This is a genomic window from Paenibacillus algorifonticola (genome assembly GCF_000971975.1).
GTDB classification, from domain to species: Bacteria; Bacillota; Bacilli; order Paenibacillales; family Paenibacillaceae; genus Pristimantibacillus; species Pristimantibacillus algorifonticola.
Genome location: NZ_LAQO01000048.1, coordinates 1 through 57,671, shown reverse-complemented (window position 1 = coordinate 57,671; position 57,671 = coordinate 1). Strand labels below are relative to the sequence as shown.

The 57,671-nt window shown below is 48.6% G+C and carries 42 protein-coding genes, 1 tRNA gene and 2 pseudogenes (1 of these 45 running past the window's edge); 5 read left to right on the top strand and 40 right to left on the bottom strand.

Annotated features, from left to right (window positions below; genetic code table 11):
* The 9 genes and pseudogenes from WH37_RS30125 to WH37_RS30095 form a co-directional block, all read right to left on the bottom strand.
* A protein-coding gene (locus tag WH37_RS30125) for a hybrid sensor histidine kinase/response regulator (protein ID WP_046234347.1) crosses the window boundary here: on the bottom strand, nt 1-1,596 show its 5' portion. The gene continues 1,494 nt to the left of window position 1, outside the view; the window shows 1,596 of its 3,090 coding nt (coding positions 1-1,596); it begins with the start codon at nt 1,594-1,596; its stop codon lies beyond the left edge, outside the window.
* A 1,439-nt stretch (nt 1,597-3,035) separates the two neighbouring features.
* A complete protein-coding gene (locus WH37_RS30120) occupies nt 3,036-3,656 on the bottom strand; it encodes a hypothetical protein (protein ID WP_046234346.1) in 621 nt (206 codons plus the stop codon).
* 1,738 nt (nt 3,657-5,394) lie between these two features.
* Nucleotides 5,395-6,171 carry a cellulose binding domain-containing protein gene (locus WH37_RS36810; protein ID WP_231594435.1) on the bottom strand — a complete coding sequence of 259 codons (777 nt, stop codon included), beginning with the start codon at nt 6,169-6,171 and terminating at the stop codon, nt 5,395-5,397.
* A pseudogene (locus tag WH37_RS36805) lies at nt 6,157-7,299 on the bottom strand (cellulase family glycosylhydrolase); the annotation flags it as partial. The pseudogene WH37_RS36805 and the gene WH37_RS36810, both read right to left, overlap by 15 nt.
* A 199-nt stretch (nt 7,300-7,498) precedes the next feature.
* Entirely contained in the window at nt 7,499-10,402 is a 2,904-nt protein-coding gene (locus tag WH37_RS30110; RefSeq protein WP_063838053.1) for a cellulose binding domain-containing protein, read from the bottom strand.
* A 263-nt stretch (nt 10,403-10,665) separates the two neighbouring features.
* Nucleotides 10,666-11,364: a vWA domain-containing protein gene (locus WH37_RS36800; protein WP_046234360.1), complete on the bottom strand. Its 699-nt coding sequence runs from the start codon at nt 11,362-11,364 to the stop codon at nt 10,666-10,668.
* A 99-nt stretch (nt 11,365-11,463) separates the two neighbouring features.
* Nucleotides 11,464-11,997 (bottom strand): annotated as a pseudogene (locus WH37_RS36795) (TerD family protein); the annotation flags it as partial.
* 182 nt (nt 11,998-12,179) lie between these two features.
* Entirely contained in the window at nt 12,180-13,466 is a 1,287-nt protein-coding gene (locus WH37_RS30100; RefSeq protein WP_046234345.1) for a cellulase-like family protein, read from the bottom strand.
* 175 nt (nt 13,467-13,641) lie between these two features.
* Nucleotides 13,642-14,553, bottom strand: a complete 912-nt coding sequence (locus WH37_RS30095) for a LysR family transcriptional regulator (protein WP_046234344.1) — start codon at nt 14,551-14,553, stop codon at nt 13,642-13,644.
* 105 nt (nt 14,554-14,658) lie between these two features.
* Here WH37_RS30095 and aroA point away from each other — a divergent pair, with 105 nt between their 5' ends.
* Nucleotides 14,659-16,011, top strand: a complete 1,353-nt coding sequence (aroA, locus tag WH37_RS30090; protein ID WP_046234343.1) for a 3-phosphoshikimate 1-carboxyvinyltransferase — start codon at nt 14,659-14,661, stop codon at nt 16,009-16,011.
* A gap of 19 nt (nt 16,012-16,030) precedes the next feature.
* Nucleotides 16,031-17,086 carry a chorismate synthase gene (aroC, locus tag WH37_RS30085; protein ID WP_046234359.1) on the top strand — a complete coding sequence of 352 codons (1,056 nt, stop codon included), beginning with the start codon at nt 16,031-16,033 and terminating at the stop codon, nt 17,084-17,086.
* A gap of 85 nt (nt 17,087-17,171) precedes the next feature.
* Here the strand turns inward: aroC and pckA are convergent, their stop codons facing one another.
* From pckA to WH37_RS29980, 22 genes are all read right to left on the bottom strand, one after another.
* The gene (gene pckA, locus WH37_RS30080) at nt 17,172-18,755 is read right to left on the bottom strand and encodes a phosphoenolpyruvate carboxykinase (ATP) (RefSeq protein WP_046234342.1); all 1,584 of its coding nucleotides are present in this window, start codon (nt 18,753-18,755) and stop codon (nt 17,172-17,174) included.
* Nucleotides 18,752-18,973, bottom strand: coding sequence for a GapA-binding peptide SR1P (locus WH37_RS30075; RefSeq protein WP_143088712.1), 222 nt, complete (start codon nt 18,971-18,973; stop codon nt 18,752-18,754). The genes pckA and WH37_RS30075 overlap by 4 nt, the downstream gene beginning before the upstream one ends.
* Nucleotides 18,955-19,986 (bottom strand): type I glyceraldehyde-3-phosphate dehydrogenase, encoded by a 1,032-nt coding sequence (gene gap, locus WH37_RS30070; RefSeq protein WP_046234340.1) that lies wholly within the window; start codon nt 19,984-19,986, stop codon nt 18,955-18,957. Before gap ends, WH37_RS30075 begins: the two co-directional genes overlap by 19 nt.
* Nucleotides 19,987-20,531: 545 nt before the next feature.
* On the bottom strand, nt 20,532-22,205 hold the full coding sequence (locus WH37_RS30065) for a ribonuclease J (protein ID WP_046234339.1): 1,674 nt from the start codon (nt 22,203-22,205) through the stop codon (nt 20,532-20,534).
* A gap of 119 nt (nt 22,206-22,324) precedes the next feature.
* Entirely contained in the window at nt 22,325-22,957 is a 633-nt protein-coding gene (locus WH37_RS30060) for a spore coat protein (RefSeq protein ID WP_414812605.1), read from the bottom strand.
* Nucleotides 22,958-23,275: 318 nt separating this feature from the next.
* Nucleotides 23,276-24,946 (bottom strand): glycoside hydrolase, encoded by a 1,671-nt coding sequence (locus WH37_RS30055; RefSeq protein ID WP_052737334.1) that lies wholly within the window; start codon nt 24,944-24,946, stop codon nt 23,276-23,278.
* A gap of 9 nt (nt 24,947-24,955) precedes the next feature.
* Nucleotides 24,956-25,972 carry a carbohydrate ABC transporter permease gene (locus tag WH37_RS30050; protein ID WP_082111077.1) on the bottom strand — a complete coding sequence of 339 codons (1,017 nt, stop codon included), beginning with the start codon at nt 25,970-25,972 and terminating at the stop codon, nt 24,956-24,958.
* Nucleotides 25,973-25,992: 20 nt separating this feature from the next.
* Nucleotides 25,993-26,892 (bottom strand): carbohydrate ABC transporter permease, encoded by a 900-nt coding sequence (locus WH37_RS30045; protein ID WP_046234337.1) that lies wholly within the window; start codon nt 26,890-26,892, stop codon nt 25,993-25,995.
* Nucleotides 26,889-29,516 (bottom strand): DUF5696 domain-containing protein, encoded by a 2,628-nt coding sequence (locus WH37_RS30040; RefSeq protein ID WP_052737332.1) that lies wholly within the window; start codon nt 29,514-29,516, stop codon nt 26,889-26,891. Before WH37_RS30040 ends, WH37_RS30045 begins: the two co-directional genes overlap by 4 nt.
* A gap of 16 nt (nt 29,517-29,532) precedes the next feature.
* Nucleotides 29,533-30,156, bottom strand: a complete 624-nt coding sequence (locus WH37_RS30035) for a Yip1 family protein (RefSeq protein WP_046234336.1) — start codon at nt 30,154-30,156, stop codon at nt 29,533-29,535.
* Complete coding sequence (locus WH37_RS30030) at nt 30,134-31,582, bottom strand: SMP-30/gluconolactonase/LRE family protein (protein WP_177218096.1); 1,449 nt, start codon at nt 31,580-31,582, stop codon at nt 30,134-30,136. The genes WH37_RS30035 and WH37_RS30030 overlap by 23 nt, the downstream gene beginning before the upstream one ends.
* Before the next feature lie 19 nt (nt 31,583-31,601).
* Nucleotides 31,602-32,465, bottom strand: coding sequence for a carbohydrate ABC transporter permease (locus WH37_RS30025; RefSeq protein ID WP_046234335.1), 864 nt, complete (start codon nt 32,463-32,465; stop codon nt 31,602-31,604).
* A 5-nt stretch (nt 32,466-32,470) separates the two neighbouring features.
* Nucleotides 32,471-33,343: a carbohydrate ABC transporter permease gene (locus WH37_RS30020; RefSeq protein WP_414812611.1), complete on the bottom strand. Its 873-nt coding sequence runs from the start codon at nt 33,341-33,343 to the stop codon at nt 32,471-32,473.
* Between the two features lie 115 nt (nt 33,344-33,458).
* The gene (locus WH37_RS30015; protein WP_046234353.1) at nt 33,459-36,335 is read right to left on the bottom strand and encodes an extracellular solute-binding protein; all 2,877 of its coding nucleotides are present in this window, start codon (nt 36,333-36,335) and stop codon (nt 33,459-33,461) included.
* Between the two features lie 150 nt (nt 36,336-36,485).
* Nucleotides 36,486-37,886: an ABC transporter substrate-binding protein gene (locus tag WH37_RS30010; RefSeq protein WP_177218095.1), complete on the bottom strand. Its 1,401-nt coding sequence runs from the start codon at nt 37,884-37,886 to the stop codon at nt 36,486-36,488.
* Between the two features lie 293 nt (nt 37,887-38,179).
* The gene (locus tag WH37_RS30005) at nt 38,180-39,229 is read right to left on the bottom strand and encodes a LacI family DNA-binding transcriptional regulator (protein ID WP_046234333.1); all 1,050 of its coding nucleotides are present in this window, start codon (nt 39,227-39,229) and stop codon (nt 38,180-38,182) included.
* A 358-nt stretch (nt 39,230-39,587) separates the two neighbouring features.
* Nucleotides 39,588-39,669: transfer RNA gene (locus WH37_RS30000), tRNA-Leu, on the bottom strand.
* A gap of 111 nt (nt 39,670-39,780) precedes the next feature.
* Nucleotides 39,781-41,238 carry a DHA2 family efflux MFS transporter permease subunit gene (locus WH37_RS29995; protein WP_046234352.1) on the bottom strand — a complete coding sequence of 486 codons (1,458 nt, stop codon included), beginning with the start codon at nt 41,236-41,238 and terminating at the stop codon, nt 39,781-39,783.
* Nucleotides 41,239-41,301: 63 nt separating this feature from the next.
* Nucleotides 41,302-41,886 (bottom strand): TetR/AcrR family transcriptional regulator, encoded by a 585-nt coding sequence (locus tag WH37_RS29990; protein ID WP_046234332.1) that lies wholly within the window; start codon nt 41,884-41,886, stop codon nt 41,302-41,304.
* A 118-nt stretch (nt 41,887-42,004) separates the two neighbouring features.
* Entirely contained in the window at nt 42,005-42,598 is a 594-nt protein-coding gene (locus tag WH37_RS29985) for a nucleotidyltransferase family protein (RefSeq protein WP_046234331.1), read from the bottom strand.
* A gap of 153 nt (nt 42,599-42,751) precedes the next feature.
* Nucleotides 42,752-42,886, bottom strand: a complete 135-nt coding sequence (locus tag WH37_RS37185; RefSeq protein ID WP_269431356.1) for a hypothetical protein — start codon at nt 42,884-42,886, stop codon at nt 42,752-42,754.
* A 38-nt stretch (nt 42,887-42,924) separates the two neighbouring features.
* Entirely contained in the window at nt 42,925-43,881 is a 957-nt protein-coding gene (locus tag WH37_RS29980) for a carbon-nitrogen hydrolase family protein (RefSeq protein WP_046234330.1), read from the bottom strand.
* A 219-nt stretch (nt 43,882-44,100) separates the two neighbouring features.
* Between WH37_RS29980 and WH37_RS29975 the strand changes: the two genes are divergently transcribed.
* Nucleotides 44,101-45,594 carry an aminotransferase-like domain-containing protein gene (locus WH37_RS29975; protein WP_231594431.1) on the top strand — a complete coding sequence of 498 codons (1,494 nt, stop codon included), beginning with the start codon at nt 44,101-44,103 and terminating at the stop codon, nt 45,592-45,594.
* A gap of 61 nt (nt 45,595-45,655) precedes the next feature.
* On the opposite strand, the gene WH37_RS29970 is transcribed toward WH37_RS29975, so the two are convergent.
* The 8 genes from WH37_RS29970 to WH37_RS29935 all read right to left on the bottom strand — a co-directional run bounded on the left by WH37_RS29970 (nt 45,656) and on the right by WH37_RS29935 (nt 54,514).
* Nucleotides 45,656-46,738 carry a GGDEF domain-containing protein gene (locus WH37_RS29970; RefSeq protein ID WP_046234329.1) on the bottom strand — a complete coding sequence of 361 codons (1,083 nt, stop codon included), beginning with the start codon at nt 46,736-46,738 and terminating at the stop codon, nt 45,656-45,658.
* 62 nt (nt 46,739-46,800) lie between these two features.
* Nucleotides 46,801-47,814 carry an HD-GYP domain-containing protein gene (locus tag WH37_RS29965; RefSeq protein WP_046234328.1) on the bottom strand — a complete coding sequence of 338 codons (1,014 nt, stop codon included), beginning with the start codon at nt 47,812-47,814 and terminating at the stop codon, nt 46,801-46,803.
* 122 nt (nt 47,815-47,936) lie between these two features.
* Nucleotides 47,937-49,094: a GNAT family N-acetyltransferase gene (locus WH37_RS29960; RefSeq protein ID WP_052737328.1), complete on the bottom strand. Its 1,158-nt coding sequence runs from the start codon at nt 49,092-49,094 to the stop codon at nt 47,937-47,939.
* 31 nt (nt 49,095-49,125) lie between these two features.
* Nucleotides 49,126-50,439 (bottom strand): F390 synthetase-related protein, encoded by a 1,314-nt coding sequence (locus WH37_RS29955; RefSeq protein ID WP_046234327.1) that lies wholly within the window; start codon nt 50,437-50,439, stop codon nt 49,126-49,128.
* Entirely contained in the window at nt 50,436-51,281 is an 846-nt protein-coding gene (locus tag WH37_RS29950) for an MBL fold metallo-hydrolase (protein WP_046234326.1), read from the bottom strand. The genes WH37_RS29955 and WH37_RS29950 overlap by 4 nt, the downstream gene beginning before the upstream one ends.
* Nucleotides 51,278-52,276, bottom strand: coding sequence for an NAD-dependent epimerase/dehydratase family protein (locus tag WH37_RS29945; RefSeq protein WP_046234325.1), 999 nt, complete (start codon nt 52,274-52,276; stop codon nt 51,278-51,280). The genes WH37_RS29950 and WH37_RS29945 overlap by 4 nt, the downstream gene beginning before the upstream one ends.
* 17 nt (nt 52,277-52,293) lie before the next feature.
* Nucleotides 52,294-53,505 carry an ATP-grasp domain-containing protein gene (locus tag WH37_RS29940; RefSeq protein ID WP_052737326.1) on the bottom strand — a complete coding sequence of 404 codons (1,212 nt, stop codon included), beginning with the start codon at nt 53,503-53,505 and terminating at the stop codon, nt 52,294-52,296.
* Nucleotides 53,495-54,514: a beta-ketoacyl-ACP synthase III gene (locus WH37_RS29935; protein ID WP_046234324.1), complete on the bottom strand. Its 1,020-nt coding sequence runs from the start codon at nt 54,512-54,514 to the stop codon at nt 53,495-53,497. Before WH37_RS29935 ends, WH37_RS29940 begins: the two co-directional genes overlap by 11 nt.
* A 187-nt stretch (nt 54,515-54,701) precedes the next feature.
* On the opposite strand from WH37_RS29935, the gene WH37_RS29930 reads away from it, so the two are divergent.
* Both WH37_RS29930 and WH37_RS29925 read left to right on the top strand, forming a co-directional pair.
* Nucleotides 54,702-55,121: a hypothetical protein gene (locus tag WH37_RS29930; protein WP_046234323.1), complete on the top strand. Its 420-nt coding sequence runs from the start codon at nt 54,702-54,704 to the stop codon at nt 55,119-55,121.
* A 77-nt stretch (nt 55,122-55,198) separates the two neighbouring features.
* Nucleotides 55,199-55,975 (top strand): YheC/YheD family protein, encoded by a 777-nt coding sequence (locus WH37_RS29925; RefSeq protein ID WP_046234322.1) that lies wholly within the window; start codon nt 55,199-55,201, stop codon nt 55,973-55,975.
* Between the two features lie 34 nt (nt 55,976-56,009).
* On the opposite strand, the gene WH37_RS29920 is transcribed toward WH37_RS29925, so the two are convergent.
* Entirely contained in the window at nt 56,010-57,281 is a 1,272-nt protein-coding gene (locus tag WH37_RS29920; RefSeq protein ID WP_046234321.1) for an MFS transporter, read from the bottom strand.
* Nucleotides 57,282-57,671: the final 390 nt, after the last annotated feature.

The following is a 57,671-nucleotide window of genomic DNA, read 5'->3' as shown; positions in this document are numbered from 1 at the left end:
GATGAGCAGATGCTCCACAACCTCCACAACCGCATGAAGCACAGGCTGAAAATAAATCTTTCGCTTCGCAAGCTTCATCACACCGCCCCGCAGCTCCGCAAACTCCAAAATATCCTGAATCAGTGCAGACAGCTGCTTTCCGGTCGATACAATCATCGATAAATGCTCTGCCTGCTTCGTATTGTTGAGCGGTCCGGATGCGCCTTCCAGCATGGAGGCTGCCATATTAATAATGCCGTGCAGCGGCGTCCTCAGCTCGTGCGAGGTCATCGTCATAAATTCATCCTTGAGCCCATCAAGCGTCAGCAGCTTCTCCGACAGCTGCTCCACCTCGCGAATCGACTTTGTAAAGCGTTTCGCGAACAAGCCCGCATGGGCGAACACGAACAGCAGCGTTTCGAAGGAAATGAGCATCGCGCTTTCCATAAATCCGTATGCCCGCATCATGGAAGCAAGCATCATCATGACAATGCTCTGAAGACTTAAAAACCAGTAAGGATCCGTATACGCTTTGCGTCCGACCCCCCGAATAATGACATAAATATAATAAACGATCATAAACAAGCCCTGAATCATAATTAAAACTTCCAGCTTTGAGATAAATAATGGCGTCGCAACGAGCTCCAGCAAAATGGTGATGCCCGCAAGCCATTTCAAGAACCGCATCACCTTGGGATGCACGATGCCTGGCAGCATTTCATTCACAATGCATAATAAAAAATAATACACAAATACCGATGAGATTGGCTGCAGCTTCAGCACGAAGGAATAAGGCAGATCAGGCAGCAGTTGGACAAGGATCCGTTCCCCTTGGGTCATCATAAAAATCATGGACGAGAGGCAAAAAAGCCCGAGAAACATCAGCCCTCTCTCCTGCTTTCTAAGCGCGTATAACAGCAAGCAAAACAAGCCCGGGATTAGAAATCCGGCAATCGTCAGCGCCCCTCGTAAAATATCCATCTCCCGGTTTTTAATAATCGTATGCTGATCTCCGAAGGTGATGGAATAAATGATGCCGCCTGTAGCATAACTGTAGTTCGCCACCTGCACAATGAGCTCGACCGAATCGCCCGCAACGGTGCCAAGGCCAATATAAGGCACATTGTTTTGAACGCCATCGTATTCATTTGCTGCTGGGGCACCGCTGGCACCAATCAATTGATTGTTTAAATAAATTCGATTGGCCATGCGAATGTTAGAGGTGTAAACCCCATATATTTCCCGCAAATGGCTGGGAAGCTGAATTTTCAAACGATACGTGCCGTAGCCAATGCCCGCCCTACTTCCATCTTCGGACAAATAAGCATTCCATTTCCCTGGTACGTTCACCAGCTTGCCCGGTGGAGCCTGCTCCTTTGGCATCTGGCTAGCTATGGAAAAGTCTTTCGGCGTCAGCAGCTGGTTCGGATAAAACTCCCACTCCCCGTCCAGCTTGACTGCTCCATTTTCCACAAAACTCCAGTTACTCAAGTCCAACACGCCATTCACAGCACGCACATCTTGTCTATCCGTCAGCTTAAGGAATACAAGCACAAAAATCGTGCCCATAATTCCCAAAATCATCAGGAACATACCGATGTTCTTTCGATTAAGCATTCATAGTCTCTCCCCGCAGCGTTACGATGCCTCTTATGTATCGTCTATACAATGTAAAAGCCTGCTGAGTCGCACTCACCAGGCACTGCTTATTCATGCAAGCTATCGTTTTCGTTTCTATCTTCTATTATAACTTCTATTCTGAACCTTTTCTGAACATATTTCGGCTATATTACCTTAATGCTGACTGAAAATCCCACTTATGATTGCCTACATGTAAGCAAACGCGGTTGTAATCCTGAATCAATTGAAGGCTGATGTACTAAGAACAGATTGTTCACAGGCTGATCTGCTTGATTAAAGAACTTAAGCTTAATCAGTAATTCGTACGTAAATTAAAAGGGGCACATGGCATTAAAGGTTAGCGCAATTAAAAACGGCAATAGTGATTCATAAAAGAAGTTTCGCTGCTCTGCACTGACTCATAAACACTCAACATCGATCCTACAGCTAGTTGGAGGCGGTAGCTACTCGATTGTTCATATGTCACTTAAGATAACTTGATGCTGATTTTGCACTGGTGACGAAGCACCTCCATGAATTTGCACATAAGGCAAAATACCTTCTTATTATGCTTTAGCTTTTAACCTCATTGATGAAGCTACTTAAGCAACATGCCTCGCATTCCGCTCCTATAGTAATTAAACATAGATAGTTCTATTTCTAAATATCACCATATCAATTTGACGTGTCAGTCTAATAAATTTCTGAGCAATTTCTATTTTCTCTGCAAGTACAGGTCCATATTTTATGCAGATCTTTGAGAACTTGTTGTGCAACGAGATTCTTCAAACTTTTATTCTCTTCCCCGACTGTGCATAGACTACTATGGTAAGAACAAACTTATTTTGCTTATTGCTACGCCCGACCAACTGATTCAATCTTTACGAATCAGCTCTTTGACCCAATTCAAAACTATCTTAGAGTTAAGCTCGCGCTGGTGCGCTAACGTGGCAATATTCCTGATCCCCTTCCTTTTGACTGCAACCATTTTTCTAATATTTAAGAGATATTATTTTTTCTTTATTTTTAGTCCCCTCTGTTTGATTTCTTTATATCTAAGTAATAGGCGTACTATCCTAGTCTAAATAAGGGCTAAAAAGCAACAAATTTTGGATCTTGTTTATTATAATAAAAAGCACCCTTATCGTTTTCATCGGTTCAAACACTAAAGTGTTTTTCCGATGTCCACTCTTCGGTGTGCTCTTCAAGTCGCATTCATAAACTTATAGGTATTATTTTAAAAATCAATTCCGAATTGTAATCTACTAAGAATAAATTTCTCATTTCAACTATTACTAAAACAGGGAAACTTAAATTATATTCCAAGAGAAAATCCATTATACTCAAACTAATAACTGTTCATCTAAAAATTGAAATGAATTATTGGTGAGTCATAAATAAATTGAAATTTTTCTAAAGTAGTTTCATCCTAAATATCAATAAGAACTTGGAAATGTGAATTCAGGTTTAGTTGGATGTTTTTGCCAAATAAATTCATAAGACTGTTGTTTATATATTCCTGAAATATAATACGTTATATCTCCTTTACCTCTGGCCTTAATACCTTGCTTATAACCGCTATCTAAAGTAACATGTTTAGCCTCAGTTACTCCACGTGAAACAGTAGCCCATCCAGTATCAAGGATAGTTTGATAAACATCATTTGAATTCCCACTTAGGAGGTAACCTTCTCCAAAGCTACCACCACTATAGTAATCTATTTTGCTAACACTTAGCTCAATTTTCGCGTACCCAACAAGCCAATCATACGACTTTATCACAGATAATGTTAAAGAACCTGCTCTTGAAAATTGTCTATTAACAGAATATGTAACAGAGCTACCATCATCGAAATTTATAACTAACGGCTCATCAGGATTAAAACTAATTTCCTCAGTGGATGAAAGTTCCTGTATTTTCTGTTTTTCCAGTTCAAAATTAAAAGCATCAGGATCTTTAATTTCAATAGCATTTTCTGCTGCATACGCTGGAGTAAGGTTTAACAACAAGGTTAAGATCATGAATAATCCTAATATTTTTATCGATTTTTCTTTCAATGAACTATCTCCTTTTCATTTTAAATTCTAACATTCAAATAACTACATAATTCAAAATAAATAAAACACTCACAATAATTCATTACCAAAATCAGATGAGCATAAACCATATCATACTTCCCTTAATAAGTAAATATTAACAAACAAAAAGATCTTATATTACAACATTTAGTTTTATTTTGTCAATAAAGGAATTTATGAGAATGTTAAATTAATTCTCTGATTCAGATTCTTCAATTTAAAACGATTTTCAAAGGCAGCGCCAAGAATTTTGTGTAAATGAATTAACCAGTGGTTGATTCATAAGGAAGTCCTCGATTTTTGGATTGTTGTGTAGTAACTCAACTCCACTAGAAAAGGTCTTTATTTTTTTCTACTTACACATCATTTTTTACACTTTCTTTTCAAATCATTTTAGATGGTTAACCTGAAATGTTTGACGAACGGAACGACTAATGGTTAAATATAAATATACTAAGATCACTCTTAATTTTCATATTATAGAATATATTATATATGGAGGCGTAAAAATGGGTTTAGAAGGGTTTTTAAAGATGATATCAGGAGTTGCGTGGATAGTGGTTTTTTGGATAGTTGTTATTTTAATATTTTTATTTCTATATAATAAATTTTTCAGAAAAAAATAGATGATTTACCGATACTCTTTGATTAGTTTCCTTCTACTGTTATTTTCGAAAGAGAGTTCATATATAAATAGATTTTGAAAAACCTTTTGTTAACGTACATTTGACAACTACATTCGCTATTGCAATGCCCAAGAAACAATGGAATCTAGAGCAGTCTATCCTCTTACTAGGTATCAATTATAAAAGCACCACTTTCTTATAAATATCTTGTCAAAATAAATAGTTGTACACTGCGTTCACGAGAGCTTCGTGAGCAAACTTACTGCAGAGACATATACGGGAGCGGTTGTTCTTTTAACGAAATATTTCAGCGTATTATTCGTCAGGAACCTTGACATATCCATACTCATTAATAAAGATTGCTCGTACAAGTCTGTTTACATTCTTCTTGGAGCATCGATGCCAAGAAGTATAAAGTTAAGCAAAATAGACCTTTACATTTTGAAATGCCATCATATTCGAATAGAATGCGACCCCTTATCCTTAGTTGGTTGCTGTATGAAGGTACCTGCACATTTTTCAAACTGCGACACTGAAGGCTACTTTCAGGAGTGAAAAGTGTATCTTCTATTATATGAACCTAAATGTACATTCTCGATCTCCCCCTTTACCAGTAATCACCTTATCGAGTCCCTAATAAATGAGCCTGATGCTTTGCAGATATTTTTCTGGTCTTTACTGGTGGGAGTGCCCACGATGAAACAACCACGTGTTTCTTATGTCTGCCTTTACACCGCAGAATCTGGGCTCCTCCTGCTTTAAGAAGTCTCCCTTAAAGTCATTTGCATGTTTAAAGACTACTTCTCCATACGATTTTTTGTATCATTTCTAAGATGTAATCACTCACGATAGATGGGTTTACCGAACTACACAACCTTGCCCGCTACTCTCACCCTGCTTAAGTACTTGGGTGAGAGTAGCGGGCTAAGCACTTAAGTTTCTCTGACATAATTATGGTAGTCTATACAAGACTTCTAAATGTTCGATTCCCATTATGCAGGTATGCGGATAGTATGTGTTCTGTTTCTCCAGTGCAAAGTTGTGGAGACCTCTATTTACGTAAAACCAGAACGTGCCTCGGCTAACTTGCTTCACGACGGCTCCTCTCCCCATACAAGCACCCCGCTGCGATACAAGGTGACGCGGCTGGCATCGGCAAAGGCCGTATTTGCCGCATTATACGAATAGTCATTGGTCTCCATATAGTTGGACCAATCATTTTTATGAATACGCGTCTGCATTTCCCCAGTATGGCCGCCAGCAGTGACATTTCCGGTACCCGTGCCGAAGCTGATTTCCAAATAAGAGTCGGCATTTGCACTCGTCTTGCCTGACGTGGCAATGCTGCCGCTAAGATTCGAGCAACCAACTGTCGCATAGTCACAGTCAAAGGTTTGCGGCTGCGTGCCATCTGCCGAATACCAATAACGAATGGTGAGCTCATGAAGCGGCACTGCCGTTGTGCCCGAATTGACGATGCGCAGTTGCGGCTTTAGCTGATTGTCCAAAGCGGCAGAATCGCCGTTTTTGTATTGGACCTTGAGCTCGCTCGTGCCCGTATTCGGGAGGGCTGGCGTTGCACTCGCCTGCAAGGAGTTCCCCGATTCGCCCGCGCTGTTCACCGCACTAACCGTATAGTAGTAAGTCGTTCCATTGACCAGTCCCGTATTCACATAAGTGGTACTGCTTGTCGTACCCACTGTCGCGAAGGGGCCCGTACTTGAAGCCGCGCGCTTGATATTGTAGCTGGTCGCTCCGCTTACCGCCTGCCAGGACAGCGCCGTCTGTCCATTGCCTGCCGTTGCCGTTACGCCTTGCGGCGCAGTCGGTGTCGGCCCAGTTCCCCCGCCGCCCGACTTGGCATTCATCACATTCGCGTGATTAGTCAGCAGCGTAGCCGTCGCGCTTGGATACACGACGCGGAAGCCATCATAATCCGGATACAGCGTATCATCATCCTGAATGCCGGTTAAAATCCAAAATTGGCTGCCCGCTCCGCCATATTGCTCGACCGCACCGAGCCAAGCGGCATAAACCTGATTGCGGGTCGCCTGATTTTGATAGCCGAATTCCTCCAGCACGACTGGCTTTTGCGCCGCATTGCCGTCCTCGATATGATCAATAATCCACTGCGTGCCCCATTCCGCTGTACGGTTCCAATGATCCGGATACAAGTGAAACGTGCCGTAATCAATATTGGGCAGCGTAATCAGCCTTTCCCAATCAACGCCTTCCCCGCCGCCATACATCCAGTCCGAATGCCCCGGAATGTTATAAAAGCCTTCATCGCCTACAGCCACCAAATGATTCGTATCAAGCGATTTGACATAGGTGCTCATCTCATCCGCCCAATTAACAAGCTTGTTGCCCGTTGTGTCGGATTGGGCCCGCGGCTCATTCGCCAGCTCCCATGCCATAATGGCTGGATCATCTTTATATTTAACGCCTGTGTACGTATTCACTCGGTTGAGCATGTAGTTTACATAGTTTTTATATGCTTGTTTAATAGAAGCATTCGTATAGAAAGCATCATGCGAGCCGGCATTAAACCACGCAACATACTGATTCATGCCGCCAAAATCATCCCAATTGTTCACAAATGGAATAACCAGCTTAACGCCCGACTGTCCTGCCTTATAAATCGCATAATCCAGCTTGGTAAAACCCGATTCGTCATATACGCCGGGAGTTGGCTGTAGGACGGCATTGTCCTGCGGCTGTCCATTATGGAAGCCCCAAATTCGGATCACCTTGAGATTCATCGCCACCATGTCGGCAAACACGTCATCGACCATTTTTTGCGACTTATAGTGGAAATAATAATTGTTCGTTCCGGCAAAATAAAAGTCTTCGCCATCCAGCTGAAACTTGCTGCCTGATGTTGTAACGAAAGCATCGCTATCTGCGGCGCTGGCCTTCGTATCGGCCGTCGTCCACCCGCAGACCATAGCTAGCGCCAGTGAAAAAATCATTAACCGTTTAAGCTGCTGCTTCATACGTAATAGCCTCCTTTTGGATTTTTTTCATCTGAAATGGAATCGCTATACTTCTATTATCAAGCAGGGAGCCGCCTCGAAACTAGTCGAATCGTTACCTCTTTTCTATCACTTTGGTGACCAAAAATAGCGGCAGCACCAGCATAAAAGGCTCATGCACCGTATGAACCGGCGCATGAGCCCCTTACTCTTTTTCAAATTAAGATGGCTCTACGCCCCATTGCTTGCTGCCCGCTGCATACCCGGTAGCTTTGTCCCAGTCTACATAGCTTGTCGCGCTGGAATTGAACGAATAATCGCCCGTTTGTGTGTAGTTGCTCCAATTGTTTTTCGAAATCCGCGTTTGCAGCTCAATGCTTTGGCCTGCCGCCACGGAGCCTGCTGCGCTGGCAAAGCTAATTTCAACGTAGTAGTCTGCTCCCGTTACGGCCGTCGGCAGCTTGACGAAGGAAGCATGGACGTTGGCACTGCCAACGGTCGACCAGTCGCACCAGAAGCTTTGGCCTTCCTCGCCGTCTATCGTGTAATAATAACGGAGCGTCACATCGGCCAGATTAAGTGAGCTTGTGCCTGTATTGACCAGCTTGATCTTCGGGCTAAGCGTGTTCGCTGTTGCCGATGTTCCGCCGTTAAACAGCTGCACTTTAAAGCTGCCTGCCGGGGACGGAGTCGCTGTTGGCGTCGGTGTCGCTGTTGGAGTTGGTGTCGGTGTCGCCGTTGGTGTCGGTGTCGGTGTCGCCGTTGGCGTTGGTGTCGCCGTTGGCGTTGGTGTCGCCGTTGGCGTCGGTGTAGGAGTTGGGCCATTCACCGTATCGCCATAGATGATTCCGCGGCCATTCGTGCCGATATAGACGCGTCCGAAGATGCGCGGATCGCCCGTGATCGTTTCGCCAGTAAACGCATATTGATGCTGGTCATCATTAATTCTCACCCAATTTGCCCCGCCATTATCGGAGCGGAAAAATCCTCTGACTTGATCGATTTGCGCCGATACATAAAGTGCAGGATACGTCTGGCCTGGCGCTGCCATACCGAAGCCAACGACATCTGCTTCCTCGACGTTGCTAAGCTTCGTAAACGATGCACCTGAGTTCGTCGAATGCCACAACCCGTATACGCCGCTGTCCTCGTTGCCTCCAGCCAGCCAAATATCGCCTTCCACACCTGGAAGCGCTTTAAATCTTACGTTTCCTTCTGCTGGAAGTCCTGCTGCTGCCGACATGGTGAACGTCGCGCCACCGTCGGTGCTTACATAGAACTTGCCTGCGGCTGCCGCATAAAATTTGTTTTTGTTGACGCGGTCTGAGATCACTCTTGCACCGGCTGGAATGCCTGTGCTTGCTGTCCATGAGTTGCCGGTCGTTTTGGAATAATAAACGCCTACATCAGAGGTGCTCCATACGAGCGAGCTGTTGTCAGCCGCAACGGCTATAAAGCCGCCGCCCTTTGTTGCGGAGGGCTCTGCATTCGGGCTATACCAGTTCGTTCCGCCATCGTAGGACAGAGCAATCGATTTTTCATTAGGATATTTCGCCTTGTCTGCATTTCCAACGCGCGCAATGAATCCAGCGTTTAGTTCAGCGAAGTCTATGCTAGTGGAGCTGCTTGGACTAATGAACATTTTTGCAGGTGCCGCCGTTAAATCATTATGTCGGTAGCCTGAAACATCAAGCATGGCGCTTAGCAGGTGAGCGCCAGTCGGCGGGCTAATCAATTCTTTGATTGACGTTTCCTCAATGCCCTTGGCCATAACAGACAAAGCCACTTTGCCGCCGCTATCCCAAGCCGTCAAGTTCGTCGTGCCGTACACCGTAGCGCCTGTGCCATATAGCATGCGGTCAGAGTTGAAAGGATCAATTTCAATATCGCCAATCATCCAGCCGAGCTTAGGCGATACTTCGGGCGGCGCAGAACTTACGCCCCAATCGAGCCATGGCGCTGCCGAAATATCCTGTGTGTACGAGAAGTCGCGGTTCGGGTAAGCACCATACTGCCAAATCGGCTTCCACGTTGCGCCGCTATCCGTACTGCGATAAAGGTTTGCGTCCGGGTACCATGAATTTAGCGTTGCGACGATCAGTGTGCCCGGATTCTGGGCATCCACCGCAAGGCCGCCATAGCCGAAATAATTATCAGCGCTGCTTGAAGGTACTGGGCTAATGTTCGTCCACACGCCAGTTGCTGTATTCAGCCTCCACACATCGCCCTTCGAGCCGTTATACGGGCCTGTACCATTGCTGTACGTAACATAAAGCTGCCCATTCGAATCCAGCTCGCCATGATGCGGCAAATAGCCAGTCGGCTGTCCCGCAACAGCTGACCAGGTTGTCCCGCCGTCCGTACTGCGGTAAATGCTGCTCGCTGTATCCGCTACGCCCACATAAATCGTCTGTGTTGCGCTGCCGGGCGAACCCGTCGATTCGTCAAACGTAATCCAGGCTAGTCCCATAATATCCGCTAAATAAGGATAAGTCGGGTCCTCCACAAAATTGCCCGGATTCGGGAACGCGGTTACTTTGCTCCATGTCACGCCATAGTCCGTACTTTTCCACAAACCATTGCCGCTGCGCGCTCCAAAATAAAGGATATTATTTTTATTCGGGTCAACCATCAGCCGCTCGCCCATCGACCGCCCAGGCATATTGCCGCCTATCTTGAAGGGCAGCTGCGTTTCCTGCCAAGTGTCCCCCTTGTCGGTGGAGCGCATAATATAGCCGTTATGCGGGTCCCAATCATTCGTATAGGCGCCAGCCGCAATATACAGGCGATTCGGATCAACCGGATCCGTTGCCAGCGCATCTACGCCGGTCTTATTCCACTCATCCCAGCCCACGTGGTCCAGCAGCGCCTTCCAACTGCCTGTCGCCTCGTTATAGCGATAAGCACCGCCCACATCCGTCCGGGCATATAGCAGCCCAGGCTCTTTTTTATTAAAAACAAATCCCGGGACGAAGCCGCCGCCCCCTCCAGTCACTACATTTTTCCACGTGTACGCTTCACTCGGCGCAGCTTGCGCCTGCAACGGGTTTCCGATTATTACCGTGCTGGCGACAACGGTGATCGCTAGGGCCAGCGTGCCCAGCTTGCGCATTGAATGTTTGATCAAATGAATACCCTCCTCAATTGGAATGATATAACGCAAACACCTAAAATATAAAAATGGATGAGCACCCACTCCCTTCCAAATGTATACGCTTTCATTTTAGCACATAAGATTTAAGCCAAGCACTATATAAAATGGATATATTTTCATATAAAAATCAGTTATTTGGAATCCACTGCACGCAAAAAAGCTCTGAACCCCGACGCTCCAGCCAGCAGCAGTGGCCTTTGAGTCGTTTCGGTTCAGAGTAAGCTTTCTTTATTTTATGGCCGAATAATACGTTGTTCCTTCGCCGCTTTTATCCACATCGGGAACTCATTCAGCAGTTGATCATACAAGTCCTCATCCGACACAGCTGCAATATCGTCCAAATGGAAAAAGCTCGCGTTATCTACGATTCGCCCCTCCATCGTATCCAGCCGCTTCAATACTTCGAAATTGGAGTTTCCAATGCCGACAAACTGCCAGAAAATCGGCTGCACCGCCGAGTGGGTAATCGTATGCTTAATCGACTTCACTACCCCGCCGTCGTTAATAAAAATAATGAACACAGGCGTTGGATCGTTTTCCTCGACTGTATATTTGCGAATCACATCCTCCATAACTGGAGGCTCATTATTGCGCCCGAACTTATGAATGCGGTCATTGTTTAAAATATGCTTATCGACATATTGGCCAAAATCGCGCTCCGTTACTGACGGCAAACGGCTGTATTCATTATCATACACCCACACGTCGAGCGTACCGTTGTCATCGAACTTACAGGCGACAGCCAAAATCCGCTCAACAACTTCCTGAACGGTACCGTTTTTATACAGCGTCTGCATGGAGCCGGAAATATCCAGCACGATGCCTACTCTGGCAACGACGTTCGTCAACTGCTTTTTCTCCAGTGTGTATTGCACGAGCTTTTTGCGGAAATCGATTTTGCTAAGCGAGGCGGTTTGTACAGGTGCTTCCATTGTCGCGGCCGCAGCAGCCTCTGCCCGAGCATAAGCTTGGGATTCCCCGTCCTCGCCCGCTGCCGCATTTCCTTCCAGCTCCAGCCCATAATTCAGGCATAATGCGGCAAGACCGCCGTTAAAGCCGCTGCCGATCGCGCTAAACTTCCACTCGCCATTGTGACGGTACAGCTCCCCTGCTACGACCGCCGTCTCCTTCACCAAATCCGCACCGTACTCGTAGCGCAGCAGCTCTTCCCCCGTGTCCAGGTTAACCAGCCGCACATAAAGTCCCGTAACATCCTGAAAAGCATGCCCGAGCTGCTCGCCATCATAAATCGTCACCGTAAAGGCTGCTTTCGCTATTTGCTCCGGCAGGCGCCCAAGCACAAGCTCGATTACTTCCTGATCGCCTGCTTCCGTGCCAAGCTGCTGGCCGCTTGATTTATGCTCGGCAGCGCCATTCGCCGCTAAAGGATTGCCATAAAAAATAAAATCCTCATCCCGCTCGCAGCGGCCGCGCTCTGACAGCAGAAACGCCGCAGCATCGATGCCTAGCTCGCTTTTTCCAGCTTTCCAGCCAAACCGGACAGCCAGCTTGCCGAGGCTTCTCCCTTTGGTCACGTCCGCTTTTTGCCCTTTCAGCAATTGCATATATGTATCTTCCTCTCGCCTATTAGAATGGTAAATAAGATCATCTATACCGATTATAGCAAATAGGCGCGCGGTTGGAGAGAGAAAAAGCCTCTTTCCCCGCATGCCCCCGGCATGTTCGAAAAAGAAGCTTTCGTCTCGCTCTATTTGATTTCTGCTTGAGCTATAATTGCTGCACGAATCTATTCCGATTCCAAAATAAACCGGTTCCACTTCTGCTGCCACGCAATATCGTTCCAAAACGGATGATGAGGGGCGCAGTTGGAGCAGAGCACCATGCCCCAGAAGCCTAGCTTCATCCCTTTGCGAATGGCATATTCGGCTATAAATTTGCCGACTGGTCCTTCCTCAAAGCCTGCATGCAGCGGCGTGTAGCCCACATAACCTTCGCCAATGACGATAGGAAGCTCCGTTTGCCCCGCCCATTCATGCAGCTCCTCAAAACGGAAATCCGCCTTCTGGAGCATCGCCAGCTTATGGCTGCCATAATGGTCGTACAAATATAAATCCCATTGATCCGGGTCGGCCCAATCATGGAGATAAAGCAGCTTCATGCCGACCGGATTGCCCTGCATCCGCCATTCCTGGCCTGCGGGAAGCTGCCAGCTCTCGAACGGCGGCGCATCTTCCCGCAGCAGCGATTGCACCAGCCCATTTGGAAACGGCACCGCTTCATTGTCGATGCCTGTTCGATCCATCAGCTCCTGCAGCACGCCTTTAATATACAGATGAAAATGGGCCACCTGCATATTTCGCGCCACATAAGCTTTCGGGTAAGCCTCATTCAGCGTATAGCTTGCCGTCATTAACAGCTCGGGATGCTGCTCGCGGAGAAAGGCGACCGCTTCTTCAATAAAGGTCTGCATCTTCTGCACGAGGCCCGGCGTGTTCGAGGCGGCAACGCCCTGCTCGATTGCAATGTCGGTCAGCTGTCCAAATTCAACCTCATTATGCAGCTCGGCATAAGCGATCTGCTCGCCATAGCCCGCTGCCTTCACATATTGAATGAGCTGATCCATCGACTTCGCCAGCGCCATAAAGCGCTGGTCCGGCGGAATATCCGCCAGCAAATCGCGCAAATCGGGCTCCGCCAGAAAGCTCGGGCTTTGCTGGTATTCCCACGAGGAAAGAATAATATAGCAGTTGTGAGCCTTCGCCTGCTTGAACAGCTCCAATAGCTGCGCATGCCCGTCCAGCTCCGCCCCGCCTTTGCAATTGTACCAGCGTGTCCGCTGCCCCACCTCGCCCAAATTGCCGAAGCGCAGCGGTCCAGGGCGAACGCCCGATTCCGTAAACAGCATCAATGGCATCGCACAAATGCGAATCGTATTGTAGCCGCGCTCTACCGCCTCTTTATATCTTGCAGCTAAATCGCTATAAGGCTCCCCCGGCGTCGTCATCGTATACCAAGAGAAATCCCACATCGTAATTGTCAGTTTACGGGGCAGCTGCCTGCTCGCTGTGCTCATATGGCCACCTTTTCTGTCCTCTATGGATAGGGTGATCATCCGATCAACCGCTACTGCACTAGGTTGTGCAGAGAACGCTTTTTCTTTATGGTACAAAATCACACCCGCAGGCGCCATGAACAATGTACGGATGCTGATGGAACATATTCGGATTTACCGGGTGAGTTTGGCAAGTCTAATATCCATCATCACTAGCAGGCATGAACAGCTGGACGAAGCGTTCAGCTGCAACAGACAGCTTCCTGTCCTGCCGTACGGCAAGTCCGATGCTTCGGGGCGGAAGCGGATCTTCTACAAATAATTCAAACAGCGTGCCATTATTTAATTCCTCCTGCACAAAAGAACGGCTAATGAATGCCGCACCGTAACCCAGCCTCGCGAACTGGGCGAGCAAATCAATGCTGCCAAGCTCCATATCCGGCTTTACCGCCTGTCCCTTGCCCGCGAACCATTGTTCCACAAACTCCCTTGTGCTGCTGCCCGGAGATAATAACAGGAGCGGCAGCTCGGCCAACTGCTGCATCGTCAGGACGCCATTCGCTGCTGAGCGACTGGCAAGCTCCGCATAAGCTTCACCAACTACAAAACAATCTTCCAGCACAGCAAGCGTCTGAATATTCAGCTGGGAATCATTTATAGGAAGATGGATGATGGCACAATCGATTTCGCCTTCCCTTAAGCGCGTAGTAATATCGGGCGTCTTCCCATGCGAAAGACGAATCCGGATGCCCGGATAATCGCGATGAAAGGTATTTAATTGCGGCAGCAAAAGATGCTTAATCAGCGAATCGCTCGCCCCGATGCGAATTTCACCCTCGTTCAGCAGCTTCATATTTTGCAAATGCTTTTGCGCAGAATCCAGCATGGAAAAGGATTGCTCCACATAGCCCTGCAGTGCCTGCCCTTCTTCGGTAAGCTCGACGCCCTTCGACAGCCGGTGAAATAATTTGAGCTGCAAAGCCTCCTCCATCTGCTTAATCGCATAGCTGACCGATGGCTGTGTAATATGCAGCTCCTGCGCCGCTCTTGTTAAGTTTTTGCAGCGTGCTGTATGCAGAAAAATCCGATACCATTCCAGGTTGAACATATGGTATAGACCACCTCTATATCATTTTTGATAAAATCCAATTTCACTTATTTCATTTCCTTCATTATAATCGGGTTTATACAAGAAAACAAAAGAGGTGGAAATATGGACGTATTCCAGCCCGATCTGGCTGCGCGTTCCCCATGGTCAGCCCATAGCGATAAACAACAGGTGACAATAAATCCTCCCGCCGCAGCATTGGAAGGAACAGTGCGCATTCCGGGAAGCAAAAGCCTGACTAACCGTGCGCTAATTATGGCCGCGCTTGCTGAAGGAAAATCGCAAATTAGCGGTTTATTATTAAGCGATGATTCCTACTGGTGCATAGCAGCATTAGAACAGCTCGGCGTGAAGGTAGCTATCGATGGAGAAACCGCTTATGTCGATGGCTGCGGAGGAAACTGGCCACTTTCATCTGGCGAGCTGTACGTCGGAGCTGCTGGCACGATTGCGCGTTTTTTGCCTGGCGCTTTGGCAATCGGAAACGGCGTATGGACCATTAAAGGCAGTAAACGATTAAGCGAGCGGCCGCTAGCACCCCTGCTGGATGCACTGACGGATTTAGGAGCAACGTTTGAATACGAACAATCAGAGCGGTCACTCCCCCTTGTTCTTCGGGCAAACGGACTGCAAGGAGGGACGGCGATGCTGCCTGGCTCTACCTCAAGTCAATTTATAAGCGGGCTGCTAATAGCCGCCCCTTATGCGAAAGCGCCGATAACGGTGCGCATAGAGGGGGAGGTCGTGCAAAAAGACTATGTCGAAATGACACTTGAAATGATGGCTTTGTTTGGTGCAGCGCCAGAAGCATCCCTGAGCACGGACGCTCCATTCATCACGGTACCTACGGGAAAATACGAAGCTCACTCCATTCTTCTGGAGCCTGATGTATCCACATGCTGTTATTTCTGGGCTCTCGCCGCGCTTACCGCAGGCCGCATTAGGACGGAAGGGATTGACGCAAGCCGCACAAGCCAGCCAGACATTGCGATGCTCGGCGTGCTGGAGCAAATGGGATGTACCGTTGTCCGCGGCGAAAGCTTTGTTGAAGTCCAAGGGCCTGAGCGTTTGAAGGGCGGTTTTACTGTCAGCATGCAAAAATGGTCGGATCAAACGCTGACGCTCGCTGTCCTTGCTATTTTTACAGATGGCTCCATTACGCTTAAAGATGCTGCGCACATTCGACATCACGAATGTGACCGGATAGCCGCTATTTGCACAGAATTGGGTAAACTAGGCATTCATGTGATGGAGCATGAAGACGGCCTAACCGTCTATCCCGGCAAACCACAAGCCGCTTTATTAAATAGCCATGACGACCATCGCATGGCTATGGCCCTTTCCTTAATCGGCTCTAAAGTTTCTAATCTACGAATTTCCGACCCTGGCTGCGTGTCCAAAACAAACCCGAATTATTTCGAGCAATTGGCGGCACTCGGCTTTCAAATTAACTATTAAACGCAGAGGATGATTAATGATGGCAGGCAATACATTCGGAGAAGCTTTTAAAATCACGACCTTCGGCGAGTCCCATGGCGAGGCGGTTGGTGTCATTGTCGACGGCGTAACGCCGGGCATTGAAATCGATGAAGCCTACATTCAGCAGCAGATGGACCGGCGCAAGCCCGGGCAATCGTCAGTCACTTCCCCACGCAAGGAATATGATGTCGTTCATATTTTATCGGGCATGTTCGAGGGGAAAACGACTGGAACGCCGCTCTTTGTTATTTTGCATAATCAGGATATGAGGCCGGATGCTTATAGCGATATCCAGCACTCTTTTCGGCCCGGCCATGCCGATTTCACTTATTTGCAAAAGTATGGCATTCGCGATCACAGGGGAAGTGGACGGGCTTCAGGCAGAGAAACGGCGGGAAGAGTAGCGGGCGGCGCCATTGCCCGAAAGCTGCTGGAGCAAAGGGGCGTGCAGGTGCTCGCCTATACGCAGGCGATCGGAGGAATTGAGTGTCAAACCTTCGATGAAACCGTCATTGAACAAAATGCGGTTCGTGCATGTGACGCTGCCGCCGGAGCGGAAATGATCCGCAAAATTGAACAGCTAGCGTCGGTAGGCGACAGCTGCGGCGGCATTGTAGAATGCCGGATTCGCGGGGTCATACCTGGTCTTGGAGAGCCGGTATTTGACAAATTGGACGCGGAGCTTGCGAAAGCGATGTTATCGATTGGCGCCGTGAAAGGAATTGAATTTGGTGCTGGATTCGCTGCCGCTTCCATGCTGGGCAGCGAGCATAATGACGAGATGAGCGGCAGCGGGTTTCTTAGCAATTATTCGGGCGGCATCATAGGCGGCATCAGCACGGGACAGGACATTATTTTTCGTATAAGCATTAAACCAACCTCCTCTATTTCGGTTCCGCAGCAAACGGTCAACATTCACGGCGAGGAGCAGGAAATTCGGACGGTGGGGCGGCATGATCCTTGCATTTGTCCGAGAATTGTCCCCGTTGTGGAAGCCATGGCTTGCCTTGTATTGGAGGATCAGTATAAGCGGCAAGCCGCTATGCTCGGGTAGACCTTAACTTAAAAAATAACAAGGGACTGCTTCAAGGCTACCAAAGCCTAAAAGCAGTCCCTTGCTTCACCATTACCCCGTTCTTCTAGCAGCGGCCGTGCGTCAGCACCACCGGACCAGCAGCGGCTATTTCCGCGCTCACGCCTGCGAATTTGCGGAAATTATTCATAAATTGAGCGGCAAGCTTGGCCGCCTGCTGATCATAGGCCGCCTTATCCTGCCATGCTTCGCGGGGCAGAAGCACAGCATCCGGCACCCCTTCTACCGCCAGTGGGCAGCTCAGGCCAAACACCGGATCGGCCTTAAACTCAGCCTGTTCTATGCTGCCATCAATCGCTGCTGTTACCATCGCCCGCGTATAACGCAGGTTCATCCGCTGCCCAATGCCATGCGGCCCGCCGGACCAGCCCGTATTAACCAAATACACCTTGGCATCATGCTGGGCGATTTTTTCACCGAGCATTTCTGCATATACACTTGGCGCGAGCGGCAGGAACGGCGCCCCGAAGCAAGCGGAAAACGTCGCTTCCGGCTCGGTTACCCCACGCTCCGTACCCGCAAGCTTGGACGTATAACCCGATAGAAAATGATACATGGCCTGCTCCTTCGTCAGCCTGGCAATCGGCGGCAGCACGCCGCAAGCGTCGGCGGTCAGAAACAAAATAACGTTCGGATGCCCTGCTTTTCCGGCCAGCACTGCATCTGGAATATGCTCGAGCGGATAAGCAGCACGCGTGTTCTCCGTCAAGTGATTGTCGTTATAATCAGGCTGCCCGGTCTTCGCATCAAGCGCTACATTTTCCAGTACGGCTCCGCTGCGGATCGCCTGCCAAATTTGCGGCTCCTTCTCTTCGCTCAGCCCAATGCATTTCGCATAGCAGCCACCTTCGAAGTTGAATACGCCATCATCAGACCAGCCATGCTCGTCGTCTCCGATGAGGCGGCGCGAAGGATCGGCAGAAAGCGTCGTCTTGCCTGTGCCCGATAATCCGAAGAACAGCGCCGTATCGCCCTGCTTTCCAACATTCGCCGAGCAATGCATCGGGAGAGCGCCCTGCAAAGGCAGCAAGTAGTTAAGCACGCTGAAAATCGACTTTTTCATTTCGCCCGCATATTCCGTTCCACCAATCAGCACGATTTTTTGCTCAAAAGAGATGCAAATGAACGTTTCGGACGCCGTCCCGTCACATGCAGGATCTGCCTTGAGCCCCGGCAGGGCAATGACCGTAAAAGCAGGCTTATGGGAGGCAAGCTGCTCCTCGCTCGGGCGGATAAACAACTGGCGGGCGAACAGATTATGCCAGGCATATTCATTAATTACGCGGATCGGCAAGCGGTACGATTCATCCGCTCCAGCATAGCCGTCAAAGATGAACAGCTCCTGCCGCTCCATATAACGCTTTGCTTTTTCATACAACTGGTTAAAATGCTCCGGCGAAAGCGGCTGGTTCACTTTGCCCCAAGCGACACGCGGCAGTGAAGACGGCTCGCATACAATAAACTTATCTTTCGGCGACCGGCCTGTATATTGCCCCGTCAGCACTCGCAGCGCTCCCGATTCCAACTTCGTTCCTTCGCAGCGTTTAATCGCATACTCCATTAGCTGCTCCGTCGTTAACTGATAATGTACGCCTGATTGCTGGCGCAGCCTCGACTCTAAGATGCTCATGCCCGGCTTCCTCCTGTCCCATTGTATCCTACTGCTGATTTTGCACTTGCTTGCCATTGTCCCTGACTGCTCAGGCTGCTCTCCGATCTCGTCCTTACGCATGACTCCTCCTTGCATTCCGAATAATAATTGGTCACCTTCTTCGTTGGCTGTGTATCAATCAGCGTCATGCAGTGCTTGCAATAAATGGCTCCCATTTCTATACCGTGATCTCGCATGAATCATTCACCCTTTCCATTATTAGATTGGCAACATCCATAACGCGGCATGCATATGCCCACTCATTGTCATACCAAGCAATTACTTTAATCTGATTGTCCATGACCATCGTCGAAAGCCCATCTACCATAGCCGATTTGGAACAGCCAATATAATCGACCGATACGAGCGGCTCCTGTGCAAAACCGATATAAGAAGACCTGCTGCCTTCTGCAGCCGCTTTCAAAACAGCATTTACTTCAGCAGCCGTAGTAGGCCGCGCAGCTTGAACGGTTAAATCGATTAGCGATACATCCTGCGTCGGAACCCGCAGCGACATCCCCTGAATACGCGAGGATAAGTGAGGAAGCACATCCGTAAGCGCCTTGCCGACTCCCGTCGTCGTAGGCACAATCGACTGTGTACAGGATCTTGCCCTCCGCAAATCCTCATGCGGATTGTCCAAATGATTTTGATCGGAAGTATAGGAATGCACCGTCGTCATCCAGCCAGACTGGATATGGAACGCTTGATCCAGCACATGAAGAACCGGAGCCACACAGTTTGTCGTACAGGAAGCAGCCGATAACAGCTGATGCTCCTCCGGGCGATAAAGATGCTCATTCACACCCATCACAATCGTCAAGTCCATTTGCTTGCCAGGCGCTGTTATTAGCACCCGTGCCGCTCCTGAAGCGATATGCTTCAGCGCACCCTGCCGATCATTGAATTTCCCGGTTGCGTCAATGGCCAGCTCCACGCCATAACGATGCCACATAATGTTCTCGGGCGCTCTCTCATATACGACTTGTATGGAATGACCATTAATCACTAGCTGCTGATCGCGAACCTGTATATCTGCTTTCCAGCTCCCATGTACCGAATCGTATTTCAATAGATGAGCAATCGTCTCCACGGGATATACGCTGTTAATGGCCCTCAACCTTACTGCCGGATTCGGCTCAGACAACATTTGCCTAACGAGCAGCCGTCCGATTCTCCCCATTCCGCTAATGCCAACCCCCCGGTGCATTTCCGCATTCCCCCTTCGCTTATTTGCTAATAGCATACATCAATACACTTTTATAATACAACATAAATATTTTTATGACGCACTAAATAATTTTTTATCACCGACATTCGTCACATATATGTCGAATCATTAAAGAAAATCCCCTATATAGTGCATCATTGTGAAAAAGCTTACAATTGACCTCCGCGAAAGTGGTGCGGATATCATCCGCAGTTGCAAAATGACATCATTGATTGGGCTGATATAGGGCAAGAGTATGGAAAATCAGCACGAGCATAAATATGATTTTTAAGCGCCTACTTTGCGAATAACCAAATAGGCCTTTAGATCATTACTGATCTAAAGGCCTGTACTAATAAAAAACGATGGATAGCATCTAAACTAACTGTTATTTGTCGTTGCCTTTGCCTTTGCTGCCATTATTGCCTTTTTTGTCAGAGGTTCGGGTGGTTGTATTTTGTGCAGCATGTCCTTGTTGTTTAGCCAATTCAGATTCCTCCTTTTGAAAGATATAGGTTATTGTCCGTAGAAATAATCCTTGTTATTCACACTTCTATAATGATTGGGAGGATCATTGGCCTTCTTTTGGTTTGTGCAAATAAGAAACGACCCAAGGTGTCCCTTAACGTCTGCTTCATCATATTCCACTGGCTTCCGTGCTCCTCCAGCAGCTTTTCAATTGTCGATACCACGAGTTGATTGATATCTCGCATGAGCGCTTCGGAGTCACGAACATAAACAAATCCCCGGGAAATGATGTCCGGACCGGATAGAACATGCCCTTCCGTTTTACTAAGCGTGATGACAACAACAAGAATGCCGTCAGCCGAGAGCTGTTTACGGTCGCGGAGTACAACATTCCCAATATCTCCAATCCCTAATCCGTCCACTAACATATTGCCCGCAGGGATTTTGCCAGTTTTACGAGCGATATTGTTTTGGATCTCCACGGTCTCCCCATTGTTAACGATAAAAATGTTCTCCTCGGCAACTCCCACCGATTCCGCAAGCAGTCGGTGTTGATAAAGCATGCGGAACTCGCCATGAACCGGAATAAAATATTGGGGCTTCATTAAGGTAAGCATTAATTTCAACTCTTCCTGATTGCCGTGCCCGGATACATGCATCCCTGTCGAGCTTCCCGAGCCATAGATGACATTCGCCCCAAGCAAATAAAGATTGTCAATGATACGCGCAACATTGCGTTCATTACCCGGTATAGCGGTTGCGGCTATAATAACCGTATCCCCTGGCATGATTTCGATTTGCCGATGATTCGAGCTTGCTAAACGGGAAAGTACAGCCATTGGTTCCCCCTGGCTTCCCGTACATAGGACGGCAATATTTTCAGGGGCATAGCGATCCGTATCTCCGGCATCTATAAGCATATCCTCTGGAATGTTTAAATAGCCTAACTCCTTGGCTACAGAAGTTACATTCACCATGCTTCGGCCAAGCAAGACAAGCTTACGTCCAGATTTAATGGCTGCGTCGACAATCTGCTGAACCCGGTGGACGTTTGAAGCAAAGGTGGAAATAAACACCTTCTGCTGAGCCTTACTAAACGCTTCTGCAATATGATCCCCAACAAGCCGTTCTGACGGAGTAAAACCAGGCCGTTCTGCATTAGTACTTTCTGACAGCAGCAGCAGTACACCATTTTTACCTATATCCGCCATACGATGAAGATCAGGATATTGATGATTAACGGGGGACATATCAAATTTGAAATCGCCTGTATGTACGACCGTTCCTTCAGGTGTATGCAGGGCAATTCCCAAGCAATCCGGAATACTATGGTTGGTGCTAAAAAATGACGCCTGAATCGCACCGAAGGAGATATGTGAATTCGAATCGATTAAGTTTAGCTGTGTTGTACGAAGAAGGCCATGCTCCTTCAGCTTTATTTCAATCAGGCCAATGGTTAATCTTGAGGCATAAATCGGGATATTCAGTTGTTTCAAAAAATAAGGAATGCCGCCAATATGATCCTCATGTCCGTGTGTTATGATTAGAGCCTTTACCTTTTCTGTATTATTTAACAAATAGGTTATATCCGGAATAATGAGGTCAATGCCCAAAAAACTCTCATCAGGAAATTTAGATCCACAGTCAATAACGATAATTTCGTCTCCGCACTGTAAAATGTACATGTTTTTTCCGATTTCATTAACCCCGCCTAGTGCAGCAACGAACAATTTATTCCGATCTTTATTCATTACAAACCTCCTGTTCTTTTTTGTAAAAGGACGCTCGGAATCGGGCACCGAGCGTCCTTTAAGTTTCATAGGGGCACTTTATTCAACTGTGAAATTTTTATTTGCTGCTAACTTTTCCGTCAGTGAAGTGCTGTGTCTTTATTAGGCTCTGGCATTTGCGGTGTTTCAGCGGTTGGTAAAAAGGCATTCAAAATTTGCTGCATATCCGTATCATTTAATTGCGCCACCTGATAATAGGCGTTTTTATTTTGATACAGAAAGAGCTCATAGGACATTTCAATAAAATTTTGCACTTGGGAAGCCAATACACGACGGACAACCGGGTTCGTTGCTTCTAGAGCCGACGTCGTTAACAACGAAGCATGCTTTTTAACGATGCCTTGCATAAAACCACATACTCCGGCATCGTTGACATCGGCTAATGATTGAATCGGTTTTTTCGGCGAGCTTTGCTTAATGCCGTATACGGTCGGTGTTACCTCTTTAATCAAATACGTTGATGTTTTTTGGCTTGGCTCCTGCCCGGTCTTAAAACATTCAGCCGTCAAATTGTATTGCGATTGCATAAATTGATATTGCTTGTCGATAAGATTAAGCAGTTCCTGATCCTGTGCATATTGTCTGAAAATCATAAATTGATCCATTGCGCTAATGCTGCAATTCAATACCTCCTGCAAATCAAAAAGCTCATGTCCCCCGTGATTTTTGTTCATTGCCTTCTGTGTATCGTTATTATTTTGCTGCTGCATCATCAAATCTCCTTTTCGTTTTTGCTTAATTTATAGTTGTTAATATGAAATCAGGAGGCTGAATTTATACATCCCTGGACCAAATGTTTTAAGTAAGAGCGTAAATAAATCGAGTAGGAGAGGGCGGCTAACCCCCCGTCCTCTCACACCACCGTACAGCGGGTCCGCATACGGCGGTTCCAAAAGGTTAACAAAGCTCTATATAACGAGAAGGCCCTTTCACTTCCCAATAGGAAGTCGAAAGGGCGTTGTTTATGTTTCGAATCGTGATTCACTTCATGAGAGGAAGGGGCGACTCTGCTTCCTGCTTATCGTTTTCACTTATTCTTTGGCCTTTCTGTCTGCCCCTCCTCCCGTCAAGGTGACGACAGACTTCGCAGGAATAACGGCTTCAAACGAATAATCGTCCAGCACGGGAACGCTTTCCCCACGAACGAGGTCTCGGCCCGCCGACGTAATATACGGTTCCATGAATGCAATGGAATGGTGCATATCCACGCCATTCAATGAAACTCGAATGCGCTTATCATCCTCGCTGTCATTAACGAACACAGCCGTAACTGTCTGTTCTCCTTCATGTACATAGGCCGATCCCAGCAAGCCGCTGCGCGCTTCTTCATCCAGTCCTGCAAGCGAGATGCGCTCCGCACCTGGACGTATAAATTTGCTGTAATTGCCAAGCGCCCACATGATTTTGGAGGTCAAAATATTTTGCTCGTCACCCGCTTCGCTAAAATCAGTATAGATCAGGCCATCCTTGTAATCGACCTTGGACACCGCTGTCCACCACTGCCATGCCGCTGCATTTGCCTCCGTCAAATCAAAATGAATCGTACGGGCCACATGCAAGGCAGGCTCCATGCCCAGGTCACGCCCGGGACCGTAATCGCCAAGAATACAATATTCTGTCACCCAATATTTAGCCTTTTCTTCGTATTTTTTCAGATTGGCATCCAGCAATTGTCTCAGCTTGCCCAGCCGGTCGTCGCCCGGCTTGCTGTAATCGGACCAATAGGAATGCGAAGCGATTTTATTGCCAATCGCTTCCTTGAGCACGGGATCGCCGAGCAGCTCCTTAATATATTCCCGGTATTTTCCTGTTCCCAGACTATTTGCCCCGCCCGAATATGGCCCGCTCCCTGCAAACTGCCCATAAAATTCATCATCCAGCAGCGCTGTAATTTCTACGCCGTCTGGGGCGCTGATTTGCGCCTCAAGGCCGCTTTCTTTTAATTGCCGATGCAATTCAAGTATGACACGCTTAAGATCGTCATTGTTATAACGGTTGCCTTCTTGCTGAGCCAGATTCCAATCCCAGGTCGGCTCATTAATCGGGCTTATATATTGAAACGCCAAGCCTTCCTCTCTAAAATGCTCCAAAACATCGATTAAAAATGCCGCAAATTCATACTCATAACCCTCTTTCAGATTGGTGGAGCCGACGTCCGGATCCGGTTGAGCATGACCATTTTTTGTTATCCAGACTGGGGGGCTGTTCACGAATGCGATCAAGGATTCCACGCCTCGATCCTTTGCCGCCTGAAGAAACCATTGCTGACCCGCCTGCCTGCTCCAATCATACTCCGCTTCCTCCGAAGGCTTGAACGATTCCGCCCGCCTCCATGGATCTGGAATACGCATCTGGTCCGTTTCAATCGAGCCTGCACCGATATTGAAGCGCCAGGCTGACAGCCCAATTCCTTTCTCTCTTGAAAAAAGCAAATCCGCAACGCGATTTTTATTTTCTTCCGTCCAATGCTTGCCCAGAGGCTCCATCGACCATGCGTCAGACGCGCCGAAATTATCAATCGTTTGATAGCGGACGGCTCCGTCGAGCGATACATAAGCATCCGGCGGCGTCATTTGCTGGGCAGGCGCTTCCTCCTTTTTCGGGCTGCTCGCGCTATCGGAACGATTCGATGTGAAAGCGAAATACAAGCCTAGAGCTGATGTGAATACCAAAATGATAACAACTGTCAATTTCTTTTTCATCCGCCTCTCCTATCCGACCAAGCCTGATCGTTCGACACTCTCTACAAAATGCCTTTGCACAAACAAATACAAAATAATAAGCGGCAGTATAGACATCAGGACGCTGGTGTTCATCATCATGGACATAAAGAACGGATCCTGAACGTAGGAAGCGGTTTCCGCCTGCCCCCCTCCGCTAAGGAACGTAGCAATCGCATAGCCGGAAGAAGCCATCATCGACGACATGACCTTTGGCTCATTCAAATACATGTTCGTAAAAAAAGAGTCGTTCCACTGCCAGACAAACGAGAACAGCATGACGGTCACCATCGACGGGACCGCATTAGGCAAAATGACCCTTGTAAAGGTTGTAAAGTAGCCAGCTCCATCCACATAGGCGGCTTCTTCAATCTCTCGCGGAATCCCTTTAAAAAACTGGCGAAAAATATAGACATATAAACCGGTCTTCACGCCCATGCCTAGCGCTGCCGAAATTATAAACGGCCAATAGGTATTAATCAGATTGGCCGGCTCGCCCTCGATCAGCTCAATCAGTCCGAATAAATCGAAATTTTTAAATTGCAAATAGAGTGGAACCATAATCGTTTGGGCAGGCACCAAAATCGTAAAAATAACGCCTGCGAACAAAAAGCCGCTTCCCCTGAACTTCACTCTCGCAAAGCCGTAGCCGGCAAGCACGCAGGTAACCGTTTGCAGCAGCATGACCGCAGAAGATAGAAGCAGCGTATTGAGCAGAACATGCGGGTAGTTCATCGCTTTGAATACGAGCTTAAAATTGTCGAGCGTCATCGTATGCGGCACCCAAATGACCGTAGAGTCATACAAATCATCCATGCTTTTGAACGCGATCGACAGCTTCAATAGAATCGGGTAGACGATGACAAACGATATGCCGAAAATGAGTACGAATCGGACGGTCATCCACATCCATTTTTTTACAAATTCAAACCAATAGGCAGCGGATGCCATGCGCTGCTGCAATTTTTCTTTTGTTGACCGCTGCACCGCAGCCGTTTCCTTCTTCATGCCCTTCCTCCTTCAATCCGCTAATCTTGATAAAAAACCTTACGCGAGACAAGCGATGTCGTAATCCACAGCACAAGCGCAATGACAGCAAAATACATCCACGCCATCGCCGCGCTGAGGCCAAAATCATAGCTTTTGAATGCCGTATCCACGACAAGCCGGCTTGTTTCATCACTGATGAAGCTGTCGATAATCGTATAGACCAGGTTCGTCAAAATTAACGGGCTGATCATCGGAAACGTAATTTTCCAGAACGCCTCGTAGCCAGTCGAGCCTTCGATCTTAGCGGCTTCGTACAAAGAAGGAGAAATGGACTGAAGACCCGCCAGGAAAATAAGAATTTGGACACCCGATTGGCTGATAATCTCATAAATTCGGCTGACAGCACCTGTCAAATACTCCACAAAGGTCATACTCACCCCTGATTCGATGAGCAGCACGGCGAGCTCTAGATTTTTCATGATGGACAAGCCGCCGCCGGTAGTATCGTTTGCGCTTCGAACGACGGATTGCATCAAATCTCCGTTCTCGATGCTGGCGATAATGCCCGATGCCAAAATAACGGGAAGGAAGAAGATTGCCCGGGCCAGCACCCGTCCTCTAAATCTCTGGTTAAGCAGCACCGCAAAAAATAAGCTGAATATGATAATGAGCGGTGTGTTGACCGCAATATCCACGACCGATTCCGTCAATATTCTGACGTACGATTCATGCGACAACAAGGCTTCCCGGTAATTGGACAGTCCGATAAAGTCCAGACTAAAGCCGTCATTCGTGACTTGCAGATTGCTAAAGCTGTACCGAAACGATGACAGCAGCGGAACGATAAACAGGAACAAGAAGCCTGCAAACCAGGGAAGAATGAAATACAGTCCGTAATATCTGTTTTTTTGTTCAAGCGAAAGCTTCCTGAACCTCATCGCTGTACTTCACCTCCCACCCAATAATCCTTTGCCCTAACTGTAATTCCGCCCACTTCAGCCAAAACATCGTTATAATTGACGATAATGGTTTTCCCTTTTTCGAAAGTGGTCCGGTACACCCCATCTGCAAGTGCCCGATGATCAATAATCGCCTGGGATTGCACATCATGGAGAACGTCGTTAAGTTCTTCATACCTCTGCGCCGCTTCGTCGATCCAGCCCCGATAATCGGCCGAATACAAATGGTCGAACTCCGTCATTTTGATCGCGGATGAGTCAGCAAAAAACCACGTGTAATGCAAAGAGGAGCCCGTTTCGAGCGCTTTTAGAAAATTGTAGGAAGAATCTTGATCATCCGCCATGTTCCAAGCGCTTCCAGCTGTATGAACGTAACCGTGATAAACCAGTTGAAAAAATGGAACGCTCTCATCGGTAATATTATAGCCGCTGCTTGTTATCGGGGCGTCCACAATATGCCGCGCATAGGGGACCGAATAGGCATTTCCGCCCTCCATCAGCAGTTCCTTGACGGAGCCGCTTATTTTCTTCAGCTGTTGTTTTACGATCTCTTTCGCTTCCTCGCGATTGATGACCTCAGAACGGTTGAAATCGGAGTTCAGCTCGCTGCCAAGATCGCGCAGCGACAGTCCGGACAGCTGCAGCTTCCCGTAATCGTCCATAAATCCAGCTGTGATTTTCGGCAGCGACTTCGGACTGACTACATAACCAGGCTCGCGTTCATCCTCTTGACTGAAGCTGGCCACGCTGTAAGGATAAATTTCCGCCAGCCTGCCCGTAATAAATCGAGAAGCTTCGCTCGACTTTTTGAAACCATCCGCTTGCGGAGCAGCCTCAAGAAAAGCGGCATCAGGAAGCAGCGATATACCGTTCGCATCGGCATATGCCTTAAGCTCGTTTAATCCTTCACTTCCACCGAGCTTCTTGTCAACGGCAATCGACTTGGGAAGGTTATGGTTTAGACCCTCGTTAAACCAACCCGTATAACGCAGCTTGATGCCGCCGATTCCCCTATCCAGCATTTGTCCCAAAATAGACTCCGCCTGATTGAAGGTCGTAAGCGGCTCATAGGCTTTATAAGGAATGCCCAAGAAAAATTTCTTTTTCGGTATGCCACCAATTAGCTCGACATAGAACGGAACTTCCCCTTCATCCAGCAGCCTCGTTAGGCCTGTTTGCTTGATCAAATAATTGCGGTAATGAGCCGCCATGCCTGAATAGCTGGCTTCCCCCGTGCCGAGAAAGCCGTAACGAACCGTAATCTCCCCTTCAAAAGGCTCCGCTTGAAACTTTTTGACCGTACTGGAGCGCCACCCGTTCGTCAAGGTAACCTCCTCCAAATGAGTCAGTGTAAAGCTGGAAAAAACGGTATTATAATCGTTCAGCCTGCCGCTTACGTCCGCTTCAACCGCGGCGACCGCATCACCCTTTTCAATAATTGCGACAAATGCCCGGTTCTCATATTTCATGCCGAATACAGGCAAGCGCGCAGCTTCCTCTTGCTGAATTTTGATGAGCTGGCTAATGGACGCGTCGGAACCGTAAAGGGCCGTCCGAAACGGCGCGTCGTAGGTTTTGCCATTGTTGAAACGGATCAGCGAACCCGATCCATCCGGCACGAACGTATAGCCTTCATCCTCGCGTCCACTTGCGCCAAAAAACGGAAGCAGGGAAAGGGTTTGAATTTTCATCGCAGCTGGATATTCGATCTCGCTGGCCGCAACTGTCACCAACAGATGCTCGCCATCAAGCCGATAATGCAAAGGAATCCGAACATTGGCGCTGCCAGTGGACGCTTCGCCATACGCCGCCTTATCAATTGCTTTCTGCTCCTCGTCATAGCCGATCCGATTGAAGATTTCGGTAACCTTTGATAATCCGATTCCTTTAAAGGAGGAGTCCCTTCTTTCATAACGCTGGTTTTTCTCATCAAATTTAAAACGCTTTTCAACTTCTCTTTTGTCCACCGGCTGTTCGATTTTATCCAGAATGACGGTTTGAAATCGGTCCGCGCTAATATATTTAGGGATCTCATCGATGTCGCTTTTGACCTCCCCTAGCGTATAGACGATGTCAAGTCCGCCATTTGCCTTCTCTATGGCATATTGGCCGTTCTGAACGCTATGGGTGTAATTGTCATACTTCAAGGCATTTCCCGCGCTGTCAAAATAAGCGATCTCGACCTGCACGTTCAGCTTCGTCTTGTTATAGCCGGTTGCGACCGAATCATCTTCGCGATTTTGCGGATTGGAATACCAGACCACCTGGCTTCGCTTGTCCCGAACCGCAATTTCCGTCGTTTCAGGGTTGACGTACAACGATAAAAATTCATTTTCAGCCGCCATTTCCATACCATCGGACAAAGCAGGCACCTTGCCGGAAAGGCTGATTGAAGGCGCAAGCCCGCTATTTTGCCCGTTGCTTGGCGCAGGCTCCAACACTTCCTCTTCCGCAGATTTCGACGCGGATACAGATGCTAAACCGGATGCAGAAACAGGCTCAGCTACGACCTCGGATGCATATTCCGCGAAATTGGTGCCTTGAGATATAAGCAAGCAGCCAGTAATGGCTGCCGTCATGATGATCGCAAGCTTCCGCTTCACCGCTTGGCCCCCTTTCTTATGCTCGCAATGAAAGTTCCTGGTAAATCGTGTACACAAAACTAACGATTTGCTGGATCAGGCTGAAGAAGAGCAGCCCTAGAAAAATAATGACGCCCATCACTACAACCGTTAACAGCATCGTCATGATCGTCTTCGTAACCGTATATTGATGAATCGTCATCGTTCCAATAAACAGCAGCCAAACAAACCATATCGCTGCCGCAGATTCCAGCAAATAATAGAAAGAGGCCTCGCGCAGCGTAATCACATTGCTGAGCAGCATATTGGGCAAATAGATCAAAATCAAAGGAAGCATCGCATAACCCGTAGCGATGACAATCTCTGCAAATTTCCCTTCTCCGTCCATCAGCGTAGTGAGCGACCAGTTCGCGACACACCACAGGAGGAAAGGCAGAATGATGTACTTCAATTCATCAATGCTGTTTAATTCAAGCGGATGATTATAGTTGACGACATAGCCAGCATACTGCCGCTTCAGGATCATCGTAACCGTCACGGCGAGCAAAATGACAAGCGCGATCCGGAGCTTTCCTTTATTCTCGTATTTTAGGTCCCAAAACCCGTCAAAGGGATGGAATGCAACGTGCAGCGAGTACCTAGCCTCCTTGAGAAACCGCATCCTGTTTCAGCTCCCCCTTTCTTAGCCTCATGCTTCGGCGAACGGCGATAACGACCAGAATCAGCGGGATCAGAACCGTCATAAAGATCCCAAAGTGCTCACGCATATATTCCCTGCGATATTTCGTTAAGGCTTTGGAATAATATTCCCTGTCGTTGCCCAGCTTCAGAAAAGTCATAGCTTGCTTATATTCGCCTTGGCGCAGCATCGACTTTCCAATGCCGATATAGGCCATTTCATAATTCGCATCAAGCCGGAGCACTTCCCTCCATAGCTTTGCAGCATCATCGTGTTTCCCTATGCTGTATAATCCATTCGCCTCGTTAACGAGGCTTCCGAATTTGGTCGCAACAAACTCGGTAATTCTCCCCTGATCGCGGTCCAGAACAAAGACCCGATTGCCGGAGCTTTCAACCGCAACCGGATTTTTAAACGTGCCCTGCTGATTGCCCAGCTGGCCAAATACGTATAATAGATTGCCGTCTTCGTTATAAGTAAAAATGCGTCCCCGGGTCGAATCAAGCGTCCGGTAAACGCCATTGCCGCTTACATCGATGTCAATGAAGGCCGAGCGCATTGTGCTCAAATCGCCTACGGGACCTATATTCCCATTTATGCGAATAACATCAATGCCGGATGGATTCAGCCTTTTGACGGGAGCTGAAGTCTGCTTGTCAGCTGTAGTCGTAAAGATAAATCCGTCCAGATCAACATCTACATTGTTAAATTCAATGGGGACAAATCGGATCAGCTTTTCCCGCTGCTCTTTTGTCGATACCGTCTTCCAGAACAAATCCACAGGATCAAACTGCACGCGGTTCGTCCCCATAAATCCAGTAAAGCCGCCCTCGCTGTCGAATTCTATAATGCCATCGAAGACGCCTCTGGCGACAACGTAAATACGGCCGGCTTTATCCACGATGACCTTTCGCGGGAAGTATTCGAAATTGCTGCTGATGACCTCCGACTTCGGAGCGGAAATTTCTCTGACGAATGCTCCGCTGCCGTCCAGCTCGACCACGCGCCTATTTTCGGTATCCGCCACATAGATATGACCAGCCTCCGTAACGAAGATACCTTCCGGATTATTGAAACCGTCCTGCTTGCCGTTGTTCTGGAAGCCCTTAATTTGACGGACTGCCTTCCACTCGCTGTCAAGCACGACAATTCGCCCGTTTCCTGAATCCAGAACGTACAAATGGCCGTCAGGCGCTACAAACATATCAACTGGAGAGCTCCATGGCCCTATTCCTATTTCTTGTCCCGTTATCGTCTTGGAAGGAAGATACGCGATTGGCGAATGAACGGTCTCCCCCCAATAGGAATAGGTATACCCCTCATACGGCGACGCGTGGGCCAGCTTCGGACTTAAGCCGGCGAAGATGAACACAGCAGCCATAAACAGTATCGCTCGCTTTATTTTCAATCCATACGCCCCCATCGCTTTAGTCCTTCATCCCAGACGAAGCCATTGTCTGAATGACATTGCTTTGTGAAAAAACAAATGTCACGATCGGCACGGTCATCATAATAACCGCCACTGCGGCGCCCACCCCTGCACGGGCAATACCGCCTTGAATGATTTGCCCCATCGCATAATGCATCGTCTTGAGTTGTTCGCTGTAAATGAAGCTGCCTCCATCCGTTCCCCAAAGCATTTGCATCATCAGAATTAGCAGCGTCAGCCAGGCAGGCTTGACGAGCGGCATAACGACTTGCCAAAATATCCGGTATTCGCTGGCGCCGTCGATCTTAGCAGCTTCCAGCAAAGCATCCGGTATTTGCTCCATGAATTGTTTCATTAAATACAGGCCAAGCGGATAAGCAAACGCCGGAATGATTACAGCTTGGTACGAATCCATCCATCCCAGCACGGACATGATCATATAATTTGGAATCGCCGTCACATGCGGGGAAAACATCAGCGAAAGGACAATAACCGTAAACAGCACTTTATGTCCGCGAAACTTATGCTTGGCTAGCGGGTAAGCCGCCGCCGATGCTAGCAAAATATGTCCTGCCGTTCCAGCTGCCGTAATAAAAAAGGTATTGAAAATATATCTGGAAAATGGAACCCATGAATTTTTCATGACTTGAAACAAATCCGCGAAATTTTCAAGCGTTGCATTCCTTACGAACAGCGTAGGCGGGAATATAAACAGCTCATCAAGCGGCTTAAAGGCATTATTCATGACATAGATCAACGGAACTGCCATAAAGGAACCAAACAAGCCCAGTACAAGAAGCAGCATAATATCCACCTGCCAGGACCGGTTCACTCTTTTTTTCAGACGCATGGCCAGCTTCATCTCGCCTATTCCCCCACCCTCTTCAGCAACTTTTGAACGGCCAGATTGGTGCCCAGCATCAGCATAAACAATACCGTTGCGATTGCAGACGCATAGCCCATTTCGAAACGAATCGTACCGTAATCGACCAAATGGGTAACGACCGTATGCGCTCCATATTGCACGCTCGGAAAGCCAGCCAAAGCCATCGCGACGTCTGCTACTGCAAGGGAGGACGTAATCTGGATGACGGCGCCAAACATCAGCTGCGGCCTCATTGAAGGAAGGGTAATAAACCAAAGCTCCTGCCAGCGATTTTTCACGCCATCCACCGCTCCTGCCTCGTACAATGTGCGGTCAACCGTCTGCAAGCCGGCAATGAATGCCAGAAAGCTGGTCCCGAGGCTGAGCCACAGCTGGACGATAATAATAATCGTGAGCATATAGTCAGGATTCTGCAGCCATTGAATTGGCTCGTAAATAAACCCGATCTTCATCAGAAAGCCGTTCATAATGCCATACGAATCGCTTGAAAAAATAATTTGCCAAATAAAGAAGACGTTGCCCGAAATCGACGGCGCAAAAAACACGAGCGTCATAAATGCCCTGATTTTTGGGTTAAGCTCATTAATAAGCCATGCGAATACGAAACAAGCGATATAGCTGACCGGGCCAGTTATGACCGCAAAAATAAGCGTATTTTTAAGTCCAATGAGAAACACATCGTCGTTCCAAAGCAGCTTGGAATAGTTCTCCCATCCGACCCAGCGCGGAAATTCGAGCATATTAAAATGCGTAAAGCTGAAAAAGATGGAAATGATGACCGGCAGCACCGTAAATAACAGAAACAACACCATATAAGGAGCCAGCAGGACAAACAAATGCTTATCCCGCTTCATATCCTTAATGAACAGCTCCCATTTCCTCTGTGGCCCAGCAGGGCGCCCCTTCGGCTGGAGCATGATCTCAGCCGCGATTTTCGTTTTCTGCAAAAGAGTCCCTCCTTAAGTCCCCTCATTCCAAATTAAACTCGCCTCTTTTTTGCGCAATTTCATAGTCGATTTCTTGGACATAATCGTATAAGGAGTCGGCTGTATTCGTTCCGTTGTTAATCACTTCCCGCAAAGCATTGTCCAAATGCCTTCCTGTAAAATAGCCTCCCGGCACCTCCGGCACGCCCTGTACCCATTTCCATTGTTCTTCCAGGCTGCGATAATTGCGCGCCGGCCATGGCAGTTCCTTGAGCGCTTCGATATTGGCGGTCGGATAACGCGCTGCAGCGCCCATCAATCCCTCCATCTCTCTGCCGAAGCGAACCTGGGCATCCTTCCCGACCCACCATTTCATAAACTCCCAAGCTGCGTCCTTGTTTTTAGCCTGCTTGAGCATAATCGCGGCTGTCCCGCCGCTAGCCACATCCCGGCGAATGGAACCGTCCTGCTGCACGGTGCCTGGAACTGGAACGAACTCCCACAAGCCTTTAATTTCTGGCGCGGATACGCTCAAATAATTGTAAAAGGTGTAATCCTGTATGCCGACCGGCATTTCGCCCGTCCGAAAGCGCATCGGAAAATCGAAAATGAGCGGCAGCTTGTAGCTCGTATAGAAGTCGGTCCATTTTTTGAATGCATCTAGTCCGATCTCTGTATCCAATCCGCTTTTGGCCCCGTTGTTCAAATAGAAGGAGCCGTCCATCTGGTATAAAAGCATGGCAAACGCCCGGTTCGCCTCCAGTACAGGAACACCCGTCGTCTGGGCAATCGGAAGCGCGAAATCCATATGATGCTTTTGCAGAACAGGGATCATCGCGTAGACATCATCCCATGTTTGCGGCGGCTCAAGCTTCAGCTCCTCCAATATATCCTTCCGATAAAAGAGCATATTGAAAATTTGCTGCTCAGGCAGAGCAAACACCTTATCCTCAAATCGGTAAGGAACAATCGCGCTGTCCCTGAACTGCTGCACGACCGTCTCATAGCCCGGGAATTGCGACAAATCCTCCGCTGCATTCCGCATGCCGAAATTAACCGGCACATCGTTGCCGACCTGCATGGCTACATCGGGTCCCTCACCTGCCAGAGACGCACGCAGCAGCACATCCTGATTGACAAGCTTAAGGTTGACTCCAACACCGGTAAGCGGCGTAAAAGTATCGTCAATCATCGCTTTCAGCACTTGAGCCTGATCGCGGCCGGTTCCGATCCATACCGTTATGGATTGCTCATCTTGCGCCATATTTCCGATCGTATCGTAATCTTCAAAGAAGGAATGAAAGAAGGAAGATACCTCATGAACGATTTTTTTAGAAGCTGAAGCATCCGCTTCGGACAGCTCTACATCAGACGAAGCCAAAGCGAGGTAATCGATTTCGAGCGGCTGCTCTCTCACTTGCAGGATCCAAGCTCCGACGCTGCCAACATTAATTTTGAATTGAGACAGCCGCTTCTGGACCGTTTCCGGTTTTTTGGCCAGATCTGCTAATTGATAGGCGGTTTTATCCAATATGGCCGTCTTGTCGCTTTTCTCGCCTGTCAGGCGCACTAGCTCCTTCGACACGCCATATAGAATGTCGCTTTGCTCCTGAAATATGCCGACCATGTCGGGTATTTGTTTATCTAATTGATAATCCCTATAAGGATCGGGTACATTGCCGGTAATCATCAAGATTTTGCGATACATGGCATTGATGTCGAGCAAGCTTGCTTCTACTTGGCGAATCAAAGGAGCCATTGCTCCTAAGCTCACCTCCAGCTTCAGCTCATGCTTCCCTTTCGTCATATAAAATAAATAGGGCTTTTCCTCGCTGCCTAGCACATTCATCTGCCAGTCCGAGTCATAATAAAACGGAATTTGCGTCATTTCTTGAAACGGGATGACCCCGTCAATCCATAGCGAGCGTGTGGAATAAATGCCCCGCAGCAATTCTTGCCTGTTCTTGATCGCAATTCGGTATAGTCCGTCCTCTGGCGCTTCAATGTCCCATGCGATCCATTGGCCCGGCACCCGCCAGTTGTTGCCGCCAATCGTATTCATCTTAATCTTCGATACGTCATAAGGCTCGGTAGACGGGCTGGAACGGTCGGAAATCGGATATAAGGTCGGAGACGATTTATAAGCGGCATATTCGCCTTGAACCTTAATCAAATGTCCGCTGGTCTCCGCATAGCCCTTTGACTTGTAGTCCGACTCTACCTCTTCGTAAGTCGAAGGCTCATCATATCGATGCACTTTCAAATAGTCGATCGCCATCGGCTCTCTGGAAGATACTAGCGTCAACGTGTGCTGGCCAGCCGAAAAATAAAAGACGTACGGCTCCTCATAGTAGCCCTCTGTATCTCGAAGCAGCGACTCCTGCCACATCGGCCATTCTACCTGACGCGGCCGCAGCTCATTTTCCCGGTTATCCTGCAAAATCTGATCACTTTCATTTTTCCATATGCGCTGAAAGGTCAAATTTCTGGCGCTGGCGAACGGCAGCACTCCGTCGATCAACAGCTCCCGCTCGATTGCCGAGCTTTTTCCTTCGATTGGAAAATAGCGGATGGCGATATGATACAAGCCGGATTTCGGCACCTCAAGCTCCCACTCCATAGAGCCGCTTTCCCCCGTCTTGACAAAATCGCCCGATACGCCGCCGAGCTCATGAATGATTTCGGGTTCCATTTCGCTTGCGCTTGTGTAGTCCGCCCCTCGTATGACCATTTCCTCCCGAGGCCGTTCTTCATCCTTGTAGCGCTGCAGGTAATGGCCATAGCTGTTTTCTGATTCGTTTGTCAAAAAGCTCTGGTCGCTGCTTGAATCGGCTTCTGTAGTCGAGTCGGCTTGAATACTGGCTGCGCCGGACTGAGATATAGGGAAAACCAATATCGAAACCAGCATAGCGATAACCATGATCCTAGCGGCCGTTTTTCTGGAAAATACGATTTCCACCTAATTCCCCCCTTTTATAAACTGGCGAAATTTTGTATTACGGCAACCGCCCGGTTTTCCCTAATCAGAAAGACGGGCAGGCCGCTTTTTTATGGGCAAAGCTTTCGGAATCTACTCTTTCTTGTCCTGCTCGCCTCTCAGCACTTTTTCAGCAGCCGCTTGCGCAGGCCCAATTACCTGGGCGACGCCCGTTGACGGCGTAATTTCGCCCTTGACGAATTTGCCGGTCACGGAGTCGAGCTGATCCTTAATGCCGAGACCGCCGAAGCGTCCGCCGAACACACGCTGTACTTTTCCAGCGTCATTCATGGCATTAGCGATGGAGCTTTCATCCGGCAGCACATTTTCCTGCCACAGCCTGCGATTTTCCTGCCAGTTATCGAAATCCTGAAGCTCTTCCCAGATTTTCACGATGACATCCGGATCCTTGACTCCTTTAGGGATTACGTAAGCCGCCGTTTGACCAAGCGGATCAAAATAGGTGTCCGCCTGTGGTCCCTTAGGAAGGTAAACGTATCCCCACTCATCCTTCATCTTGTCCTGAAGGCGCCCCTCGATTTCCCACAAGCCGCCCGGATACATGGCAATCGTGCCTTCCGCAAAATATTTCGCCGGATCCTCCCAGTCGTTTCCTTCATTTTTCTTCACAACTTTATGCTCGTTATACAGGCTATAAAGAAAGTTAAGCGCTTCCATAGAAGCGGGTGAATCAAAAGCTACTTTTTTGTTCGCCTCGTCGTATATAATGCCGCCGTTGCTGGCGATCAGCAGCTCCGAGAAAACATAATGCGCACCAGCAAGGCCGTATTGGTCAGCTTTTCCGTCACCATTATTGTCTACGGTCAGTTTCTTCGCGGCATCGAGCATCGACGTCCAATTCCAGTTGTCCTCAACCATTAGCTGCTGCGGATCTTTTAAGCCTGCTTCCTTGAAAATCCTTTTGTTATAGAACATCCCGGTGTCATTCGGGTTATACCAGCTTTCCAATCCAAATACATGGTCGCCGCCAAAGCGCATCGATTCAACAACATCCGGTGCAATCCGCGTGTCTTTAAGGTGATCTTCCAATGGTGTCAAAAATCCCCCTTGCATAAGGCCCCATATGAAGCCGTCAGGCAGTCGGACGATTTCAGCGAAAGGATCGTTGGACATGACAGAGGAGGACAGCTTCTCTGTAGTCGACCAATATTCCGTATTCAAGTATTTGATTTTTACGTTATATTTTTCTTCCACTTTTTTGATTCTTTCACGTGCCAATTCGTCCGCTTCGGAATCTCCGTCAGGGGAAGCATCCCACCAATGCGAGATGCGAATTTCTCTGCCACCCAAATCAGCGGCTGGAGGTTCAGGCTCCTGAGTAGGAGCAGGCGTTTCCTCCGCAGCAGTTGCAGTTGCGGTTGCGGCAGGCGATTGGGTAGCTATTGCATTTCCCGCATTGTTGCCACTGCAAGCAGACAAAATCATCAATACAGCCGTTAATAAAATAAGCAACATCGATTTCATCTTGTTCATCTGTTTCACTGTTCAGCACGCTCCCCTTAATGGATGGTTAATTGAATACTGCACTTGCTCATCGCGATTTCATTGAATGTAAAGGCTTTCATGAAACCCATTTCAGTATAGCTCGCTTGCTTACTATGGTCAACATTAAAGTTTATATTTTCCACATATGGATTGATGAAAATAATCGCTGCCTGCACATTTCATTAGGCCTAAAAAAAGAGCAGCAAGCCAGATGTTTCTGGCTTGCTGCTCCTTCAGGACGTTCTTGCATCATGCGCGGAATGATCCCCACAAACAGGCTTTTAATTGGAGCTGACCTTCTTTTGGCCACTCCGCGCTCCCGTACTTTGCCGAACAATAAGCTGTGGGGCCAAAGAAGTAAGCTGCTTGACCTTTTCTTTCTTCATGATCGCTTTAAGCACTTGAACCGCCATCCGCCCTAGCTCGTGCGCCTGCTGGGAAACGGTAGTCAACTCAGGGATAAAATGATGGGCCAGAGGAATATCATCAAATCCGACAATGGACATGTCAGTTGGAATCGTCAGTCCAGCCTCCGTCGCCGCCTTGATTGCCCCGATCGCGGTATAATCGTTGACGCAGAAAACAGCGGTTGGCCTCTCTTCCATTTCGAGCAGCTTCAGCATTTGGCGCTTGCCCGAATCGATGGAAAAGCTGTCCGGCAGCAGCCAATTGTCCCGAATTTCCAGTCCCTCATCCTTCATCGTCTTTCGGAAGGCCCGCAGCTTAATTGAGGTTGTGGTCATATGGCTTTCCCCGCCAATGAAGCCGATTTCGGTATGGCCCAGCTCAATCAAGTGCCGGACTGCCAGAGCAGTGCCCACCGATTCGTCCGTAGCAACTCTGATCAAGTTCGTATTGCGCAGCCCGCCGTTAACGAGCACAGTCGGAATGACACTTGCATGCTGTACGAGTTCCTGCACCAAATGCTCATCGCAGTTCTTTAAATTAATCCTTCCCCCTAAAAAAATAACACCATCCACGCGTTTCTCCCGCATAATGCTGAGATATTCCGATTCCTTAGCGTAATCTCCGATAGAATTGCTAAGCAGAAATGTATGTCCCGACTGCTGCGCCTCTTCCTCCGCTCCAGCGAACACTTCCGGGAAAAAGGGATTGGTCAGATCAGGAACAATAACACCAATGATGCCGGTTTCTTTTTTTAGTAAGCTTCTGGCCATTGCGTTAGGCTGAAAATTGTATTTTTGAATAAGTTCTTCAATCTTGGCTCGAGTAGATCCCTTTACCGGGGCGGTATCGTTCAATACCCTGGATACGGTGGCAACCGATACTTTGGCCTCTTTGGCAATATCATATATGGTGACCTGCTTCAAGCCCAACGCTTCCTTTCTGCTATCAAGTATCGTCCCATTATAGCAAAATGGGACATGTTATGTAATGGATGACAGCCATTGCAGCAAATAGAGCAAAAAAGGGACGGATCGCTTAATCCCCCCCATCTTACTCAGGCTACAGTCTAGATTGTTCGGTATACAGAGGACATCAAAAGATAACTTCTGATATCGATTAAGTGAGTCAGCTGCCAAGCACCATTCGTTATTATATTCCTATAACCATCTCGCCGTCTGACATTGTACCAGATCTAGGTTAAATAAAAAAACATAAAAGAAAAGGACTGGTTCTCAGTAGTTAAACACTACTGGAAACAGTCCTTACTCTTCAAATTCATAATGCGCGTGGAGGGACTTGAACCCCCACGTCGTGAAACGCTAGATCCTAAGTCTAGTGCGTCTGCCAATTCCGCCACACGCGCGCGATGTTCGCTAACAGCGAATAAACATACTATATCAGAAAACATCGCATCACGCAAGCATTTTTTAAAAAACTTTCAAAAAACAATTGGCACTTCTATTTAGCGCCAATATTAAGCTCCCTGTTTGCCTGCTGCCGTTACCTTCACTCGCTGAATGAAGAAAGCAACTACTAGGCCAACAAGGGCAAGCACCATTGCAAACACAAAAGCATTTTGCACACCTGCGGTCAAACCGCTAATCAAGTTGGCTGGCGATTCTGGATTCCCTTCTGCTGTCTTAAGGAAATCATCCATTCCAGCGGTCATAATACTCACTGCCAGCGCGGTTCCAATGGCACCCGCAACCTGCTGCAACGTGTTCATAATTGCTGTTCCATGCGGATACAGCTCAGGCGGCAGCTGATTCAAGCCATTCGTTTGCGCAGGCATCATAATCATCGAAATCCCAATCATTAGCAGGGAATGAAGCACGATGATCAATGCAGTCGTTGACGCGGTAGAGATATCAGAGAAAAACCACAGTACAACAGAAACGACCAGCAGGCCTGGGAGAACGAGCCATTTTGGTCCATATTTATCAAACAGTCCTCCCATTACAGGAGATAGGAAGCCGTTAATCAGCCCTCCTGGAAGAAGAAGCAGCCCCACGGTTAATGGGCTCATCATTAGGCCGCGCTGCAAATACATAGGCAATATCAGCATGGAAGACAAAATAACCATCATGCAAATAAACACCATAATCAAGCCGATTGTAAACATCGGGTATTTGAACGTCGTCAGATTAATCATTGGCTCTTTCATCTTAAGCTGGCGGATAACAAATAAAATGAGAGCAACAATACCAACGATCATCGCCACAATTACTTTCGCGCTGCTCCAGCCATGCTCCCCTTCTCCCGCGCTGCTAAAGCCGTATACGACTCCGCCAAAGCCGAGGGTAGACAAGCAAATCGACAATATATCGATACGCGGCCTAGTCAAGGTGGAAACATTTTGCAAATAGACAAGCCCTACAAATAACGAAATAATCAAAAACGGCAAGGACACCCAGAAAATCCAGTGCCAGCTTAGGTTCGCAATCAGTATGCCGGCAAAAGTGGGACCCGTTGCTGGTGCGAACATCATAATTAGTCCTATAATACCCATCGCTGCGCCACGCTTCTCAATCGGGATAATGACGAGAATCGTATTAAATAATAGCGGCAGCAGCAGCCCTGTGCCCGATGCTTGAAGCACACGCGCAATAAGCAGCGTTTCAAAGTTCGGTGCAATAGCCGCTACAAATGTGCCTATGATAGAAAAAATCAACGACCATACAAACAATTGCCGTGTGGTAAACCATTGCAGCAGCATGCCAGATACCGGCACCAGTACACCTAGCGTCAGTAAAAATATAGTCGTAAGCCATTGCACAGTTGCCTCGTTAACGCTCAAATCTCTCATTAGATCAGTCAATGCTACATTTAGAGCTGTTTCACTAAAAAAACCGATAAATCCACTAAGCAATAGCGAAATCATAATCGGCATTACTTTGTAAGACTTATTGGGTGAAGCTGAAGTCTCTTGCATCGTTGCTTGCACTTATGTCGTCCTCCTGCGAATTAAAAATTCATTTTGTTGTAGCCTGTTGTTCTAGCTTGCTGAGCCACCGTGAACAATTGACGGCACGAGACGCGAAATGTTGACGAGCGGCTTCTCATCCCCATGAGTGATGGCCAAAATGAGCGCACCTTCCATTAAGGAAAGAATAACGTTGCTCGTTTCATCGGCGCTGCTGTCATTCGCTCCATTGTTAACGAGCTGCTGGGCAATATACTGCTGCCATTCAATAAAAACAATCTGGCAAGCTGATCTCAGTCTTTCGCTAATCAGGCATGTCTCAGCGGCCATCCAAAAGCTGAATGGCATAAATCCTTTAAACTGCGATTGCTTCCCATCTTGAATCATGTCGGAAATATGGGCCTGAATGGCCGCTACAGGATTAGAAGCCTGCTCAAACTTCATTCGCCATTTTTCCAGAACATACTCCTTAATCGTCGAAATACATTCAACTGCCAGTTCCTCCTTGCCTTCAGGGAAATAGTAGTACAACGACCCCTTCGGACAGGAACTTTCCTTAATAATTTGATTTAACCCCGTTGCATGATACCCTTGCATACAAAACAGCTTCATTGCTGTATCTATGATCTGCTGGCGGGCATTCGGCTTTGACGCCACCTTTTCACCACCTTAATTATAGAGAACGGTCTATTTAATTAAACGTGAAAATAGGTAGGCTGTCAATGCGCAAACTCGTAATTTCAGCACTAATTTTTGTTAAGATATGATGTTGTCATCACTCCTGCTGCTCTGCTTTATGAACCTTTTGCCATGTCGCATGCCAATTTTTCTTAATGATTCTTTGTTCATATACGTAGTGGTTATCCGTCCCCTGTTCATAACACGCTGTAGGCCTAAGCACAGCTTGAAGGACGTCTGCTACTCCCCATGGAGCGGCTAGCTGAAGCTGGTCGCTTGAATCCAGTGCCACGCCAAGCGAAGTCGCCGTTTCAGGAAATTTGGAAATCGCATCTACCGAGCAGGAATACGGCGGCAAGCCGCTGACGACATGCATTCTCGCCTGGTTTTTCACAGACCAAGGGATTTCCGGCCTCAGGCCCCGCAGTTGCTGTTCCAGCTGCTTCTCGATGTGCTCACTCGGATAAGCGGCATCAAAATAAATAACATCCACATCCGCAAGCGGCGTCCGCTGCTTAAAATCGTGCAGCACATCCCATAATTTAGAACGCACAAACCCGGCACACACCCACCAGTCAGGCAAATCGAGGCCCCTCACCGTATGCAATATGTCCATCATCCAGTCATCCCCTTGGATGATCTCCTTAATGTATGACTCCTGATTCACCAATTCGCCCCCAATATCGAACATATATTCTCATATTAACTGAAAACCCGCTCATTGGGAAGAGCTTTTACATAAATGCAAAAGAACGCCTTGCCAGGCTAATTACAACCTGACAAGGCGCTCGGGAAATTTGAAATCCAGAAACCTCTAATCTGCCCTAACTTTCGCAGCAGTCATTTAATTTTTCAGCTTATCTTCGTCATGCTCATCCCATTTTCTAGAATAAGCCTTGTTCGTAATCCAAAAAGTGATCCATGCTAAAACACCAACGATGACAATCGCTGCAATCCATACACCAATCGGTACATCCATTCTTCTGCCCCCTTCTGCTGCACAGCCGCTCTTTCCCTTTACAAGCTGCTCTTAAAAAATACATTCGACTGCGTGGATTCATTAACATGCAGTTGAAACACATCCGGCCGGCTATAATGCCCGACCACATCAAAGTCAAATCGGCTTTCGGCGATTTGCAACATATCAAGCTCCGCCACGAGCAGCGCCTCCCGTCCATAAACAGGCTCTACTCTATATTCCCCTAGCGGCCCAACAATAGCACTGCCGCCCCTGCTCAGCACCTCATCCATCTGCTCCAGCTCCGCAAAACTTGCCAAATCCTTCGGATATAAGGACTTCGTTGCAAACTGATTGCTCGACAGCACGTAGCAGCGGCCTTCGCAGGCAATATGCCGAATCGTCGATTGCCAAGTATCGCGGGCATCCGCAGTAGGCGTTATCAAAATGTCTATTCCTTTCGCATACATGGCGGTCCGGGCCAGCGGCATATAGTTTTCCCAGCAAATCAAGCCGCCTATTCGTCCAAAAGGAGTTTGGATAACCGTTAGCGTGCTGCCGTCTCCTTGCCCCCAGAGCAGACGCTCTGCAGCTGTAGGAATAAGCTTCCTATGTTTTCCAAGAAGCCTGCCATCCGGGCCCATATAGACGATTGAATTGTACAAGGTAGCTCCGCTGAATTCCTGATCACGCTCTAGCGCACCAACGATTAGATATAAGCCATGTTCTGCGGCAATCGATCCTAACAGCTCGGTATCCTCGCCTGGAATCGTCATTGCACCTTCCGAATAACGGCGAAAGTCTTCCCGTCCCTCCGCTGTCCGGCTTCCAATGCGATTCCCAAACGTCATGCCACGCGGATAGCCGGATACAAATACTTCGGGAAACACCAGCAGCTCGACTCCCTGCCTGCGTGCCTCGCCAGCATAGGCGGCGATTTGCTTGAACGCCGACTGCTTATCCAATAAACTAGGCGCAGCCTGTACTACGCCAACTTTCACCTTTTGCTGTTCCATGCGTTCATCCCCCTGCCCTGAGATAACTGCCTCTTCATGGCCATCCATCTCTCTTATTTTTAATCATAAATGGATTGGCTGATCATGTAACCATCCATTTATCGACTAAAATGACCATCCAATTCGCAAACGTCCATTCAAATAGCTTGTCTGCCTAATGGCTGGGAGCATTCTGATCCAATTGGTCGGTGAAGGGCTGACTAAGTTGTACTATAATGAATGGACAAATCCAAATCAGACAAATCGACAATGAACGGGGTGTACGGCATGACGTGGAAGCTGGATCGACATTTAAAAACGCCTGTTTACTTGCAAATTGCCGAGCTGCTGGAACGCAGCATTGCTTCGGGCGAATACCCTCCAGGCAGCCCGCTTCCCTCCGAGCGAAGACTGGCAGAGCAATTGGGAGTGAATCGCAGCACCATTGTACAGGCTTATGCCGAGCTGCGCTCATCCGGCTTAGTGGAAAGCAAAGTGGGGAGCGGCACAACCGTGAGCCGCAACAAATGGGGGGTATCCCCTTCGCATACGCCGAACTGGCGGCAATATGCAGAAGGAGGCAGCTTCCTGCCAAATTTACCATTCATGAGACGCATTCGTTCATCGATGCTCCACCACGGCCAAATGATTGACATGGCGAGCGGCGAGCTGGCGGAGCCGCTGTTTCCTAGCGGACTCCTCCAGTCCATTATGCAGGAGCAGCCTTTCACGGAGCCGCTCGGCTATGATCATCCACAGGGCAATCCGCAGCTGCGGGTGGAGCTGAGCGCTTTTTTACGTAAACAGGGCATTGCTGCTCCAGAAGCTTCTATTCTCGTTACTTCCGGCTCGCAGCAGTCGCTCTATTTAATTACGCAATGCTTGCTTGCCCCAGGCGATGCCGTTGCGATCGAAGATCCCTCCTATTGCTATTCGCTGCCGATGTTTCAATCTGCAGGACTGCGTATTTGCCGCCTGCCGGTTCATCATGACGGCATTGATCCGGATGATATTGCGCGATTGTACCGTGAGCATCGCATTCGCATGCTTTTTCTCAATCCTAATTATCAAAATCCGACAGGCACTTCTCTGAGCATGGAAAAAAGGCAGCGTGTATTAGCCATAGCTGCCGAGCTGCGTATTCCAATTGTAGAGGACGACCCGTTCAGCCTGACTTCATTTCGCAATCAGGCTTTGCCTTCACTGAAAGCGCTGGACCAGGAGGATATCGTGCTCTACATTGGCTCGTTATCCAAAATTGCCGCATCGGGCCTGCGAATCGGCTGGCTGGTCGCACCGCAAACGGTCGTGAGCCGCCTCGCCGACGCTAGGCAGCAGATGGACTTTGGCCTTAGCATTTTACCTCAGTGGCTGGCTGGCCGCCTGCTTGCTTCAGAAGGTTTTCCGCTGCATTTGCTAACGTTGCGAAAGGCGCTAGAGGCCAAGCAGCAGCGAATGATTGGTGCGCTGGAGCATTATTTTTCGGAGAACCTTGCTTTTACAGCGCACCCAGGAGGGTTTAATCTATGGTGTAAATCTAAGGAGAACATTAGCGATCATCGCCTGCTGGAAGAAAGTATTCAGAGGGGGGTCGTGTTTGTTCCTGGCAGCGTGTATGGCTCGGAGGAAGGCTTCATCCGTTTAAGCTATGCCAGGCCGGAGCCAGAGCAAATGGAATCGGGAATCGAACGATTGGCTGCCGCATTGCGCGCCAGTTTGGCCCTTAAGAGCTGAAAACGTATTACTGGCGCCATGAAGCAAGAACAATACAAGACGAAAAGCAAGCCCTGCGGCTTTAAGAGCGCCACAAAATGGTCTTGTTTCTACCGGAAAGCTTAGCCTGATACAAGGCCTGATCGGCATAATCAATCAGAAACTCCTGTTCAACCTCCGGGTAGCAGGCAACGCCAATCGAGACCGTCACACCTACCGTTTGCGTATTATTAACGGTAATTCGGCAGTTCTCAATCGTGCTGCGTAAATTTTCCGCCAAAGCATAAGCACCGGATGGTGAACAATTAGGCAGCAAAATTGAAAATTCTTCGCCGCCATAGCGCGAGGCTACATCTTCTGCCCGAATAGTGCTCCTAACGATAGCAGCAAGCTCGCGCAAAACGGCATCCCCTGCTGGATGGCCATAGGTGTCATTAATCTTTTTGAAATAATCAATATCCAGAAACAGGAGAGCCAGCGGCTCCTTCCCGCTCTCCGCCTGAATAAACAAACGGTTAAACGCTGCGTCGAATGCTCTTACATTGGCCAGCTGAGTCAGAAAATCCGTTGTTGCTTCCTGCTCCTTCTGCTGGAACAGCTCGTCGCGCTGCGTCAAATAACGCACACAATAAGCGACGACAAGACCACTGGCAAGCAGCTGCGGGAACAGATTTGTATAAAGCGAGCCGGACCATTCTATACCGTATGTATAACAAGCATTTCCATAAAGCAACGCCATTAATACCAGCAAAGAAACGCTCCATTTTGCCCAATATCCACCCAGGCGCTTGTATGCAAAAATAATGCCTGAAAACACCCCAAGCAAGAGAATGAAAGCCCCAGCGGTGATGGAGGTCTCATTCAAGCCGCCAAACAGCAGTACCCGTCCCCCTGCAATAAGAGCAGATGCCAGCATAGACGCAGACATGCCCCCGTAATACGCAGCGATTATAATAAAGAAATACCTAAAATCAATGATGCCGTGATCGAATACCGGCACTCCAAAAAACATAATCAAGATGCCGCAAACGCCGTAAACCACACCAAATATAAGTCTCTTTCTAACTTCGGAGCGCAATGAATCCATATGAAGCAAAGCATTTATAAGCTGCTTGCTGAAAAAAAACAATGTGAATGTAACGGATAAAATCTTTATTATTGTCATAAGATGTCCCTTACCTGCCTTGCTGCGACGGCGTTTTCCACAGGAATAGCATGCGGCTTGCCTTAAGGCGCAACTTTGAGAATATGCAAACTCGTATCTCTGCTTAAATCAATAAAGTTGTCATTCATTTTCACTAACGGTCTAAGTGCATTTTGTGGATTGATCAATACGATGGAGGCGATTTGATTGTTGGTGAGCAGCACCTGATGCCCCAGCATCGACTGCATCATTTTGTCCATAAACAGCTTGCTGATTTGCGGATCAAACTCACCAAAAATATTGTTGTTCATTTGGATAAGGGTCTCATAGAAAGGCAGCGACTTGCGATAAGGTCGATCTGAGGTCATCGCATGGAAAACGTCAGCTACCGCTACGATTTTGCTAAGTGGAGCAATTTGCTCAGAGCGCAAGCCGAGCGGGTAACCGCTACCATCTTGCCGTTCATGATGCTGAAGCGCTACCAAAGCTTGGACATGATTGATGCCAACGGTCTCTTTGAGCATCTCATAGCCAAAAATCGTATGCTTTTTCATCAGGTCAAACTCTTTCGTATCAAGCAGTGCCGGCTTGTTCAAAATTTCATTTGAAATTTTCGTTTTGCCAATATCGTGGAGAGTGGCCGCAAGCGTAAGCTGCATGAGCTCGCGTTCATCCATACTCATCCATTTACCAATTAATGTAGCTAATACGCCTACCCCTATATTATGGCGGTAAGAATAATCATCCTTGGATTGCAAAGCGCCCAGCAATTCGTAAAAATCTGGAAGCTCCGTCAGCTCATTAATGGATGGAATGATTTTCTCCCGAATATGCAGTACCGGGACTTGCTTGGCATAACGAATTTGCTCGAAAAGCTCCGCCATGTACAGCGTACAGCTGTCCATTTTTTCCTGTGCCTGCGCTTTCCCCTTATCCCGCTTAATATCCCTTTCTTCCAGTTCAATCGCATGGCGATAAATCAAGTCGAGCTGTACCTGATCCAATACGGTATGGGCAGGAGCAACAAGCACCCCGTTATGATTAAACAAATCCTGCGCCAGCTGCTTTCCCAAAAACAATTGATTGCCGTTATCCATCTAACACCTGCGCTCTCAAATGAAGAATATGTATTTATACGCACTCTTCCATTATACTTTACAGGTTTGAAACTTTTTTGAATTTTATTGTATGATCTCCTCAATCAGCGAAAAATTTCTTCTTACAGCTTATATTTTCTCATAAGCGGAACACCAGCTGTCAATAAAAGCTTGCTAAGTCCGCGCCAAACCGCTCTTCTCCCTGCCGATAGATGCATGATGTAAACCGCACTGTATTCCATTTCCGCTTCTGCCCCGCGAACGCGCTTGAATTCAGCCGCGCCAGAGCTGAGATGCAGCAGCTGTCCACGATCCGCTGCAGCTTGCATCGCCAAGTGCATCAGCATCCGGTAAAGGCCGTTATGTTGGGCAAGCGCCGTATTGTAGCCAACCAAAGGTACCGATATGACCTCGCCATGAATAAAGCAGCCCATCACGCCTTGCAAAACCCCTTGCTCATCGCAGAGCCCGGTCATTTCCAGCAGTCCCTTCTGATGGCAGTGGCGAATATATTCAGCAGTAAACTTAGGATTGAGCGCCGAATATTTGCCTACATACAACAGGTCATACAGCTCGGCAATGCGCTCATAATCCGGTTCGCCGAGCTCAGCATGCGGCACGATACGATACGTAGACTGGGCAAGCAGCTTGCGGTCCCACTTCGTATTTTTTTTCTTCAAGTATAGCGGAACGGCTCCATTGAAAAAATAAACCTGCCTACTCGGTACAAGCACATAGCCCTGACGCAGCAATTGCTCCATCAGAGCCCCATTTGTGCGCCTGTTAAGCGAACGATAAATAATCGCATGCTCCGGATAGCTTTCAGTTAAAGTCTGTGTAACCCCCTCCAGCTCATCCGCGCTAATCTCGGTATACAAATTCGTTGAAAGCAGCCAGTTGTTCACATGAACGTTTCGGTCAATTTTAGCTAGGCGCAGCAACGGGGCAATCGCTTTAAGCAAGGAGCCGCACAGGAAGCGCAGCAGCGGATTTTCCAGTAAATAAAGCTCTTCTTCCGCATACTTGATATATGTTCCATAAGGGGAGCACACGTAGGAGTTGTCATATTCCTGCTCATTAACCGTCATTGGCAGCCATGTCTGGCCCGCTTGCAGCAGCCGCAGCTCCGTGCTCACGTTGCGGATAAATAAATTTACCCCGTTTTGCATCAAAGGAAGCAAATATTCAGCCGCTTTATTTCGTTTTTCCTTTTTTGTTACGTGTTGCTCTGTTATTTCTGTAAGGTTCAGCTCTTTAACGATCGGCTTTGATAGGTGCAAAGCTGCCCCTCCTTTCCTTCCTTCATCCGTTCTAAAGGCTCCACTTCCGCTCCACCCGCCGCAGCTTGCGCAGCCCCTCATTCGCTTCATAGGGGATAAAGGCAATCAGCGGCGCCATGCAGCCGCGTGAAGTAAACAGCTTGGACAGTGCAGCGGTAAGCTCCGGCTGCAGCTCATCTGGCGCCCCATCTGTACGCAGGGCTACTTCCAGCTGCCGATCCGATTGCTGCACAACCTTGTATTCCTTAATGCGCTCTGAGGACATCATGACCGCCCGCCTTATAAAATCGGGGAAAATCGGCACAAGCCGCTGCGTATCCGCATCGCGTCCATAAAATAAATCATCCGTCCTGCCTTCAATAGAGGCAATTGCCGTAAAGCTGGAGCCGCAAGCACAAGGCTGCTTGGCCTCCGTCAGCAAATCATTAAGCCGATATCGCACGATAGGCTGGGTTACCCGGGAAAAGTCCGTAATGATCGGCGAAAATATACGCTGCTCCTCGTCCACATATTCCTTCTCGATGACGAGTATATCCTCGTTCAGATGCAATGTGCCCTGTGAACAGGTTGCAGCGAGGAAGCCTTCTGTGCATTGATAAATTTGATCGACGCGTACGCCGAAAGCCTGCTCAATAAGCCGCTTGTCTAGCGGCTCAAGCACTTCTGCAACCGAGATCACTTTTCCTGGCGCAATGGACAGCTCTCCGGCAAGCTGCGCTTCAGCGAGCAGTCGCAGCATCGACGGCGGTGCAACCAGCAGCGTCGGCTGCTGCTCGCTTAACAAACGCACATTGTCCTCCACAGGATGGATCATATCGTAAAAACGGAATTGCAGCCGCTTGGAGCGCACGCTTTGATATAAATGGCTATCCGCCCGCAGAAAAAAGGCGATCCGCTGCCGTACAAGCAGCGAAGCGGGCAGCGCCTTTGCCAGCACCGTTCCCGCCCACGCTGCGCGTTCCTTGGCACTAACTAGAAACAAGCCGCGGCTGCCTGATGTGCCTGACGACAGCCCGACCGCAATATCGCCGATTTGCGCCGAGAAGTCCCGTTCCCGCTCGGCACGCATCGCAATTCGGAATGCTTCCTCCTTCGTAATAGCCGCCGTATTCAGCCGGTCAAAATTGGCCATCATCACCGCTTTATCGATCGTTGGAAAGCTGCGCCAATTTTGTGCATCCAGCCCTTGATAATAGCTTCGGTAAAAGGGCGATTGCTTGCGTACCCGCTTCACAAGTGCCATAACTTTGCGGTGCTGCCAAGCCTCCAGCGCCTTTCGGCTGCGAAAGCGCCGGGCGCGCAGCCGCGTCAGCACATAATAGAGCAGAAGCCTTAATACTCTCATGCTCCCGCCCCCTGCCACGCTATGCAGCGTTTCCACGTTTCCTCGCAATGCGTGAAAATTTGCTGAAGCTCCGGATTTCGGCGTTTCAGCTCGACGAGACGGTCGAACGTCTCCTTAAACTCCGCCCGGTTGTCGAACACAATGGAGGCTAGTGCATGAGGCGGGCGATTATCCCGCACCGCGGCCTCCGACCAGCTGGCGTCGGCGCCGAGCAGCAGTTCCTGCCCCGTATCGCCCTGCAGCAGCAGTCCGAATTGGTCGGCCGCATGGCCAGACAAACGGATAGCCGTTACGCTTCCATCATTAAACAAATCGTACCCGCTGTGGAAAGGGGCGTATTTCGCTGGCAGCTCCACCTGGTTCGACTGTTCGATCCAGCGTGTCCGCTTCGCGAAATCAGGCGGCAGCAGCTCCGGCAAAAAAGCTTTTTTCACCGCTGCAAATCCGTTCAGCGGCTGAACAGCCTCATACGCCTGCTGTGAGCAAATAAACGTCGCCTCGGGAAAATCTCGCAAGCCGCAAACATGATCGGCATGGAAATGCGAGACGATAATATGCTTGACCTCGCGAGGCGAATAGCCTGCCGCCTGTACATGCTCCGCCGCCGAGCGCTCCCCGGCAAGCGTAACGGGCGTCGTCCAGCGGTAAAGCGCATAAGGCAGCCGCTTCGTTGCTTCGAGAAAGCGCGGCGAATAGCCGGTATCAAATAATACCGGCCCCAGCACAGGATGTTCCATTATAGCAAAAATGCCCGGAAAGGCTTGCTGCCGCCAGCGCCCCCCGCTAATCGCCAGCGCTTCCAGCTGCTTGCAGTAGCCCGTATTGTGAAAGGTAATCTTCATCGCGTCTCCTCCTGCTCTTTCCACCAGGCAGCGAACCGCCTGAGTCCTTCCTCGACGCTGACGAGTGGCCGATAGCCCAGTTCCCGCTGCGCCTTCTCAATGCTAAGCGTTTGGCTGAACGCAAGAATGCCGACCGTATAACGGGTCAGCAGCGGTTCTTTGGCGAGCCCCGGCAGCTTCGCCCCCAGCTCCAGCAAGGAGGCCGCAGTATACGCCGCAGGGTAAGCAATCTTTTTGGTCCGCATCGGTTTATTCAGCAATTCAAACAGCCTAGTCATAGCTTCCCACAGCTGAATAGGCTCGCCATTCGTAATATTATATTTCTGTCCGAGCACAATCGGATCGGCGTACAGACAGCGCATGAGCGCTTCCGTCACATTGTCCACATAGGTAATATCGACAAGCGGCTGGCCGCTTCCGAACATCGGAATAAACCGTTTGTCATTTGCCCGCAGCAGCCTTGGAAAAATCGCCGTATCGCCAGGCCCAAACAACGCCCGCGGCCGGATCGTCACAACGCGCAGCCCCTGCTCGCGAAAAGCGCGATCAACCTCTTGCTCGGCAAGCAGCTTCGTTGCTGCATAATGATTGACCGCTGATTTCGGCAGCGGCTCGTGCTCCGCAATATTAAAGCGATGGCGATAGTCAAAATAGATCGAAGGCGTCGATACATGCACCAGCCGCTGGACGCCATGCTCAAGGCAGCCTTGTATGACATTGCGCGTTCCAATGACATTAGATGCATAGAAGTCGCGGTATTTGCCCCAAGGCGAAGACAAGGCGCCGCAATGAAACACTGCGTCATGCCTTGCAATCGCTTCTCTCATTCGACTGGAAGCCAAATCCAGCTGCAAAAATGCCGCTCCTGCCTCACCGAGCCGCTCGCCTTCCGCTCGATTACGCCCGACAGCGGTCACTGAATGGCCTTCCTTCAGCAGCCGATTTACCGCATTTTTGCCTAAAAATCCGGTTGCGCCTGTCACCAGTATGTTCATCCTCGCCCCCTCCTTTTTCATCCATTCCATTCAATATCAGAAGTTGTAAAAGCAATAAGCGGCTGCTCCGCTTTGCGGGCCCGCCGCCATAAATCAAGCCAGACATAACCTTGCATAAGAAACGGACCGGGGTCCTTCCAGCTAAAAATAACATCCCGGCCGCTTGCCATGCTCGCCAGCCAGTGCCAGGAGCCGCGCCATAGCCCGCGCTGACGCCGCTGCTGCGAGAGCCCATAGGCCAGCATCGCTGCCGCAATCATTTTGCCCCGCGTTTGCTGCGGCACAATGGTGCTGCTGGGCTGGCCTGTCCCCCACAAGGCGCGGTCCAGCCGGTCGCGCTTGCCGAACAGATGCAATCCGCTCGTCGCTCGCGGATTGCACTCAAGCGGCCATACCGCGCCGCTCTCCTCTATCATAAAATCAAAAGCAATTTGGCCTGTAAACCGCGTATGCGCGGCAAACGTCTCCACCCATTGCCGCAGCTGCGGCTGATGGCATAGCTTAAAAAAGGTGCTGGCTCCCCGTCCAGCAGTAAAATCGACTGCATAATCCGAATAGGCGAGCAGTTTGCCTTCCTTTGCAATCGAATACGTGCAATATTCGCGTCCCGCTACGAAAGCCTGCGCCACCCAAGGGCAAGCTGCAGACAGCTGCAGCTCCGCAGCAGGAGGCGGCGACTCGCTTGCACGCCATATATGCACCTGGGTTGCAAAGCGCGAATAGACCGGCTTTAGCACCCATATTTGCTTTGAAGCGGGGTCATGCAGCTGCTTAAGCTCAGCGTAGGAGCGAAGCTGCTTCGTCTCCGGGGCAGCAAGCCCCGCCTCCCGTACCGTCTCGATGAACGCCCATTTGCTGTGCAGCGCAGCCAGCTTTTCCGCTTCATCGGTGAAAACGACGCAGTTTCCGAGCTTGCCGCGCAGCTTGGCAATATAATAAATTTCCTCGCAAGTTGGGATAAGCAGGTCAATGCTGTACTGATTCACGATGGCCGCAAGCGCTTTGCCAAATGCCGTTTCGTCCACTCGCGGCGCTGGAAGCACCTCATAACGCTTAATGCAGTTTGAAAAGCGAATGAGCGGACTCGCCATACTGTCCGCTGCATAAACCTCATAGCCCTGCTCCGCCAGCTGGCGGGCTAAATCCAGCGCAGCTGGCGCCCTGCCTCCCGTAATGAGGATGCGCCGACCTGTGCGTGCTCCCTGCTCCTGATTTGCTTTAATATTCAATAATCATCCCGCCTAACGAAATGCCCGCCGAAATGCCAATGAGCGCAAAGCGGTCACCACGCTGCAAGCGGCCCTGTTGGACGGCCAGATGAATGCCCATCGGCAGGGAAGCCGCAATCATATTGCCGTGATTTTCGATAATATTCATGAACTGCTCGGGCGCAATGCCAAGCTTCTTCTGAAGCAGCCGCATCGCGAGGGCGCTGCCCTGATGCGGCACAACAAGCTTTAGCTCTGACATGTCAATGTCCGCCTCCTGAAACAGCCGCTGGATAAAGTTGGGAAGCAGTTTTGACGTTTTGCGAAACAGCGCCTCGCCCTGCATCGCAAACAAATATTGCTCCGCGTTTGCCGCCCCGTACTGCGTGGAGGGCAAACCTGAACCGCCGCCGCGAATTTCCGACAGCTCGCGTCCCGAGCCATACGTTTCCATACGGGAGGCGATAATGGCCGAGCCTTCGTCCTCACCACTTCTGCCAACGATTACCGCTGCAGCCCCATCACCGAACAGCGTCGCGCTTTCGGGATGCTTGTCATTAAGGCCGCTTGAAGCAATTTCCGGTGATACGAGCAGCACCTTATCGTATCTGCCCGCTTCTATCATATAAGACACCAAATCTAGTGCAGCTAGAAACGACAAGCAGGTCGTATTAATGTCAAAGCAAGGAATACCCGATTCGCCCGCCCACATCTCATCTTGAATGAGAGCCGCCGTGCACGGAATAAGCTGCTCGGGAATCGCATTGGCACAAATAATGCAGTCCATGTCGTCCATCTCAAGCCCAGCATCCTCCAAAGCGGCAAAGGCCGCCTTTGCGCCCATTACGGACGCGGATTCGCCAGCAGCGTAATGCCTGATTTTAACACCTGATTTTTTATATACCCAGCCTTGCGGCTTATTCAGTTTTTCGTCCAGCTGCTCAGCTGTCACGATTTGGGATGGCAAATAGGCGCCTGTACCCCGTATTCGTACATTCCGTTGTTGCTTATGCTTATTTCTTGCATGCATAACCCTCACCGCCATCTATTAGCTTGTTGTCTATCCTAATGTGTATTTCTACTTTATCTTACTAGATGGTGCATAGCTGGACATAGTACCAAATTTTATTAGTACCATTTTCAGTGGCAGTTCATTGACAGATTTTCCTTGCAATTCCATACTATTTCACTTGTTACCGGGAGGGAGCTTTACCGCTATGCACGCATGGTTTCGAGCCTATAAACCGATAAAAACCAAGCTTTCTATTTTGATCGCTTTCATTGTTGCGCTCTCCTACACGATTACAACGATCGCTTTGCAATATGCCTTTTCCGTATACAAGGATCAGCTGTTCGCGATCAAAAATATTGCCGAGGAAATACTTTCACACGCCCTGCTCAGCACAACGATTGGCAACCATGTTCTCGTGCTTATAGAGGACGATTTGGAGCAGCGGCAATTGCAGCATCGCATTCGCGAAATCCGTGAAACATTCCAGCAATATTACAAAATGGACGCTACGATTGCTTTAAGCGAAGCCGCCCTATATAAGGATGGGCCTTGTACTCTCATCCATTCAGGCAAAAGCCCTCCGCCTCTTTATTCAAGCGATGGAGGGCTTTTGCTGATTCCTTGATTTTTTCGTAAACGTTCTGGTTATCCGTACAATTTCGTTGCTTCCTGCTATCATACACTGGCTACGAGGTGACAACGATGTATACGAAAACGTATCGCAGCGCGACCATTCGCGGCAAGCTGAAGGTATGCCGTTTTTTGCAAAATAATGCTTCAACTAAACCGCTCATACCAAGCACAACCAGCTTCACTTTATCCAATCTGAAGATGATGGCTGCTGCCCATCACGCGCTCTACATTAAGCCAAATATTGGCTCGCTTGGCGTTGGTGTGCACAAGCTTGAGCCCATAAACGGAAGCTACGAGCTGATCTATACAAAAAATAAAAAGCAGCTTTCCAAAATTTTTTCCAGCCTAACTGACGTTTATGACAATTTGAAGCCTGCCAGGCCTTCCCGCTTTATTATTCAGCAAGCGATTAGCCTCGATCAGGTTGAAAATCGTCCCTACGATATTCGTGCCATGGTCCAGCGAAAGCCGGGCGGCATTTGGACCTTTACCGGTTTTCTTATTAAAGTGGGCGCCAAAGGCAAAATCGTCACCAATTATCATCAGGGCGGCGAAATTTGGACGATGCAGAAGCTGCTGCAGCGCAAAGGATATGAAGACACGCAGCGTACCGAGCTCATTAGCCATTTGACCCAGCGCTCATTGACAGTAGCCCGTGCCCTCAGCAAGCATAAAGCGGACATGTTTGAAATGAGCGTCGATTTTGCCTGGGACCGTAACAAGCATCTGTGGATACTGGAAGTCAACTCCAACCATCCCCAATTCCGCCCGTTAAAATGGATCGATCGCCGCGCCTACAACCGGATCCTGCGATTTGCCCGAAGTTATGGCCGTAATGACGATTAGATTAGCCATCGACTGCCTGTTTTTAAAATGCGATTTAGCCCCCTACGCGTTCGGAAACCTTTGCTTGATCGGGTTGCTTCTCGCTAATTAATAAAGACAGCAAATACTGTGCGAGTGCAGCCCCGAACAGCACAACCGGCAGCCAGACAGACGTCACATCGCCCGCGAATAAGATCAAGCAGCCAATCGACACAACTCTGCCGACATTCAGAAACAACTCACGCATAACGACGCATTCTACGCGTAGTTGTCCTTTAAGGGGGAGCGTTCCAATTAGACGGTAATAATAAGAGGTCAATGTATTGACAGCAAGCGGATTACAGATGGAGAACAGAATCATAAACAAAAACACGGACCAAAAATCAACCGCAATTAGCAGCAGCGAAGCTCCTATGGCGACCCCTGTTGTGGAAAATAGTACATATTTCTGTACTTGCTCCTTTTGTGCTTTTCTAGAAATGACATAACCCGTTATAACGGTAAGTGCCGAAAATGCAACGCCTAAATAGCCAACCCGATCCTCACGCCCCACCGTCTGAAACAATAAAATATTCGGTAAAAACAACATAATCCCTTGAAAAAGCCCAAGTATAAAAAAGCTGACGAGCGCCTTGAACCACCGCCTGTTTTTATTCATCGCAAGACCCATAAACTTCAAATAATAAGCATGGTGATGCGATTTCACAATTGGAATCCGGAAGCTCACAATGGCCGCTATAACAAACATAACGAAGGCGAGCATAAAAATAATAACGTACCCCTGCAGTCCATCGTTCCGGGAAATAATAAATCCGGCCAGCGCCGGGCCCAGCAATCCAGCCGTGTTGAACACAATCATATTCAGCGCTAGAAAACGAATACGATTCGCTTCCGTAGAAACATCATATTGGATGACTAAATATCCGGTCCAATATAGTCCCGCAGCAATACCATTACATATGGCAAACAAAATATAATAATTGACGACCTGCTCACCAGTAATAACGACCATTAAATAAAAGACAGCTATTAAAACGATACCAATCCTGTAAGTCACCATGCGGTCTTTACGTTTTGCAATCCAGCCCCCTACCGCAAACGTGACCGGTGTCATTAGATATACAATGATGTTGTAAAGCGCATTTACTGTTAAATCCTGCGTTAACCGCCACAAGTACAAATTAAGAAACAAACCGGACATGGATGCACCAAATTGAAAACAACCATGGATAACAATCGAGATCATGGCCTCCCTGCCTAGCCTTCTCTCTGGCGGAATAGCCGCCCCCCTGCTGAAAAAATAGTCCATTCTCGGCCATGTTCGCATATGTATACTGACCCTGCCTCTCTCTATTTACATGAACTTCATCTTTCCCGTTCATTTTAGCACAAGGGCAAGGCAGTCAGACGTTGCCTGAAAGCGTTAACTGTTTGGAAAACAGCCTTAAACGCTGTTGTACGCCCGTTTCATGAGGATTGGAGCTATTTATTGGACGTTAACGAGTGTTTTCATAGAATATCGGCTATGTATAAAGTTAGGCACAATTTAAACTCATTTGCGTTTAAAAATAAACAAGCCTGCCACATGAATAGTGACAGGCTTGGTATATAAAGCTAACGTTCCCATGTGTATTACACATTGAAAACCGGATGCGAAAGACAAGGTTTGAAACGTTAGCGTGTTTGTTTAGGATAAGCCCTCGACCGATTAGTATTC

Bases quoted from the DNA above. Each gene is read 5' to 3' on its own strand.
- WH37_RS29950 (WP_046234326.1), bottom strand. From the start codon at position 51,281: ATGAAGATTACCTTTCACAATACGGGCTACTGCAAGCAGCTGGAAGCG.
- WH37_RS30100 (WP_046234345.1), bottom strand. From the start codon at position 13,466: ATGAGCACAGCGAGCAGGCAGCTGCCCCGTAAACTGACAATTACGATG.
- WH37_RS30015 (WP_046234353.1), bottom strand. From the start codon at position 36,335: ATGGTTATCGCTATGCTGGTTTCGATATTGGTTTTCCCTATATCTCAG.
- gap (WP_046234340.1), bottom strand. From the start codon at position 19,986: ATGCACCGGGGGGTTGGCATTAGCGGAATGGGGAGAATCGGACGGCTG.
- WH37_RS30045 (WP_046234337.1), bottom strand. From the start codon at position 26,892: ATGAGGTTCAGGAAGCTTTCGCTTGAACAAAAAAACAGATATTACGGA.
- WH37_RS30025 (WP_046234335.1), bottom strand. From the start codon at position 32,465: ATGAAGCTGGCCATGCGTCTGAAAAAAAGAGTGAACCGGTCCTGGCAG.
- WH37_RS30035 (WP_046234336.1), bottom strand. From the start codon at position 30,156: ATGCGGTTTCTCAAGGAGGCTAGGTACTCGCTGCACGTTGCATTCCAT.
- WH37_RS30010 (WP_177218095.1), bottom strand. From the start codon at position 37,886: ATGAACAAGATGAAATCGATGTTGCTTATTTTATTAACGGCTGTATTG.
- WH37_RS29930 (WP_046234323.1), top strand. From the start codon at position 54,702: ATGCACGCATGGTTTCGAGCCTATAAACCGATAAAAACCAAGCTTTCT.
- aroA (WP_046234343.1), top strand. From the start codon at position 14,659: ATGGACGTATTCCAGCCCGATCTGGCTGCGCGTTCCCCATGGTCAGCC.
- WH37_RS30060 (WP_414812605.1), bottom strand. From the start codon at position 22,957: ATGATGCAGCAGCAAAATAATAACGATACACAGAAGGCAATGAACAAA.
- WH37_RS36810 (WP_231594435.1), bottom strand. From the start codon at position 6,171: ATGAATGCCAAGTCGGGCGGCGGGGGAACTGGGCCGACACCGACTGCG.
- WH37_RS29920 (WP_046234321.1), bottom strand. From the start codon at position 57,281: ATGCGAACATGGCCGAGAATGGACTATTTTTTCAGCAGGGGGGCGGCT.
- WH37_RS37185 (WP_269431356.1), bottom strand. From the start codon at position 42,886: ATGGATGTACCGATTGGTGTATGGATTGCAGCGATTGTCATCGTTGGT.
- WH37_RS30020 (WP_414812611.1), bottom strand. From the start codon at position 33,343: ATGAAGCGGGATAAGCATTTGTTTGTCCTGCTGGCTCCTTATATGGTG.
- WH37_RS29995 (WP_046234352.1), bottom strand. From the start codon at position 41,238: ATGCAAGAGACTTCAGCTTCACCCAATAAGTCTTACAAAGTAATGCCG.
- WH37_RS29970 (WP_046234329.1), bottom strand. From the start codon at position 46,738: ATGACAATAATAAAGATTTTATCCGTTACATTCACATTGTTTTTTTTC.
- WH37_RS29975 (WP_231594431.1), top strand. From the start codon at position 44,101: ATGGACAAATCCAAATCAGACAAATCGACAATGAACGGGGTGTACGGC.
- WH37_RS29965 (WP_046234328.1), bottom strand. From the start codon at position 47,814: ATGGATAACGGCAATCAATTGTTTTTGGGAAAGCAGCTGGCGCAGGAT.
- WH37_RS29935 (WP_046234324.1), bottom strand. From the start codon at position 54,514: ATGCATGCAAGAAATAAGCATAAGCAACAACGGAATGTACGAATACGG.
- aroC (WP_046234359.1), top strand. From the start codon at position 16,031: ATGGCAGGCAATACATTCGGAGAAGCTTTTAAAATCACGACCTTCGGC.
- WH37_RS30065 (WP_046234339.1), bottom strand. From the start codon at position 22,205: ATGAATAAAGATCGGAATAAATTGTTCGTTGCTGCACTAGGCGGGGTT.
- WH37_RS29980 (WP_046234330.1), bottom strand. From the start codon at position 43,881: ATGGAACAGCAAAAGGTGAAAGTTGGCGTAGTACAGGCTGCGCCTAGT.
- WH37_RS30055 (WP_052737334.1), bottom strand. From the start codon at position 24,946: ATGAAAAAGAAATTGACAGTTGTTATCATTTTGGTATTCACATCAGCT.
- WH37_RS29955 (WP_046234327.1), bottom strand. From the start codon at position 50,439: ATGAGAGTATTAAGGCTTCTGCTCTATTATGTGCTGACGCGGCTGCGC.
- WH37_RS30095 (WP_046234344.1), bottom strand. From the start codon at position 14,553: ATGTTCAACCTGGAATGGTATCGGATTTTTCTGCATACAGCACGCTGC.
- pckA (WP_046234342.1), bottom strand. From the start codon at position 18,755: ATGAGCATCTTAGAGTCGAGGCTGCGCCAGCAATCAGGCGTACATTAT.
- WH37_RS29925 (WP_046234322.1), top strand. From the start codon at position 55,199: ATGTATACGAAAACGTATCGCAGCGCGACCATTCGCGGCAAGCTGAAG.
- WH37_RS36800 (WP_046234360.1), bottom strand. From the start codon at position 11,364: ATGGAAGCACCTGTACAAACCGCCTCGCTTAGCAAAATCGATTTCCGC.
- WH37_RS30075 (WP_143088712.1), bottom strand. From the start codon at position 18,973: ATGCGAGATCACGGTATAGAAATGGGAGCCATTTATTGCAAGCACTGC.
- WH37_RS29985 (WP_046234331.1), bottom strand. From the start codon at position 42,598: ATGTTCGATATTGGGGGCGAATTGGTGAATCAGGAGTCATACATTAAG.
- WH37_RS30050 (WP_082111077.1), bottom strand. From the start codon at position 25,972: ATGAAGAAGGAAACGGCTGCGGTGCAGCGGTCAACAAAAGAAAAATTG.
- WH37_RS29945 (WP_046234325.1), bottom strand. From the start codon at position 52,276: ATGAACATACTGGTGACAGGCGCAACCGGATTTTTAGGCAAAAATGCG.